The sequence below is a fragment of the Gemmatimonadaceae bacterium genome (assembly GCA_035533755.1).
Classification (GTDB): Bacteria; Gemmatimonadota; Gemmatimonadetes; order Gemmatimonadales; family Gemmatimonadaceae; genus JAGWRI01.
In genome coordinates this window covers 115,344-157,840 of record DATLTC010000010.1, presented here as the reverse complement: position 1 = coordinate 157,840, position 42,497 = coordinate 115,344, and the positions used below count along the sequence as shown (strand labels likewise).

Below are 42,497 nucleotides of genomic sequence, written 5' to 3'. Positions count from 1 at the left end.
CCGCACCCATTCGCGCCGCTTCATGCGCGCTCCACCGCGCGTGCCCCATCACGCCGCGTCATCTCGTTGCGCCCCCTCCGCCGGGAATCGCCTGGCGGGCCAGTTCGAGTTCACGGCGCGCCTGGGGGACGAGCGCGCTCTCGGGATACGTGAGAATCATGTGCTCCAGATGCGCCGTCGCGCCAGCCGAGTTGCCGGCGCGGCGGAGCTGCCGCGCCCATGCCAACTCGGCGCCCGGCGCCTCGGGCGATTCAGCATAGTCCTTGAGAATGCGCGTCCAGAGCGACACGGCGGCCGCCGTGTCGTGCCGCGCGTTGTGGATCTCGGCGCTGGTGGCGAGCAGCACCGAGGCCGCATCGGGATGGTGCGCCGCCGCCTGCTCGAACGCCTGCGCGGCGCCCGTCGAGTCGAGACGCGCCAGGGCGAGAAAGGCGTGGCCCACGTCGGCGGCCGTGTCCTCCGTCATGCGCGTGATGAGCCCCAGCGCCTGCGCCAGTTGGCTCGACACGTCGGTGGACGTGCGCAGCATGATGCGCGCGCCGGCGAGATTGCCTTGGTACAGCGCCAGCCAGCCCGCCGCGTCGCTGGAATCGGCGTCGGGACCGGCGCGATCGAGCGCCTGCCGCGCCTGGTCCAGGTTGCCGGCGCGCACCCAGCCAAAGGCGACGGCGCGCTCCAGCGACGCCGACTGCAGCGGCGACAGCAGATGCGCATACGCGCGGACGAGCGTCTCCGCCTGGGCCGGCTGGCCCGACGCAGCCAACGCCCGCACGCGCAGCGGGAGCACCGTAGCCGCCTCGCGCGCCGAATCGAGTCCGCCCGCCGGCGCCAGCGCCAGCGCAGTCCGCGCGTCGCCGGCGTTGAGCGCCGCGGTGGCCGCATCGAGCGCCAGCTGCGGCGTGGGGCGCCAGCGCAGCGCGGCGATCAGCGCGTCGCGGGCCAGCGCCCAATCCTCGTCCGACTCGGCGCGCTTGGCAAAGTCCGTCCACGCCGCCACGCTCTCGCTGTCGGGCGGCAGGTCGCGCAGCGCGGCCCAGCCGTCGGCGGGCGAGCCCCACCCGGTCTCGAGCGCGGCGAGGGCGCGGCGCGCCCCCACGTCCACCGGCAGCGCGAGGAAAACCGCGCGCACCGTCTGGCGCGCCGTCTCGGGTGCCGGCGCCAGCGAATACGCGGCCGCCTCGTCGAGGTCGGGCGACTCGAGCAGCGCGCCGCGCCACGCCCTGGCCGACGCCTCCCACTGCCCCATGGCGGCGCGCGACAGCGCCAACTGCAGCTGCAGGCCCGACGTGGTGCCCAGCATGCGGCCGGCCAACTGGATGATGGAGTCGGCGGCCGCGGGCCGCCCGCGCTGGATGAGCAGTTGCGAATATTCGCGATACGGCGACGCGGTTCCCGGCAGGGCGCGCGTCCACGCGTCGAAGGCGCGCCGCGCGTCGGCGTCGCGCGACAGCATGGTGTAGGCGCGCACCTGCACGCTGTGGAACACCGGCTCGCGCGGCGACTCGGCCACCAGCGAGTCGAGCGGCACGAGCAGCGAGTCGGTCCAGCCGAGTTGCGCGTACACGCGCTCCAACCCGAGGATGGCATTGGTGGCCACGGCCGTGCGCAGCAGCGGCCGATAGAGCGCCGCCGCCTGCCGGTAGTGGCCGGCCACTTCGAGATCCATGGCGCGATACACCCCGGTGGTGTCGGGCTGCTGCGCACGCGCCGCCGCCGGCGCGAGCAGCGCCAGCGCGACGACGAGCCTACGGACGCTGGCCGCCATTGATGCGCTGGAAGTATTCGAGGATCGCGCGGCGCTCGTCGGCCGAGAGACCGCGCAGTTCGTCCCAGGTAGGCACGCGGTATTTCACCGTGCTCTTGCCGTCGACATGGGCGTTCTGCGGCGCGAACAGCTTGGGGTTCACCGCGGCCTCGGCTTGCCGCTTGCCCGAGTCATCGCGTTCGTCCTTCTGGAGCGAGCGTCCGGCATCGAGCATGTGGCGCAGCAGTTGCTCCTGGCGAGCCACCGTGGCGGCGTCCACGCGTCCCCCCTCCAGCGCCTGCGCCACGGCCCGCGCCTCGCGCGACAGCTGCACCGTGCGGTCGCCGCCCGCGGCGTCGCTCAGATCGTCCAGTTGCTGCGCGAGCGCGCGCTCCTCGCGCGCCAGCAGGCGCGCCGTGGCCTGCGCGGCGGGACTCATCGCTCCGGCGCCCGGCATGGGGAGCAATCCCTGCGCCTGCGCGTTGATCGAGCCCTGCTTCTTGGCGGCTTCCTGCAGTTGCTGCAGCATCTCGGCAAATCCCGACGCCGAGCGGGCCATGTTGGCGCGCTGGCGGTCGCGGGCCAGCGCGGCCGCGGCCTGGTCGAGCGCGTCGGCGGCGTCGCCCATGGCCGACGGCGTCTGGGCGGCGTTGCGCGGATCGCCGCTCGCGCGGGTAGCCTGCGCCACCTTCTGCGCGGCGTCGCTCATGGCGCGCTGCGCGCCGCCCGACAGCAGGGTGGTCTTCTGGGCCTGCGCCTGGAGCTGCTGCTGCGTCTGATCCACGCCCTGCTGCACGGCGCTCTGGTCGCCGCGCAGTTGCGCCGGATCGGTTCTGGCCTGGCGCGCCTGCTGCTGCAGCTTGGACTCCTGGCGCGACATCTGCAGCAATTCCTGAATGGCGCGGTCGAGCTCCGACGTGAGCTCGTGCTTCCACTCGGCCACCTGCGCGTCGCGCGCTTGCTGCATGGCCTGCGCGGAGCGCTGCATCTCGGCCGCCGCCGACGCGGCGTCGGCGCGCTGGCGCATGGACTGCTCCGACGCCTTGGCGAAGGTGTGGGCCACGTCGCTGTTGCTGGCGCCGGCCTGGGCGTTCTGGTCGGCCAGCCGCTGCTGAAGCTGCTGGATGGCGTTGGCCAGGCGGTCGGAGCGATCGGCCAGCTCACGCGGCACATCGCGGGTGCCCTGTGGCGCGGCCGATGGCGTCGGCTGCCGGCTGCTGTCCGCCGACGGTCGCCCGCTATCCGCCGACTGCCGGCCGTGCGCTGCCGAATCGGCCATCGCCTGCTCCCGCTTGGCGATGTCGCTCGCTTCGTCGTGCAGGGTCTGCATGGAGCCCTCGAACGCCGCGCGCTGCAACATCTGCGCGCTCTTCTCGAGCTGCTCGCGCAGCCGCTTCTGCATCTCCGCCAGGTTGGCCAGCGACTGTTCGGCCTGATCGGCCGACAGCTTCTGGGCCGCGTTCTGCAACTGCTTCATGGCGGCGAGCAGATCGGGGCTGAGCGCCTGCTGGAGCATCTGCTGCGCGTCGCGGAGTTGGCGGGCCAGCGAGCTGTCCAGCGCGCCGGCCTGCTTGAGCTGCTGTTGCAGCTGGGCCGCGGCCTGCTGCAACTGCTTCACGCGGTCGGCCAGGTCCTGCTGCTCCCTGGCCAGCCCCTTGGCCTTCTCGGCGGCCTCGTAGCTCAGGGCATTGGGCTGCTGCCCGCCGGCCGCCGCATTGGCGTTGGGCGGACTCTCCACCGGACGGTTCATGCGTTCGCGCGCCATCTCGCTGGTGCGCTGCTGCAGGCTCTGCTCGGCGGTGGCGGCCCGCTGCACCGCGTGCACCGCGGAATCGGCCGCGTCGCGCGCCATCTCGCGGCGCTCCTCGAGGCTCGGCACCTTGAGCAGCAGCTCGCGGCTCTCGCCGCGCTGCGCCCAGGGGGAGTTGTCGATGGCCACGAGGCGCACGTGCAGCGCGTCGCCCGGATTCAGGTGGCGCGACGCCAGATCCACCACCGCGTTGCCGCCCCACGCCGGCCCGAGGTTGGCCGCCAGGCGCTGGGTGGTCTCGACGCGCGTGCCGCCCGGACCGGCGCTCCAGGTCTGTAGCTGCACCACCGACAGCCCGTGGTCGTCCGACGCCGCGCCCTGCAGCGTCACCTGATCCGTGGCCGCCACCAGCGTGTCGGAGCGCGGGGCGAGGATGTCCACCTGCGGCGCCGAATCGGGCACGATCGTCACGTCCACCGGGGCCGGCAGGTCCTGCACCGCAGCGTCGGCGCCGCGCGCGAACCACTGCCAACTGCCCGACGCCGACGGCGCGAACCGCCCCGTGAACGAACGATCGTCGGCGCGCAGCGCCACGGAGTCGCGCTCCCGCACCAGCCCCACCGCCGCGAGCGGCGTGGAGGCGCGGCCCGCGATCTCGAGGACCGTGCCGCGCGGGATCACCGCCGCCTCGCCTACCGGCAGCGTCTCGGCCGGCCGGTCGAGATACGAGGGATACACGGCGCGCATCGTGATCGCGCCCACGAACGGCCGGTCGGTGACGCGCACCACCGCGGTGTCGCTGTGCGCGCGGCCGTCGGTGACCACCAGACTCAGGTCGCCGCGCACCGGGCCCAGGGTGACCGCCGCCGTGCCCGTGGCAGGCGCGACGGCGAGCGTGCGGCGCGCCCATCCTTCGCCGGTCGCGCGATCCTGCAGCTCCACCGTGGTGCGGCCGGGCGCCGCGATCGTCACCCGGACGGTGTCGTTGCGCATGACCACCGCCGGCAGGCGCACGAACGCGAGCGGGGCGAGGAGCGTGCCGCGCCAGGCGCTCACCGGGCGCAGGATGGCCATCAGGCCGTCGCTGCGCAACGGCGCCACGATGCCCAACAGCAGGGCCGTGATCACGGCCACGGCCCCGATGCGCAGCGCCCTGGCGCGCGCGTGCCGGCGCAGCACCGGCGCCAGCGTGTCGCCGCTCGGGTGCAGCGACTCCATCATGGCGGCGGCGGCGCGACGGCCGAACGCGCCCGCCTCCGCCACTTCGAGGGCGCCGCGCAGCGCGCCGGCGCGGAGCGCCCGCTCGCGCTCGATGGCGGCCGCCACCTGGGCGCGCGACGTCCCCGCGCGCAGCCGACGCCGGGTGCGCCAGGCGACGAGCGTCGATCCGCCCACCAGCAGCACCCAGACCAGCAGCGGCACGGCGCGCGGCAGGGCGAGCCAGCGCGCGTGGCCCAGCAGCAGCGCGCCGCCGGCGACGAGCCCGCACACGACCGTCGCCCCCAGGGCCGCGCCCGCCGCCAGCTCCAGCCACCGTAGGCGCCGCCGCTCCCGCTCCACCAGCTCGACGATCGTCACGGCAGCGGCCGGCTGGTCACCGCGTACACGAACAGGTTCACGCCCATGCGCAGCGCCGCCTCGTGCAGCGCCGGCGGATCGTGATACACGTCGGGGTCCTCCCAGCCGTTGCCGAGGTCGCTGGAGAACGAGTAGTACACGGCAAGCCGGCCGTTGAGGAAGATGCCGAATCCGCGCGCCGGCAGCCCGTCGTGCACGTGGATCTTGGGCAGGCCTTTAGGAAAGTCGTATACGATGTGGTAGATGGGGTGCGACAGCGGCACGTCCACCAGCGGGATGTCGGGAAAGACGCGCTTGATCTCGCGGCGGAAGTAGGGATCGAGCCCGTAGTTGTCGTCCACGTGCAGGAAGCCGCCGCGCTCCAGATACTCGCGCAGCCGCACGATCTCGGCGTCGCTGAAATGGATGTTGCCGTGCCCCGTGACGTGGATGAACGGATAGTCGAACAGCTTGTCGTCCATCAGCGTCACGCGGGCTTCGGTGCGCGCCACGTGGAGCGAGGTGCGCTCCCGGATGGCGGCGAGCAGATTGGGCAGGCTCGACGGATTGGCGTACCAGTCGCCGCCGCCCTCGTACTGGAGGCGGGCGATGGTCAGGCGCGGAGCCTCCGCCGTGGCCCACACCGTGGCCGCCGGCGCGCGGCGCGCGCCGGTGAGCGGCAGGAGCACCGCGGCGGCGAGCGCCCCGCGCACCCAGCGTCTCACTCGGCGTCCCGGGCCACGCGATAGGCCAGGTTCCGCGCGGCGTCGAATTCGCGCGCCAACTCGGTGGCCGTGTCGCGCACGGAGTAGCCCTGCCCCCGCAGCTCGCGGGCGCGCTCGCGCAGTGCCGACTCATCGAGCACCGGCGCCGGGGCCCCGGCGATGACGATCACGACCTCCCCCTTGGGCGGCGTCTCCGCATAGTACGCCACCAACTCGGCCAGCGTTCCCCGCCGCACGTCCTCGTAGAGCTTGGTGAGCTCGCGCGCCACCGCCGCCGGGCGGTCGGCGCCGGCCCGCTCGGCCACGGCCGACAGCGTGTCCACCACGCGCCCGGGCGCTTCGTACAGCACCGTCGTGAACGGCGACTGCGCCACCGCCACCAGCCGCTGGGCTCGCTCCGCGCCGCCCCGCGGCAGGAAGCCGAAGAACGTGAACGGCTCGGCGGGCAGCCCCGCCGTGACGAGCGCCGCGAGCAACGCCGACGCGCCGGGCACCGGCACCACGGGAACGCCCGCCGCGATCGCCGCCTGCACCAGCCGCGCCCCGGGATCCGACAGCAGCGGCGTGCCGGCATCGCTCACCAACGCCACGCTCTCGCCGCCCAGCAGCCGCTCGACGATGCGCGGCGTGAGCTTGGCCTCGTTGTGTTCGTGGTACGCCACGAGCGGCGTGGTGAGGTCGTAGCGGTCGAGCAGGTGCCGCGAATGCCGCGTGTCCTCGGCGTACACCACGGACACCTGGCGGAGCGTCTCCACCCCCCGAAAAGAAAAATCCCCCATGTTGCCGATGGGGGTGCTGACCACGAAGAGACGGCCCGGCGCGGTGCCGTCTCCCCCGCCGCCGGCCTGCGTCACAGTACCTTCCAGGGGAGCCGTTCGTACAGGCCGGCCGATTGGAACATGTGCCGCCGCCCCCACGTGAGATCGTGCAGCACGGCCTCGGGGCTCGACGCCTCGAGGTCGGTGCCCGCGAACAGCACTTCCTTGAGCCAGGCGCCCACGGCGGCGGTGAGCTCCGGCGTGTCGGCGATGACATCGTCGGTGGGGCGCCCGTTGAAGCTGAACCCGCCCATCGGCGGATGCTGGGCCATGAGATTCTGCCGCGCCTGCTCGGCGATGGCCGGCGCGCCCTCGCGGCCGTCGGCCACGAGCCGCTCCACCAGCCCCGCCGTGAGCTCGCGGTACGCCTGCAGCAAGGCCGGCGGCGCCTGCGTGGGCAGCGGCTCGAGCCCCGACCAGCGGCGAACCTGCGTGCCCTCCGCCTTGCCTTCGCGCGCGAACAACTTGGCCACGCGATCGACCGTCGTGCCGTGATGCGTGGTGGACAGGAAGGCGCGCTGCACCGCCCCGTTATTGAACACGAGGTAGTTCACCGTGTCCTCGGCCACGATCTCCATCATGCCGTCGAACGCCACGGCGTTGAGATACGGGAACAGCTCGGCGGGATCGGTCACCTTCATGCCGGGCGACCAGGGTTCGTCGGGGCGCGACTGCGACGTGAACATGCACGCGAGCTGCTGCTCGTCGGCTTCGTGGAAGCAGATGTCGCCGTATTCGGGTTCCGAGGGAATGCGCTCGAGGGCCGTGGCGATGCCCACGGCGCGCGCCGTGCGGGCGTCCTTGATCGTGGCGTTCACCACCTCGCCGCGCAGGAGATAGAACACCACGAACTCCTCGGGGAGCCACACCGCGACGTAGGCCGACACGCGCGCCGAACGGTCGCGCTTGGCGTCGGTGAGGAGATTGCGGACGTGGATGTACGCGAGGCGCGTGCGGGGAAGCAGCACGCGCGCATACGGGAAACGCAGTCCGGCAACAGTGGGCGGCATCCAGCGGGGCGAGAAGGCCGAGAACAGAAACGCCTGGAAGACCGACATCGGTCTTCCAGGCGAAACATGACGCGACCATGCAGCGGTCGCAATACGGCGGCGCTACGCCGCGTGCTGCTTGAGCTTGGATTCGATGTTGGCCCGCGGCACCGCGCCCACGATCTGATCCACCACCTTCCCATCCTTGAAGAACAGGAGCAGGGGAATGGACCGCACATTGTAGCGCGTGGCGGTCTTGATGTTGGTATCCACGTCGAGCTTGGCCACCCGCACCTTGCCCGCGTACTCCGTGGCCAACTGATCCAGCACCGGCGCGATCATCCGACAGGGGCCACACCAGGTGGCCCAGAAATCCACAATCGTCAACCCATCGTGCTTCTCCACTTCCTGCTCGAAGGTCGCGTCCGTCACCAGCGTCGTGTTCGACATCCCGATCTCCCCGGCGCGGGCCTGACCGGCCCGCCGCGCATCATTATGTTATAGCGCCCACGCCTTGTTGGAGCGCTCCCCATGTCCGCATCACCGCCACGCGGCACCCGCATCGCCCACATCGGGATCGCCGTGCACGCGCTCGACGCGATCCTTCCAATCTATCGCGATATCCTCGGCATGCCCGAGGTGCCGTTGGACGACGCCGACGGCGCCCGGATTGCCGGCGTCGCGGCCGGCGATTCGCTGGTGGAACTGCTCCAGGCCGAGTCGGCGGATTCGCCGATCGGGAAGTTCCTGGCCAAGCGCGGTCCGGGGATCCACCACATCTGCTTTGCCGTGGACGACCTGGAGGGCACGCTGGCCCGCTGCCGCGCCGCCGGCCTCCGCCTGATCGATGAAGTGCCCCGCGTGGGGGCCGAAGGCAAACGCATCGCCTTCCTGCATCCCGCTTCCACGGGCGGCGTTCTGGTGGAATTGAGCGAGCACTGAGCCGGGCCCCGGGTCAGCCCTTGGCGCAGAAGTCGGTGAGCGGCTGGATGTCCACGGCCTCGACGTACCAGCGCCCGTTCTTGCCGCGGACCGCCGTGAACGTGGTGGCGTGCGTCCGCTCCTTGCGCGTCACGTCCACGCTGAGCGCCCGCGTGTTGTCCATGCTCGGCGCGTCGCCCAGGATCTTGTACGAGTCGTGCTTGAGGTAGCAGAGCATGATCAGCTCACGCTGCTGCAACACATCCTGCGACATCTGGTCGCGGGCCGGACCATCGGGGGTGCCCCAGATGGCGCCCATGGCCTGCAGGTCCTCGGCCTTCACGGCAGCCATGAACTGGTTCACCGCGGCGTCGGGATTCAGGGCCCCGGTGTCGTTGCTCGGCACCAGCGGCGCGGGATTGCCGCGCATCGTCCCACCCGAACTGCACCCGGCAACGAGCGCCAAGCCGATGATTAACTTCCTCACGCGTGTCTCCTGGGTCTTGTGGCGAACCTAACGAGCCAACCCCATGCGTTCAACTGACGAGGCCGGCCGCGGCCGGTCACCGCAGCGCCTGTACATCAACATCGACCACGTGGCCACGCTGCGACAGGCGCGGCGCGGGGTCGAGCCCGATCCGTTCGCCGCCGCCCTCCTCTGCGAGGACGCCGGCGCCGACGGCATCACGGCGCACCTGCGCGAGGACCGGCGCCACATCCAGGACGGCGACATCGAGCGCCTGCGCGCCGGCATCCGCACGGTACTCAATCTCGAGATGGCGTGCACCGACGAGATGCTCGCCATCGCCGAGCGGCTGCGTCCGCACCAGGCCACGCTGGTGCCCGAGAAGCGCGAAGAAATCACAACGGAAGGCGGGCTCGACGTGAGCCGCGACGCCGATCGGCTGCGCGCCGGCATCGCGCGGCTCAACGCCGCGGGCATCCGCACCAGCCTGTTCGTGGATCCCGACCCCGAGGCCATGCGCCGGTCGCGCCAGCTGGGCGCCGCGGCCGTGGAGCTGCACACGGGCACCTACGCCAACCACCCCGGCAATCCGGCGCCCCTGCGCGCGCTGATCGCGGCCGCCGAACTGGGCGCCTCGCTCGGGCTCGCCGTGCATGCCGGCCACGGACTCACCGTGGCCAATGTGGGCCCGGTGGCGGGGATCCCTGCGGTGGAGGAACTCAACATCGGGCATTCCATCGTGAGCCGCGCCGTGTTCGTGGGGCTCGCCCACGCCGTACGCGAGATGCGTCAGGTGATGGACTCGGCGGGTCGGTCGTCCTAACTTCGTGACGCGCCAATCCGTGGAGTGGACATGACGTCGCCGGCCGGGTTCATCGACTTCTTCGTGCTGGAAGCGGGAGAGTACATCGAGCAACTCGATGGGCTCCTGCTCCAGGCGCCGTCCGGCGCCCCCGACGGCGACACGATGCAGCGCACGGGCCGCGCCCTGCGCGGCGCGGCCACGATGGCCAAGCTGCCGGCGTTCGCGGAACTGGCGGCGGCGGTGGAAGGGATCGGCCGGGCCACGCGCGACGGCGTGATCGACTGGAACCCGGCGCTCCGCGGCGCGATGATCGCCGCCATCGACGACCTCAAGATCCTCGTGCGCGCGGCCCGCGCCTGGGGCGACCCCGAAGCGCAGCGCGCCGCGGCGCGGGCCCGCGAGCTGTCCGCCTTCGCTCCTGCCGCGCGCCGCGTGACCGCCGCGATGGCGGCGCCGGCCGCGCCGGCGTATCTCGTGGGCGAGGCCAACAACATCGCCGCCGGCCTGGAACTGCTGGCCACCCGCCCCGACAATCGCGGCAGCGCCGAGATCGTGCTGGGCCGCGTGCGCGCGCTGCGCGGCGTGGCCGGCATCAAGGACCTGCCGCCGCTGGCCGATGTGGCCGAGGCCGCGGAGAACGCCGCCCGCCCGCTGGAGCTGGGCGAGCCGCGGCTGTCGCTGGAGCGCGTGGAGCTGCTGCGCGCCGCCGCGGCCCTGCTCCGCCGCATCGCCCTCGCCCTCCGCGACGGCCGCCCCACCAGCGCGCCGTCAGAGGAGTACGAGCGGTTCGTCACCGCCTCCGACGCCCTGGACAACACGGGTGAGGGAGCGCAGCAGATCGTCCCCATCGCGTCGCTGTTCTTCGAGGACGGGGGCCCGCAGGTCGTCACCCGCGCCACCAATCCGCCCACCACGCCGCAGCACCGCTTCCGGCTCGAGGCCGTGAGCCAGGCCGAGCATCTGTCGGGGCTGGTGAGCGCCGCCCGGGCCACCCCCGACCCCGTGGCCCGCGACCGTGCGCGCCGCGATCTGCGCCGCGCCCTGCGGTCCATCCGGCAGTCGGCGGAGAGCTTCGGCGACCAGCGCGTGGTGGATCTCATCACCTCGCACGCCAACGTGGCCGACACCGTGGACGACGCGTCGCTGGCCATGCTGGAGCGGATCGTGCAGACCATCGCCTATCCCGACGCCCCGGTCTCGGCGTCGGCGCCCACGCCGATCGTGCAGGCGCCGGCCATCCCGCGGCCCGCGGCGCCCACGCCGGTGCCGGCGGCGGCCCGCATTCCCACGCCCATCGCGCCCGCGCGCGCGATTCCCACGCCGGCGATGGCGGTGCCCGCGCTCGACGCCGCCACGTCACTGGACGAGGGCATCGCCACGCTCGACGCCTTCGCCGCGCAGCCGTTCGCCGAGCCGGCGCCGGTGGCTGACACCGTGGTGCCGATCGACGCGCTGGTCTATCGCGGCCGGGCCGCCGTGGAGCGGGCGCTGCAGTTGCGCGACGAGATTCGCCAATCAGGTAGCGCGCCCACCCCAGCGGCGATCGACGAGCTGTTCGATCTGCTCGATCTCGCCCTCGCGGAGTAGCGTGTGAAGCTCAGATGGAAGAGTGCGCTCGGCATCGCGCTGAGCGCGGGCGGGCTGTGGTGGGCGCTGCACGGCGTGCCCTGGCACGATGTGATCGACCGGCTGCGGCACGCGAGCGTTCCGTTGATCATCCTCTGCTCGGTGGCGGCCACGGGGATCTTCCCGCTGCGCGCCATCCGCTGGCAGATCATTCTCGACCCCGTGGTGCCCGATCTGCCCATCGCCCCGCTCTGGCGGTCGGTGGCGATCGGAGCGATGGCCAACAACGTGCTCCCCGCGCGAGCCGGCGAGTTGGCGCGCGCCTACGCGCTCACGCGCGAGCGGCCCGAGGTGTCGTTCTCCACGTCGTTCGCGTCGCTGGCCGTGGACCGGCTGTTCGACGGCGCGGCGGTGCTGCTGCTGATGGGCGCCGCGATGCTCGATCCGCACTTTCCCGGCATCGCCGATCTGGGCGGCCGATCGGTGGCCAGCGCCGGGATCGGCGTGGTGGGGATCACCCTGGCGGGCTTCCTCGCCCTGTACGTGCTGGCCAGCTATCCGCAGCGCATGATCCGGATCTACGAGGCGTTCGCGCGCCGCGTGGCCCCGGCCATCGAAGAGCGCGGACGGCGAATCCTGACGTCGTTCGCCAGCGGCCTGAGCGTGCTGCGCAGCCCGCGCCGGTTCCTGCTCGTGCTCTGGTGGGCGTTGCTCCACTGGCTGCTCAACGCCTTCGCGTTCTGGCTGGCGTTCAAGGCGGTGCACGTGGATGTGCCGCTCTCGGCGGCGCTCTTCGTGCAGGGCGTGATCGTGGTGTTCGTGTCGATCCCCTCCACGCCGGGGTTCGCGGGCGTGTTCGAGGCGGGCGCCAAGATGGGACTCAACGTCTACGGCATCGGCGCCACGGCGGCGGCCACGTGGGCGCTGCTGTTCCACGTGGTGTCGTACATCCCGATCACGCTCATGGGGGCGTGGTATCTGACCCGGGCCGGCATCACCTACGGCGAGATCCAGGCGGCCGCCGGCCGGGACGCCGCGCCCAACGGAACGCCCTGATGCCGGCCGCCCGCGCCGCCGCCCAGGCCAAGGTCAACCTGAGGCTCCGGGTACTCACGCAGGAGTCGTCGGGCTACCACCAGATCGAGACCGTCTTCCAGCGACTCGACCTGGCCGACGAGGTGACGATCCGCGTGGGTGCCGCGGGCCGGTCCATCGACTGCACCGGGGACACGATACCGGCTGCCGGGCTGGGCGCCCCCGAGCAGAACCTGGCGTATCGCGCCGCCGCGGCCTATCAGGCCGCCGCCGGCTGGCCCGACGGGTTCGCGATCGAGATCGTGAAGCGCATTCCGGTGGGCGGCGGGCTGGGCGGCGGCAGCGCCGACGCCGGCGCCGTGCTCCGCATGCTCGACGCGATGGCGCCGCGTCCGATGGGCGTGCGCGTGCTGGAACTGGCCGCGCGGCTTGGCGCGGACGTGGCGTTCATGGCCACCGAAACGCCGCTGGCCTTTGCCTGGGGGCGCGGCGAACGGATGCTGGGACTCACGCCGCTGCCGCGCCGGCGGGTGCAGCTGGTGGTGCCGGAGTTCGCGATCGGCACGGCCGACGCCTACCGGTGGCTGTCGGCATCGCGGCCGGCCTACGAGCCCACGGGGGCGCTGCTGCCGGCCGCGGCGCTCCTGTCCTGGGACGAGGTGGAGGCGGTGGCCGAGAACGATTTCGAGGCGGCGGTGATCCAGCACCACCCGCGGATCGGCGCGTATCGCCAGGCGCTGGCTCGCGCGGGGGCCAAGGTGGCCATGCTGGCGGGATCCGGCTCCACCGTGTTCGGGGTGTTCGCCGACGGGGCGCGCGGGGTGCTGGCGGCCGACGTCCCCGACGCGCGCCTGATGGAGACGCGGACGTCGATTCACGTTGTACCCGTCCGCCTGATCGAGTAGGTTTGCAGGGCTGTGCTGCCCCCTCGTCCAACGGCAGGACATCGGACTTTGGATCCGAGAATGGTGGTTCGAATCCACCGGGGGCAATGTCCGCAGCACCGCCCTCCGAAAAGTTGATTAACCCTTGACATCCTGGTAACTTACCAGGCTCGACATGGACGGACTCTCGGTACCTAGCCACGGGTTCAAGCTGCTCTCCGGAACGGCCAACCGGGCCCTGGCGGAAGAAATCGCCCGCCACACCGGGGCCGACCTCTGCCGGGTCACGCTGACGCGCTTTGCCGACGGCGAGATCTTCGTCCGCATCGACGAGAACGTGCGCGGCAACGACGTGTTCATCATCCAACCGACGAACCCGCCGGCCGAGAATATTCTCGAACTGCTGTTGCTCATCGACGCGGCCAAGCGCGCCAGTGCGGCGCGGGTGACCGTGGTGATGCCGTACTACGGGTATTCGCGGCAGGACCGCAAGGACCAGCCGCGGGTGGCGATCGGGGCCAAGCTCCTGGCCAACATGATCATGGCCGCGGGCGCGCACCGGGTGCTGGGGATCGATTTTCACCAGCATCAGTTGCAGGGCTTCTTCGACATTCCGGTGGACCATCTGTACGCGATGCCGGTGTTCACCGCGCATTACCGAAAGAAGGCGCTGCGGGACATCGTGGTCGTGGCCCCCGACGTGGGGTCGGCCAAGATGGCGCGGGGGTTCGCCAAGCGACTGAACGCGTCGCTGGCGATCATCGACAAGCGGCGCCCGGCGGCGAATGTGGCCGAAGTGGTGAACGTGGTGGGTGAGGTCGAGGGCAAGGATTGCATCCTGGCCGACGACATGATCGATACGGCGGGCACGGTGTCGGAAGCGGCGCGGGCGCTGAAGGATCTGGGCGCCACGTCGGTGTACGTCTGCGCCACGCACGCCCTGCTCTCGGGTCCGGCCCGCGAGCGACTGATGAATGCGCCGATCGAGGAGGTCGCGGTGACCGACACGATCGCGCTGCCGGAGGATCGGCGATTCGACAAGCTGGCCATTCTGTCGGTGGGCGAGCTGCTGTCGAAGGCCATCCGGTTCACGCACGCCGAGCAGAGCGTGAGCAGTCTGTTCGACTAGGGGGTTGCTGGACCAGTTGGGCCCCGGGAACGAACGGTAGGAGGGTAGGACGGTAGGAGCGAAGGACGGTAGACTGCGTCACGCGGTTATCGGTCCTACTCCCCTACCATCTACCGATCTACCGGCCCCATGGTAGGGAGGACGCAGCCTCCTGAGAGTATCACGGCGTGTCCCGGGTTCGCTGCAATCGTAGACCGCAATTCACAGGGTTCCATCCATGGCTACAGCATCGCTTTCCGCCACTCCACGCACCGGCGCCGGCAAGGGCGCGGCGCGCAAGCTTCGTCAGTCGGGCCAGGTGCCCGCCGTCATCTACGGGCACAGCCGCGCGCCGCAGGCGCTGGCGCTCAACACGCGCGACCTCCAGAAGCTGCTCGACCGCGTATCGTACGCCAGCACGGTGATCGAGTTGAACGTGGACGGCGCCACGTCGCGCACGCTGATCCGCGACATCCAGCGCCACCCGTTCAAGAAGGAGATTCTCCACATCGACTTCCAGGAACTGGTGGCCGGTGAGAAGGTCACGGTGAAGGTGCCGCTCGTGTTCGTCGGCGTGCCCGAGGGCGTGCGCACCGGCGGCGGCATTCTGGACCAGGTGATGCACGAGGTGTCGATCCACGTCGACCCGTCGCTGATCCCCAACCACGTCGACGTCGACGTGGCGGCGCTGGCGATCGGTCACGGCGTGCACGTGCGCGACCTCAAGCTTCCCGAAGGCATCGCGGTGCTGGATGAACAGGACGCCACGATCTGCGTGGTCACCGCGCCCAAGGCGGTGGTCGAGGAGACGGTGGTGGCCGCGGCGGCGGAAACGCCGGCCGAGCCCGAGCTCATCCGCAAGCCGAAGCCCGAGGAAGCGGAGGCTGAGAAGTAATTCTCGGCGCGTTCTTCCGGTTGCTTTTCGCGCGCGGCGCGTCTCCCGACGGCGATCCCATGAAGGTCATCGTCGGCCTCGGGAATCCGGGCAAGGAATACGCGCGCACACGCCACAACGTCGGCTGGTGGGTGGTTGACCACCTGGCCGACGTTTGGCGTTTTGATGGGTGGAAGAAAGACGGACAGGCGTTGGTGTCCAACGGCACGCTGCGCGGCACGCGGGTGCGGCTGGTCAAGCCGCTCACGTACATGAATCTGAGCGGCGCCGTGCTCGCGCCGTACCGGCGGCGGCTGACCTGGGCGGCCAAGTCCGATCTGCTGGCGATCGTGGACGACGTGGCGATTCCGGTGGGGACGTTCCGGCTGCGGGCCAAGGGCTCGGCTGGCGGGCACAACGGGCTCAAGAGCATCCAGGCGGCGCTCGACTCGATGGACTACGCGAGGCTGCGCGTGGGGATCCGGCCCGAGGATGAACGCCGGATGCAGGGCGATCTGGCCGATTTCGTGCTCGACGAGTTCGGCAGGCTGGATGCGGCGGCGGTGGAGGATTTGCTGCCGCGGATGACGGAGGCGGTGGAGGTGTGGGTAAACGAGGGGGCGGAGGCGGCGATGACGCGATTCAATGGGGACGGCGCGAAGGCGGGCGGCGAGTAGGCGCGTGCACACGACGCAGGGCTGGCCACCACGATCGGCGGCGGCGCCCTCGGCGGCGCGACGGTTCTCCCGCATCGATTAGCTTTCCGTCGCCTTCGCGCTCGATCGTTCCATTCCCGTCCATTCCCCGCGTACATGCTCAAGCTCGGCATCGTCGGCCTTCCCAACGTCGGCAAGTCCACCCTCTTCAACGCCCTCACCGCCGCCAAGGCCGACGCCGCGAACTACCCGTTCTGCACCGTCGAGCCCAACGTCGGCATGGTGGAAGTGCCCGACCCGCGCCTCGACACGCTGGCCGCCATCGTGCAGCCCAAGCGCACGGTTCCCGCGGTGGTGCAGTTCGTGGACATCGCCGGGCTCGTGAAGGGCGCGGCCGACGGCGAAGGGCTGGGCAACAAATTCCTCTCGAACATCCGCGAGACCGACGCGATCATCCACGTGGTGCGCTGCTTCGACGACCCCGACGTCACCCACGTGATGAGCGGCGTAGACCCGGTGCGCGACCGCGAAGTCATCGAGTTCGAACTCGCCCTGGCCGATCTGGGCGTGGTGGAGAAGCGCCTCGACAAGACCCAGCGCGCGGCCCGCACCGGCGACGCCGAGGCCAAGGCCGAGCTGCCCACGCTCGAGCGTGCGCACGCGTTCCTCAAGGAAGGCCGCGCGCTCTGGCACGCCGGCCTCACGCCCGAGCAGCTGGCCGTGCTGCAGCCGCTCACGCTGCTCACCACCAAGCCCGTGCTCTACGCCGCCAACGTGACCGACGCCGAACTCGCCGGCCACGAGGGGCCCTACCTGCGCGCGCTGCGCGACGCCGTGAAGGCCAGCGGAGAGCACGCCGAGATCGTGCCGTTCTCGGCCAAGATCGAAGCCGAGCTGGCCGAGCTGCCGGGCGAGGAGCGCGCCGAGTTCCTGGCGTCGCTCGGCATCGACTCGGCGGGCCTCGACCGGCTCATCCGCGCCGGCTACCACCTGCTGGGCCTGCAGACCTACTTCACGGCCGGCGAGCCGGAGGTGCGCGCCTGGACCATCCATCGCGGCGACACGGCGCCGGTGGCGGCCGGCGTGATCCACACCGACTTCGAGCGCGGCTTCATCCGCGCCGAGACCGTGAGCTACGTGGATTTCGTGGCGCACGGCGGGTGGAAGGGGGCGCGCGAGAAGGGCGTCGTCCGATCGGAGGGCAAGGAGTACGTGGTCCAGGACGGCGATGTGCTGCTGTTCCGGTTCAACGTGTAGCCTGCGGCAGCGGCGGCGGCGAACGCGCTGCCCGCCCCTTACTCTCGCGGCGGCAACCAGTTAGCTTTTGTATTCCAGCCGTCCGGCCATCGACGGCACACGACATACACTCTCCCCCCGTTCCGGCAACCAGCGGGGGGCGGCTTCACGGACCAAAGGGAGGATTGCCCCGACATGACTCGCCCATATGAGGCGGTCTATGTCTTCGACTCGACGCTCGAAGACACCGCCATCAACGAAAAACTCGCCCGCTTCCACGAGCTCCTCGGCAACCCCGCGGATCTCGTCTCCGATCATTGGGGCCGACGTCAGCTCGCGTACCAGATCGGCCGCAAGGACACCGGGTACTACGTGGTCACGCGGTTCAGCGCCGATCCCGTGGTGCTCCCCGAGTACGAGCGCGCGCTCCGGCTGGACGACGGCGTGGTGCGCTACCTGCTGTCGTTGCACGAGCACGACACGGGCGCCCCGCCGATGAGCGAGGAAGAGATTGCCGCCGCGACCCGCCGGCATGACGACGACGACGACGAGGATTAACCCATGCGCCGCCAACACAAGACCTGTCCGTTCTGCGAAGGCCGCGTGCGGTTCGTCGACTACAAGGACGACCGGACGCTGGGCCGTTTCATCACCGATCACGGGAAGATTCTTCCCAGCCGCCTGAGCGGCACGTGCGCGCGGCATCAACGCCAGCTCGCCACGGCGATCAAGCGGGCGCGCTATCTGGCGCTGATCCCGTACATCCGCGGCGCCCAGGGCTAGCATGACCGTACCCGTCGCTCCGGCGCCGGCAGAGCGGGGATGGGGCAAACTCATCCTCGCGATCGCGGCGTTTCTCATCGTCCCCACGATTCCGCAGTTCCAGGCGCTGCTGCCCGTTCAGCACACGTTGCTGCTGATCGTGCCGGCGCTGGCGGCGTGCTGTCTGGTGGGGTGGTGGGCGGGGGGACGGCTCACGCTCGCGCTCGTCTGGGTGGCGGCGGCGGTGTATCTGGTGCTGCAGAAGCCGGACGCGCCGTCGGTATTCTTCAATCTCCAGCGCGGATGGAGCCTGCTCCTGGCGGGCGCGTTCGGGCTGGTGTGCCTGTTCGGCGTGCGGCGTCCGCTGTTCGTGCGGGCGCTGGTGGCGCTGTCGATCGCGCTGCTGCTGGCCGTGGTGATGAGCGCGCTGGGGCCGGTGACGGCCGCCGAGGTGCACACCGCGGTCCAGACCGAGCTGGCGCAGCGCAACACCCAGACGATGAACACGTTCAACACGTTCATCGGCCAGCATCCGGACGACTGGAACAATCTGGTGAAGCGGATCCCGCAGCTGGGCCAGATGCCGGCGGAAACGCAGACCATGCTCACCGCGCTGGCCAAGGCGGGCGTGGGACTGTATCCGTCGCTGCTGGTGCTCGAGTCGCTCGTGGCGCTGGCCCTGGCATGGTCCACGTATCATCGCCTGGGGCGGGCCCGGCTGGGGCCGCCGCTCGCGCCGCTGCGCGACTTCCGGTTCAACGATCAGCTCGTCTGGGGCCTGATCGTGGGCCTGACGATCGTCTTCCTGCCGACGCTGTCGGCGTTCGCTGTCTTCGGTCAGAACCTTCTCGTGCTGTTTGGCGCCCTGTACGCCGTGCGCGGACTCGGCGTGCTGAGTTGGTTCCTGGCCCCCGGCGCGCTGGCCGTGATGGCCATCGTCGGGTTCGTGATGCTCTGGGCGCCGGTGCTCAACGCGGTCGCCGTGCTGGGTTTCATGCTGCTCGCTCTCGCTGCGTTCGGCCTTGGCCTGGGTGACACCTGGGCTGACTGGCGGAATCGCGCTCGCCCCACTTCGTAACGCATTCGGGTACTTCCATGGAAATCATTCTTCGACAGGCCATCGAGAACCTCGGCGCGCCGGGGGACGTGGTCACGGTACGGGCGGGATACGCCCGCAACTATCTGCTTCCGCACGGGCTCGCCTACGAGGCGACGCCGGGCAACCTCAAGCGCATCGCGCAGGAGCGGTCGCGCCTCGAGGCAGCCGAGAACGATCGCCGCGCCGCCGCGCAGGACATCGCCACCAAGATGGAACAGGTGTCGCTCACGTTCTCGGCGCGGGTGGGCGAGGAGGGCAAGCTGTTCGGCTCGGTGACCACCGCCGACATCCAGCAGCAGCTCGAGGCGCAGGGGTTGATCGTGGAGAAGCGGCAGATCGACCTGCACGAGCCGATCAAGGCGCTGGGCGTGTACAAGATCCCGATCCGGCTGCACGCCGACGTCCGGCCCGAGATCCGGGTCTGGGTGATCAAGCAGTAGCACGCGGGCGGCGCGGCACGCGTCGCTCGATCCAGCACCGGCGCACGGGGCCGGCCGTGTACAGCGGCCGGCCCCGTGCGTCGCTCAGCCTCCCGCCGCCCCCCGAGGGGCGTTAATCTACGAATCGCCATGCCTTCCGCTTCCGTTTCCCATCTCGTGCAGTGCGCCGCGCAGGCCTGTCTCGACCACAAGGCCGAGAAGGTCGTGATCCTGGATCTCGAAGGCGTGTCCGACATGACGGATTATTTCATCGTCGCCAGCGGCACGTCCGACACCCACGTGCGCGCACTGGGCGAGCGCGTGATGGAGGCGCTGCGCGCCGAGGGGGCGCACGCCCACCACATCGAGGGGCTGCCGCAGGGGCGCTGGGTGCTGCTGGACTACGTGGACTTCGTGGTGCACCTGTTCCACCCCGCGCTGCGCGAGTACTACCAGCTCGAGCGGTTGTGGGGCGACGCGCGGGTCGTGCCGGTGGACGCCCAAGGGGCGCGTGCGTGATCCGTCGGGCGGCCGGGGTGGTCCTGCTCGGGCTGCTCGCGGCCGTGGCGCGGCCGGCCCACGCGCAGGACTACTTCGGCCAGAACCAGGTGGCGTACACCCACTTCGACTGGCACCTGCTCGAGACCGAGCACTTCCTGATCTACTACTACCCCGCCGAACGCGAGGCGACGATGGACGCCGCCCGCATGGCCGAGCGCGCCTACGCGCGGCTGTCGCGCATCCTCGACCATAAGTTCATCGAGAAGCAGCCGATCATCCTGTTCGCGTCGCGCACCGACTTCGGCGAGAACAACGTGACCGGCGACCTGGGGGAAGCCACGGGCGGCGTGACCGAGGCGCTGCGGCACCGGATGATGCTCAACTTCACCGGCGACTACCGCAGCTTCGAGCACGTGCTCACGCACGAGATGGTCCACGCCTTCCAGTACGACGTGTTCGCGCGCGGGCACGCCGGCGCCGGCCTCCAGGCCCTGGCCTCGGTGAATCCGCCGCTCTGGTTCGCCGAGGGGATGGCCGAGTACCTGTCGCTGGGGCCCACGACGGCGCTCACCGACACGTGGATGCGCGACGCGGCGCTCAATGGCAACATCCCGACGATCAAGGAGATGACCGACGATCCGGACAAGTACTTCCCGTATCGGTACGGCCATTCGCTGTGGGCGTACATCGGCGCCCGGTGGGGAGACGACGCGATCGGACAGATCCTGCGCGCCACGCCGAGCCTGGGCGTGGAGAAGGCCATCCGGCGCGAGACCGGCCTGTCGCTCGACGCGTTGGGCGACGAGTGGAAGGAGTACCTGCAGAACCGCTACCTGCCGGCCGTGGCCACGCTGTCGCGCGCCCACGACGTGGCCAAGCCGCTGCTCAACCCGCAGCAGTCGGGCGGCGACATCTTCCTCGCCCCCACCCTGTCGCCCGACGGCAAGTACATCGCGTTCTTCGCCAACGGCAATCCGCTCCGCGGGCAGGTGTTCATCGATCTGTGGCTCGCCGATGCCGTCACGGGCAAGCGCATCGCGCGCCTCGTGAAGAGCACCACCGATCCGAACTACGAGGAACTGCGCGTGCTCTACTCGCAGACCAGCTTCTCCCCGCACGGGCGGCGGCTCGCCTTCACCGCGCAGTACGCGGGACGCGACGTGCTGAACGTGCTCGACGTGGCCACCCGCCGCCGCCTGGCGCGGTTCGACCACCTGCCCTACGAGAGCATCACCAATCCCACCTGGTCGCCCGACGGCAAGCGGATCGCCTTCAGCGGCAATCACGGCGGCATCACCGACCTCTGCGTGATCGACGCCGACGGGCAGCACCTGCGGCAACTCACGTCGGACCGGTACGCCGACCTGCAGCCCGACTGGTCGCCCGATGGACGCACGATCGCGTTCGTCACCGATCGCGGCCCCACGGCGAGCTTCGCCCTGTTGCACTTTCCGCGGTGGCGGATCGCGCTCTACGACGTGGCGTCGGGCGCGATCACGGTGCTGCCGGGCCAGGCCGGCCTGAACCTCAATCCGCAGTGGTCGCCCGACGGCACGTCGTTGGCGTACATCTCCGATCGGGCCGGCACGGCCAACGTCTTCCTGTACGATCTGACCACGCGCGAGCACTACCAGCTCACCAATCTCGTGGGCGCCGTATCGGGCATCACCGAGTACAGCCCGGCCATCACCTGGGCGCGCGACGCGGACCGGCTGGCATTCACGTACTACGAGGACGGCAAGTACGCGGTGTGGTCGATCGACCACCCGCGGGCGCTGGCCAGGACGCCGTACCGGCAGCCCGCGGTGGTCGCCCTGGCGGCGCCGCCGCCACCGGCGCGGCGCGACTCCACGTCGCTGCGCCAGCGCGGCGACTCGGTGCCGATCACTGTGGCCGCGATGCTCGACAGCATGTCGCTGGGCCTACCCGACACGACGCGGTTCCGCGAGGCGCCGTACCGCGTGCACTTCCAGCCCGACTATGTGGCCCGCCCCAGCATCGGCTACGCGCCCGACAACTACGGCCGCAATCTGTTTGGCGGCACGACGGTGGTGCTGAGCGACATGCTCGGCGATCACCGGATCGGCCTCTCGGCCGAGATCAACGGGCGGATCAGCGAGTCGCGGGTGTATCTCGGCTTCACCAACCTGGCGCACCGCTGGCAGTACACCACGGGGTTCGCGCAGTCGCCGTTCTATTTCCTCACCGGCGACTCGATCACCACCACCGGCGGCGGCACCGCGGCCGTCGAGCATCAGGAGATCACCACGTACGTGGCGCGGCAGGTGTTCGCGCAGACGGCGTATCCGTTCAACCGCTTCTCCCGGCTCGAGTTGGGCGGCGGGTTCAACAACATCGACCGCGAACGCTGGTTCATCAGCCGCTCGCTGAGCAACGGCGTGTCGGTGTCGCCGTTCCAGTTCGACAGCACGCGCCGCGACCACAGTCTCGACTACGTGGACGCGCAGATGGCGTACGTGTTCGACAACTCGCTGTACACGGTCACCGGACCGATCGCCGGCCAGCGCTACCGCCTGCAGGTGACGCCCGTGGTGGGCGCCTACAACTGGGTGGAGTACCTCGGCGACTATCGCCGCTACGACCCGATCATCTTCGATTACCTCACGCTGGCCACGCGGCTGTACGGCAACCTGGCCGTGGGGCGCGACGAGGGCGCGTTTCCCAAGTACATCGCGCGCCCCGATTTCGTGCGCGGCTACGACCGCAACAACGCGTTCTACGCCAGCTGCCCCGTGGTGGGCGCCAATCCGTCCAACTGCAGCGCCGTGCAGCTCCTGGGCAGCCGCGTGCTCGTGGCCAACGCCGAACTGCGCTTTCCGCTCGTCCGCAAGCTCGAACTCGGCTTCCTGCCGTTCTCGCTGCCGCCGCTGGACGGCCTCGTGTTCTACGACGAGGGGTTGGCCTGGTCCAGCGGCCAGACGGTGTACGGATCGCGTCCGATCGATTACGATCTCACACGCCAGCGGTATCCGCTGCGGAGCTACGGCGTGGGGCTGCGGCTCAACCTGTTCAACTACGCGCTCGTGCGCTGGGACTACGCCATTCCGCTGGACCAACCCGGGCATCGCGGATTCTGGACCTGGTCGCTATGGCCAAGCTTCTGATGCGGCGCGCGCTCATCCTCTGCGCGGCCGCGCTCGCGGCCTGCGGCGGCGAGCCCAAGGGCCTCGTCCCGGTCACGGGCAGTGGGACCGCGGCGCCCAGCGGCACCGACGCCCTCGTGCTGCGCGTGCCGCTGGGCGGGGGCACGGCCCGCGTGTTCGCGTATCCGAAGCTCGACTCCGCCGTGTGGACGTCGTCGGGCGCCACGCCCGCCATCGATCGCGTGCTCGCGTTCGACGACGATGCCGGCGCGCTCGCGTTCTCCGACTCGCGCGCCGAGCCCGGCCGCATCGACTTCCGCCTGGGCCGCGCCGAGCGCCTCACCACCACGCCGGTGTTCGACGCGCAATCGATGGACGGCGCCGCGATCTTCGCCCTGGACGACAAGGGCGACGTGACCCGGTTCACCGAATCCGCGAACTGGACGTACAAGCCCCCGCGTCCGGCGCGGGCCGTGTTCCCGCAGCGCGACGGCACGCTGCTCGTGGTGGCGGGCCGCGATGCCGGCGCCGTGGTGTGGAAGCTGTTCCCGCCCGACGCCAAGATCATCGACTCGGCCAGCTTCCCCACCGTGTGGCGCCCGCTCCCCACGCAGGTGGGCGACCGTCTGTATCTCGTGGTGGATTCCGGACTCGTCGTCCTGTCCACGCGGACGCTCGACTGGGGCCGGCACCTCGTCTTCTCCTCGCGCATCGCGGCGGCGGTGTCGTCGCCCAGCGGCGACCGCGTGTTCGTGATCAACGAGTCGAGCCGCGTGCTGAGCGTGGTCGATCGCTACCGCGACGAGATCACCAAGCGCATCACGCTCCCCGGCCAGCCGCTCGACCTGCGGGTGGACCCTCTGGGCCGCTACGTGCTGGCGCGCGCCGCCGGCCATGACTCGGCGTGGGTCATCGCCGTGGGCACGGAACGGGCCATCGGCGCCGTGGCCACCGCGTGGCGCACCGACCTGCCCTTCGTGGCGCCCGACGGCGCCATCGGGCTCGCCCAGGGCAAGGACGTCGCGTTCGTGGACGGGGAAACGCTGCGCCCCGTGATGCGGGTGAGCGGCGGCGCGAACGACTTCTGGTACGCGTTCCAGTGGAACGGTTTCCGCCCGCGTCTCTCGTCGCTCGACCAACCGGTGAGCTTCAACCTCGGCCCCGCCGACAGCGCCCGCACCGCCGCCGACGCCGCGGCCGCCGACGCCGCGGCCAAAGCCGCGCTACGCGCCGCGGGCACCGGCGAACAGCCCGGCGGCGCCGCGGCGCGCCACGATTCGGCGTCCGCACCGGTACGCGCGACCCCGCGCGCAGCGGCGGAATTCGTCGTGTCGTTTGCCGCGCTGCTCTCCGAGGGCCGGGCCAGCGACCTCGCGGCGCAGATCCAGGTGGACGGCGCCACGGCACGCGTGGTCATGTCGGTGCGCGACGGCACGCCGATCTACCGCGTGGTGCTCGGGCCGTACGCCACCCGCGACGAGGCCGAGCGGGTGGGCCGCGCGGCGCGCCACGCCTACTGGGTGTACGAGGCGACGCCATGATCGAGCACTCGGCGATCCCCCGGCGATCGCGCTTGCGCCAATGGGCGCCGGCGGCGTTCGGCCCGGTGCTCGCGGCCGGCCTCGTCGCGCTCGGGCTGTGGCTTGCCTATCGGCCGCTGGCGCGCGGCCCCCGGTCGGCGGTTCCGCGGCCGGCGCCGGCCTCGGTTGCCGGCCCCCAACTCCTGGCCGGCCCGCGCGGCATCGGGGTGGCCGCCGCGGCGCGCGACTCGGCGCCCCCGGCGCCGTACGCCGTCGATCTGGCGGCTGCGAATACGGCCGCCGGTGCTATCTTATGGCTGCGTCAAATGGGACCGAACGCGCCTGCCGGCACGTTCGCCCACATCCCACGGGGCGCCACCAGCGAGTATCGCGTGCTGGCGGGCGCCTTTCCAGACTCCGCGGAGGCCGCGGCGCTGCTCGGCAGCCTGCGGTCCCACGGCCAACTCAGTGAAACACGCGGAACGGTGGCTCTCGTCCCGCTGGCCTATCTGATCGAGCGGGACGTTGCGGCCGGTGCCGCGGCGGCGCGGGTGGCCGCCTATGTCGCGCGCGGATTGCCGGTGTATGCGCTGCGCCAGGCCAACGGCCGGGTGCGGGTATTCGCCGGCGCCTTCGCGTCGGCACGGGAGGCCGAGCTCCTGGGTGCGACGCTGCGGCAGGCCCGCGTGCGTGCATCGCTCGTCCAACGAACGGGGAGAACTTTCTAGTGCGGTTGACCAAACTCGAGTTGCACGGCTTCAAGTCGTTCGCCGATTCCACGACGCTGACCTTCGATCAGGGGGTCACCGCCATCGTCGGGCCGAACGGCTGCGGCAAGTCCAACGTCTCGGACGCCGTGCGCTGGGTGCTGGGCGAACAACGGGCGCGCCTGCTGCGCGGCGCGAAGATGGAAGAGGTGATCTTCCAGGGCTCGTCGGCGCGCCGCGCCGTGAATGTGGCCGAGGTCTCGCTGCATTTCGACAACACCGATGGCGGGTTGCCCGTGGCATTCCGCGAGGTGGTCATCACGCGCCGGCTGTCGCGGTCGGGCGAGAGCGATTATCTGCTCAACGGCGCGCCCTGCCGCCTGCGCGACATCCACGATCTGCTGCGCGGCACGGGCCTGGGCGCCGACACCGGCGTGGTGATCGAGAGCAAGATGATCGACGCGCTGCTGTCCGATCGTCCCGACGACAGGCGCGAGCTGTTCGAGGAGGCGGCGGGCGTGGGGCTGTACCGCGACCGCCGCCGGACCACCGAGCGGCGCCTGGAGGAGACGACGGTCGATCTCCAGCGGCTGGACGACCTCATCGCCGAGGTCACCACGCAGGTGCGCTCGCTGGCCCGACAGCGCCGTCGCGCCGAGCGGTACGCCGAGCTGAGCGCCCGCCGGTTCACGGTCGAGATCGCCCTCGCGGCGCGCGAGATGGCCGCCTGGCACGACGAACTGGGCCGTCTCGGGGCGCGCGTGGCCGAACTCCGCGACCAACTCCCCGACGCCGAAGCACGCGCCGCCGCCGCCGAACAGGCGCGCGACGCCGCGCACGGCGCCCGCGCCACCGCCGAGGCGCAGCGCAACGAGCTGTCGCGCCTGGTCACCGAGCAGCGCGAACGCGCGCAGCACATCCGCGGCGAGATGGCGGTGGCCGAAGAGCGCCAGCGCAACGCGCAGCTGCGCCGCGAGCGCGCCGAATCCGAAGCGTCGCACGGGCAACTCACCCGCGCCCGCCTCACCGAGGAGCGCGACCGCGCCGCCGTGGAGCGCGCCGAGCTCGATTCGGCGCTCGGCGCCCTGGAGACCGAGCTCGCCGAGCGCCAGCGCCGCGAGGACGCCAGCCGCGAGGCCGTGGGCGCCGCCCGCGCCGCCGCCGAGACGGCCGAACGCGCGCTGCGCGACGTGCAGGACCGCGTGCGCCGCCTCGAGATCGACCGCGAGCGCGCCCAGCGCGAACTGGACGAGACCACGCAGCGGAGCGCCGTGCTCGACGGGGAGCGCGCGGCGCTCACCGATGCGTTCGGCCTCGCGCAGCGCGACCTCGAAGCCGCCACGGCGGCCCTCGACGCGGCCCGCGCCCAGTCCACGGCGGCCAACGACGCGCTGGAGCAGGCGCGCCAGCACGACCGCGAGACGCGGGAGCGCGACGCCGAAGCCCGCGCCGCGCTCACCCGCGTGGAGCAGTCGTTCACGGCGCTCCAGGGCAAGGTGCACGCGCTCGAAGGGCTGGAACGCGAGCGCGTGGGGCTCGCTCCCGCCGCCGCGCGCCTGCTCAAGGAGCGCGACCAGTTCGGCGCCGGCGCCGTGCTCGGTCCGCTCAGCGACTTCCTGTCGGCCGACCAGGCGTCGGCCATGCTCATCGAGCGGTTCCTGGGCGCCACGGTGCACGCGGTGCTGGTGCGCGATCGCCAGGCGGCCGAAGCGGTGCGCCGTTGGCACCAGCAGGCCAACCCGGGGCCGCTGCTCCTGCTGCCGGTGGACGCGACGCCGGGCAGCGCCGGCGAGCCCACGCTCGACGACGCGCTCGCCACGGGCGTCGAGGCCGCCACGCCCGCGCAGGCGTGGGTGCGGTCGCTGTTGGGCCGGGTGCGGAGCGAATCCGAAGGCACGGCGTTCGTGGATGGACGCGGAGCGGTGTGGCTGCCCGGCGCGACGGGTGGACCGGGCCCCCTGCGCCGCCGGGCCGAGCTGTTCGCGCTCCGCGCCGAACTGGCGGCCAGCGAGGAGGCGCGCCGCGCCGCCGCCGCCGCCGTGGAGACCACGCACGGCGCGCTGCAGATGGCGGAGCGGCGCGTGACCGAGACCGCCAACGCCGCGGCGCTCGGCCTGCAGCAGGTAGGCAAGGCCGCCGAGCGCCACGCCGATTCCAGCCGCGTCGTGCAGCGCACCGAGCGCGACCTGCAGGATTCGGCCGAGCTGGCCGGACGGCTCGTCCGCCGCTGCGACGAACTGCGGGCCACGATCGCGGCGTTCGACACCGAGACCGCCGGCCTGCGCACCGGCCTCGCCGAGCGCGACGCCGACATCATCCAGGCCCGCGCCGCGCTGGCCGAGTCGGAAGCGGAACAGGAACGCGCCCGCGAGCAGCGCACCGCGTGGCAGGTGGAACAGGCCCAGGTGCAGGCGCGCGCCCAGGTGGCCGCCGACCGCGAGCAGCGGCTGAGCGAGGAATTGCGCTCGGCGTCGGAGCGGCTGGAGTCGCTGAGCGCCGAGCTGGGCGGGCTGTCCGACAGCGACGCCGCGCTGGCCGAGCAGATGGCGGCATGGCGCGCCGATCTCGACGCCCGCCTCGCCGCGCTGCACGACGGCGAGCAGCGACTGGGGGCGGCCGAGCAGGGCGTGGCCGCCACCGATACCGCGCTCACGGCGGCCGAGCACGCGCTCGACCGCGCCCGCCACGACGGCAGCGCGATGGCCGATGAGCTGCACCACGCCGAACTGCGGTTCGCCGAGCTGTCGGGCCGCCGGGCCGCGATCCGCGAGCGGCTGGAGACCGAGTGGCGCAAGCCGCTGGACGAGATGATCGCCGGCGCCGAGCCGCTGGACATGGACGATCCCACGCTGCGCGCCGAGGCCGACGACCTGCGCCAGCAGTTGGAGCAGCTGGGCCCCGTGAACGCGCTGGCCATCGAGGAGCACGACGAGACCGTGCACCGGCTGGAGTTCCTCACCACGCAGCGCGCCGATCTCAACGAGGCCAAGAATTCGCTGGCCCAGGCCATTCGCGAGATCGATCTCACGGCGCGCGACATGTTCCTGCAGACGTTCGTGCAGGTGCGCGAGAACTTCCGCCAGATCTTCATGACGCTGTTCGGCGGCGGCGAATGCGACCTGCGGCTGGAGAATCCCGAGGCCCCGCTGGATTGCGACATCGAGATCCACGCGTCGCCGCGCGGCAAGCGCACCCAGCGCATCCACCTGCTGTCCAGCGGCGAGCGGGCCCTGGTGGCGCTGTCGCTGCTGTTCGGCATCTTCCTCACCAAGCCCAGTCCGTTCTGCCTGCTCGACGAGGTGGACGCGCCGCTCGACGACGCCAACATCGGCCGGTTCGTGCGCATGCTCACCGAGTTCAAGCAGAAGACGCAATTCATCGTGATCACGCACAACCCGCGCACCACCACCGAAGCGGCCGACGCCGTATACGGCGTGACGATGCAGGAGCCGGGCGTCTCGTCGCTGGTGAGCGTGCGCATGAAAGGCGCCCCGGTGGACGAACGGCCGATGGCGGAAGCCGCGGAGACCGCCGCCACGGCATGACGCGCTCCGCCGTCCTGCGCGGGGTGGCGCTCACCGCCGCCCTCGCTCTGCTTCCGCGCGCGCGCGCCGCCGCGCAGTTGGCCACGCTGCCGCTGCCCGGCGGCGACAGCATTTCCGCGGCCCCGTACCTGGCCGCCCACACCGTGGGGGCCACCGACTCGCTGCGCCCGATCACGCTGCAGTTGGACATCGCCAACACGCCGGACTTCGCCAACCCGCTCTACTCGGCCACGCGCACCGGCGACACGGCCAGCTTCTTCCTGCCGCGGCTGCTGCCCGAGCACGCCACCGTGTACTTCCGGCTGCGCGGCATCTCCGCCAACGGCCGCCAGTTCTCCGAGGAGATCAGCCAGGCCAAACACGTGCAGGGGTGGCTCGGCCTGCTGTCGCCCAACGGCTTCAACAACGTGTCGGTGGGCACCACCCGCCCCACGTTCGTCTGGCACAGCAGCCGGATCACGTCGCCCCCGGGACCGTGGCTCTACGACCTGAGCGTGGTGAACGCCAAAACCAACGTCGTCGAGTTCCTCACGCAGTTCCTGCGCGACACCACGTACACCGTGCCCATCGACCTCCAGGCGCAGACCCCGTACCGGTGGTTCGTGGTCGCCCGCGCGGCCAGCGGCGCCGCCACCGACACGTCGGTCGCCGCGAGCAACGCCACGTTCGTCATCCTCGGCACGGCCCGCACCACCGTGCTGTATCAGAATTTTCCGAACCCGTTCCCCAACGCCAACTCGGCCGTCACCTGCTTCTGGTTCGATCTCGCGACGTCGGACGTGGTGCACGTGGACATCTACAATCTGCGCGGCGATCCGGTGAAGACGATCGTGCCCGGCCCCAATCAGGGCAGCTCGATGGCGGCCGGCGAATACGGGCGTAACCTCGATCAGGGCCAGAGCGGGTGCGACCCACGGTTCGAATGGGACGGCACCGACGCCACCGGCCGCACCGTGCCGCCGGGCGTCTATTTTGTCCGGCTCCGTACGCAGGACGTGGATCAGGTCAAGAAGATCCTGTTCGTCGGGCGCTGATGCGGCTCACCACGCTGGGCACGGGAACGATCGCCCTCTCCCCCGGGCGGTCCTGCGCCGGATACCTGGTGGAGCACGCCGAGGTGCGGCTGCTGCTGGACTGCGGGAGCGGCGTCACCCGGCGGCTGGCCGAGCTGGCCCTGCCCTGGCCGGCCATCACCCACGTGGCGCTCACCCACTTCCACATCGATCACCACGGCGACCTGCCGACGCTGATCTTCGCGTGGAAGTACGGCCTCCTGCCTCCGCGGAGCGCCCCGCTGGACCTGGTCGGACCCGTGGGCACGGCCGACCTCATGCAGCGCCTGGCGGCGGCCCACGGAACCTGGGTCCTGGAGCCAGGATTCCCTCTGCGTGTGGTGGAAATCGCTCCCGGAGCCCCCCTGGCGCTGGCCGGAGGGGTGGCGCTGGAAGCGCTCAAGGTTCCCCATACGGCGGAGAGTGTGGCATATTCCGTCACGGCCGGCGCGCACCGGCTCGTCTACACGGGGGACACCGGGTTCGATCCGGCGCTCGCGGCGTGGGCGCGAGGGTGCGATCTGTTGCTGTGCGAGTGCTCGCTCCCCGAGGCCATGGCCATCCCGGAGCATCTGACGCCGGAACGGTGCGGCGAGCTCGCGGAATTGGCGTCGCCCCGGCGGCTGGTGCTCACGCACTTCTATCCGCCGGTGGAAACCGTTGACATCTCGGCCGCGGTCGCGGCGCGATACAGGGGTCCGCTGGTGGTCGCTCGCGACGGCTGGCAGACCGACATCTAGGGGAATCGACATGCTGGTGGTGATGCAGCACGGCGCGACGTCCGAGCAGGTGGAACGCGTCGTCCATGTGATCGAGGAGATGGGATACCAGGCGCGCTCCATGCCGGGCGAGCAGCGCACCGCCGTCGGCCTGGTGGGCAACGACGGACGCGTGGACTCGTCGCGCATCGAGGCGATGCCCGGCGTGGCCGAGGTCATCCACGTCTCCAAGCCGTACAAGCAGGTGTCGCGCGAGTGGCAGCCGCAGAATACGGTGGTCACGATCGCGCCGGGCGTGTCGTTCGGCGGGCGCGACGTGGCGATCATCGCCGGCCCCTGCTCGGTGGAGAACGAGCATCAGATCGTGACCGCGGCGCGAGCCGTGCGCGCGGCCGGCGCCTCGGCGCTGCGCGGCGGCGCGTTCAAACCGCGCAGCTCGCCGTACGCGTTCCAGGGACTGGGCAAGAAGGGCCTCGAGATGCTGGCCCTGGCCAAGCGCGAGACTGGACTGCCCATCGTCACCGAAGCCCTGGACGAGGAGGGCGCGCACCTCGTGGCCCAGTACGCCGACTGCATCCAGATCGGCGCCCGCAACATGCAGAACTACTCGCTCCTCCGCGCCGTGGGCCGCATCGGCAAGCCGGTGCTGCTCAAGCGCGGCATGGCGGCCACGATCACCGACCTGCTGATGAGCGCCGAGTACATCCTGGCCGAGGGCAACAGCCAGGTGATTCTGTGCGAGCGCGGCATCCGCAGCTTCGATACCACCACGCGCAACCTGTTCGACCTCACGGCGATCCCGGTGGTGCAGAAGCTGTCGCACCTGCCGATGATCGCCGACCCGAGCCACGCCACCGGATTGCGCGAGAAGGTCACGCCGATGGCGCGGGCCGCCATCGCCGCCGGCGCCGACGGCATCATCGTCGAAGTGCACCCCACGCCGGATCGTGCGCTCTCCGACGGCGGGCAGTCGTTGTATCCCGAGCAGTTCGCGCGCCTGGTGGGAGAGATTCGCGCCATCGCCAGCGCCATCGGCCGCTCGGTGACCCCGACGCCGGGAACGGCGCCGGTGTCGGTCGGGTAGCACATTCAGACGCCGCGCCATCGCGCGGCGTCCCTGCGTACGGAACCCCCATGCCAGGCCTTCGCGTAGGATTCGTTGCCGCGGCGCTCGCCGCTTTCACCGCCGCCTTGCCGGCGCAGCAACCGGCGCGCGCCGCCGTGCAGCACGCCGTGACGGTGTGGAAGGACGTGCGCACCCTGCGGGCGGCGTTCGAGCAGACCGTGTCCAACTCGCTCACCGGCACGTCGGCGCGCGCCACGGGCGAATACGAGCAGCGCCGCCCCGACCGGCTGGCCGTGCGATTCCACGATCCCGACGGCGATCAGATCGTGTCCGACGGCACCTATCTCTGGCTGTACCTGCCGAGCAGCGCGCCCGATCAGGTGATCAGGGAAGCGGCGCCCGCGGGCGGCAGCGGCACGGTGGATCTCACCAGCCAGTTCCTGGACGATCCGTTCGCCAAGTACGCGATCGCCGACGCCGGCGCCGACACGGTGGACGGCCGGCCGACGCGCGAGGTGATCCTCCAACCCAAGCCCAATGGCCCCACGGCGTTCACCAGCGCCCGTGTGTGGGTGGACGACGGCGACGGCTACATCAGGCAATTCGAAGTGGTACAGGCCAACGGCGTCACGCGCCGCGTGCGGCTCACCGATCTGCAGGTGAACGTGCCGGTGAGCGCGACGGCATTCCGATTCGTGGTACCGAAGGGCGTGCGCGTCATCGAACGCTGAACTGGAGAAGCATTCATGGCTGGGAAACCGACGGATGCACCGGCGACGGGCGGCAACGCCCCCGGACGCCCCAAGAGAATGAACTCGCTGCTGGTGGTGGTCGCGGTGGCGCTCGTGGCCACGGTCGCGTTCGCCGTCAACCACCGCCGCGCTTCGGCGCCGGCAGCGGCGACGGCCGCGCCGCCCACGCCCGTGCCGGCCCCGGTGATGGCCAACTTCACGTCGATCCCGCCGGCAACATGGGAGCAGGCCGGGACCACCGGCGCCACCGTGCCGGTGTTCGTGGGCGCCGCCGACACGGCCAGCGGCAAGCCGGAGGTGCTCTACATCGGCGCGCTCTACTGCCCGTACTGCGCCGCGGCCCGCTGGTCGGTGATCGCCGCCCTCTCGCGATTCGGCAGCTTCAGCGGATTGTCGTACTCGGCGTCGTCGTCCGTGGACGTGTACGCCAGCACGCCGACGTTCTCGTTCCACGGCGGCGCCTACACGAGCCCGTACATCGAGTTCCGGTCGGTGGAGTTGCAGGACGCCGAGCCCGTGGACGGCCGGTATCCGATGCTCGAAGCCCCCACGCCGGCGCAGGAAGCCCTGTTGGAGAAGTACGACGGTCCGCCCTTCCTCGACAAGGCCAGCGCCGGCGGCATCCCGTTCATGCTGATCGGTGGGCGCTACATGTGGAGCGGGTCGCCGTTCAACCCGGGCGTGCTCGCGGGCCGGACGCAGGCCGATCTCGCCGCCACGCTGCCCAGCGGATCCGGGGCCGCGGCGCAGGCGATTCTGGCCAACGCCAATGAGATCACGGCCGCCATCTGCGCCGTGGACGGCAACCAGCCGGCGGCCGTCTGCTCGGGCGCCGCCGTCACGAAGGCCGTGAAGGCACTGCCAAGCAAGGTGCCCTGATGCGGCTGCGGTCCTACGACCGCCTGCGGGTGGCGTTCTCGGTAGCCGGGCTGTTGATCGCCGGCTACCTCACGCTGCTCCACTATGACAGCAACGTGCCCCTCGTGTGCAGCGGGGGGCCGCTCGTGAATTGCGAGCAGGTGCTCACCAGTGCGTCCGCCTTCATGCTCGGTGTTCCCGTGGCGGTGTGGGGGCTGGTCTGGTTCGTCGTGGCGCTCGTGCTGGCGCTGCTCACGTCGCGCGCCGGCGAGCGAGCGGAGCCGGCGTGGCTGCGCGCCGCGGGGTTCGGCTGGGTGCTGGCCGGCACGGCGAACGTGCTCTGGCTCGTGTATCAGGAGCTGGGAGTGGTCGGCAAGATCTGCGCGTGGTGCACGGCCATCCACGTGCTGGTGCTGGCCCTGCTCGTGATCCAGGTGATGAGCGACCCGCTGCGCCCGCGGGCCGGCCAGGCTAGCTGATCCGGAGCCGGTCCTCGACCGCCGCCCGGACGCGCGCGAACACGGCGTCTTCCGATCCCGACGCATCCACGATCACGATCGGCCCGCACTCCGGGTGCTGCGCCTGCCACGCCGCCGAGGCGAACGTGGTGAACGCTTCGGACACGCGGTGGTGGAACTCGTCGGCGTTCTGCTCCATGCGGTCGCGGGCGCCCCGGCGCTCGGCGCGGGCCAGCCCCTCGCGCACGGGGAGGGTGAGCAGCAGCGTGACATCGGGCACCAGCCCCGACGTCGCGACGGCGTTGGCCTGGCGCACCTGCGCTTCGGGAAGGCCGCGCCCGGCTCCCTGATACGCGTAGGTGGAGAGGAAGAAGCGGTCGAGCAGCACCACCTGCCCCGCCTCCAGTGCCGGCCGCACCAACCGCTCCACGAGCTGGGCCCGCGACGCCATGAACAGCAGCGCTTCGGCGCGCGGCGCGATGTCGGACGCCGGATCGAGCAGCAGCCGCCGGATCTCGTCGCCCAACGGCGTGCCGCCGGGCTCGCGCAGCGCATGCACCACGCGCCCGCCCGATTCCAGCCACGAGGCGAGCCGGCGGAGTTGCGTGGTCTTGCCGGCGCCCTCCGCCCCTTCGAAGACGATCAGCGGGCCGCGCGCCATGTCACCCGAGCATGATGATCGGACTCGCCGCACCCTTCTCGATGCCGTCGAGGATCCAATCATTCACCTTGGACATCGTCTTGTCGAAATTCTCCTGGGCCACGATCAGGCGCTGATACACCGCCTGCCCCTGCACCTTGCCGAGCAGCGCGTCCAGCTGCTCCTCCATCTCGTGCGTGGGCCGTTCCCCGCCCGCCATCATGCGCTGGGCGTCGAGCCGCAGGTTCTCCATCTGGCGCAGCAGCGCCACCGCGTCCTTGTCCTCGGCCAGCGCCTCGTTGGCGCGCTTGAGGGCCTGATATTCCGCGCTCTGGCCGATCAACCGGCCCAGCTCCTTGGCTTTCTCCTCGATCATGTCAACTCCCGTCGGCGTGCGATGACGTAGCGTTCGCGTCCGGCGAGGTCGAGCCTCACCGAGACGTGGGTGAAACCTGCTTCGGCGGAGACCATCTCCGCCACCAGCGCGGCGCGCCGCGCGTCCACTTCCAGCGCCAGCACCCCGCCCTCGGCCAACCGCGCTGCGGACTCGCGCACCAACCGGCGCGTGACCGCCAGCCCGTTGTCGGCGCTGAGCAGCGCCAGCGCCGGCTCCCAGTCGCGCACCGCGTTGGGCAGCGCGGCCGCCTCTTCGAAGGCAATGTAGGGCGGATTGGACACGATCGCCCGCGCCCGTTCGCCGGCCACCGGGCCGAGCAGCGAACCATGCCGGAATTCGACCGGCGCGTGCAGCCGGCCGGCCAGCGCCGCCGCGTTGCATCGCGCCACCGTCAGCGCATCCGTGGAGATGTCGGTGCCGATCACACGGTCGAACGTCCCCTCCTGCGCCAGCGCCAGCGCGATCGCCCCCGACCCCGTGCCCACGTCGATCGCCGTGCCGCCGCGCGCGTCGCGCGTGAGCTCGAGCACGAGCTCCACCAGCATCTCGGTCTCGGGACGCGGGATGAGCACCCGCTCGTCCACCTCGAGCGTGAGGCCGCGGAACGCCGCGCGCCCCACCGCGTACTGGAACGGCATGCCGCGGGCCAGCCGCCGCGCCGCATGCAGCGCGCGGACCACCAGCATGGCGTCGGCCGGCGCGGCACCGTGCAGCGCCGGCCAGTGGCGGCCCACGTCGAGCAGCGCGGCGACGATCTCGTGCGCGCCGCCCACGGCGTTGGGCAGCCCGAGCCGCGCGAGTTCACCGGCCGTCTGCTCGAGCACCGCGTCCACGCTGAACGTGGCCGTTTGCGCGACGAGCGGCGTGGCGCCCGACAGTGGCGGCCGGCGATCAGGTGCCACTCAGGCGCTCCTCCACGTCGGCCAGGCGCAGGGCCTCGATGAGATCGCCGATGTCGCCGTCGAGCACGCCCTGGAGGTCGTGCGTGGTGTACCCGATGCGATGGTCGGTGATGCGGCTCTGCGGAAAGTTGTACGTGCGGATCTTGGCCGAGCGGTCGCCGGTGCCCACCTGCGTCTTGCGCATGCGGGCCCGCTCGGCTTCGCGCTCGGCCAGGCGCAGATCGAGCAGCCGCGCGCGCAGCACCTCCATGGCCTTGGCCTTGTTCTGGATCTGCGAACGCTGGTCCTGCTGGCTGATCACGATGCCGGTGGCGAGGTGCGTGATGCGCACGGCGGAGTCGGTGGTGTTCACGCCCTGCCCGCCCGGTCCCGAGGCGCGGAACACGTCGATGCGCAGATCCTTGTCCTCGATCTTCACGTCCACCTCCTCGGCCTCGGGGAGCACGGCCACGGTGGCGGCGGAGGTATGGATGCGGCCCTGGCTCTCGGTGGCGGGCACGCGCTGCACGCGGTGGACGCCCGACTCCCAGCGCATGGCGCCGAACGGCCCGTCGCCGGAGACCTTGAAGATCACTTCCTTGACGCCGCCGAGGGTGCCTTCGGAGTACGCCATGACCTCGATGCGCCAGCCCTGCCGCTCGCAGTAGCGGGTGTACATGCGATAGAGGTCGGCCGCGAACAGCGCGGCCTCGTCGCCCCCGGTGCCGCCGCGGATCTCGACGATGGCGTTGCGATCGTCGAGGGGATCGTGGGGCACGATCATCGGCTTGAGGCGCTCTTCCATCTCGGCGATGGACGCCGTGAGGCGCGCGACCTCGGCCGTGGCCTCGGCCGCCATCTCGGGGTCGTCAACGGAAACGAGCTCGCGCGACTGCACGAGCTCGTTCTCTTCTTTCGTGAGCCGCGCGGCCAGCTCGACCAGCGGTGTCAGGCGGCGGTGTTCCCGCCCCAGTTCCGCGAACCTGCGGGGGTCGCGGAGCGTGGCGGGGTCGGACAGCGCGCGCTCGACTTCCTCGGCCTTGGCCAGCGCGTCGACAAGACGGTCGCGGAGGCTCAGGCCTTCTTCCCGAACTTCTGACGGAAGCGTTCCACGCGGCCGGCCGTATCGACCAGACGCTGCTTCCCGGTGTAGAACGGATGGCACTCGGAGCACACGTCGGTGTGGATCTCGGCCTGGGTGGAGCGTGTCTCGAATGTATTGCCGCAGGCACACTTGACGGTGGCGGTGGCGTACACGGGATGGATGTCGGTCTTCACGTGGAACCTCGAATCATGGGCGTATTACAGAGCAAGGAAATATAGCCGGGTTCTGCCGTAAAAGACAAGCGGACAAGGGGTTGCCGAATTGACTTACCGGCCGGATCACCGTAACTTCGCGCCCATCAGGCGCCTGAACCCCCGAAGCAGGAGTCCCATGCCCGAGGCCGGCCCCCGTTGACCCAGAACCAGACCACCGCCGACTTCCTGGCCACGGTCCCGCTGTTCAGCGGGCTCGACCGGGCGGAGTTGCTCCGGTTTGCCGAGCTGACGCGGGAGAAGGCGTACCCGCGGGGGAGCGTGATCCTGTTCGAGGACGACCCCGGCGACTCGCTGTTCGTGGTCCGCAAGGGGCGGGTGAAGGTGGTGCTGATCGGCGAGGACGGACGCGAGGTCATCCTCGGCGTGCTCGGCGTGGGCGAGCACTTCGGCGAGCTGGCGCTGATCGACGACCGCCCGCGCTCGGCGCATGTGATCGCCATGGAGGACTCGGACCTCCTGGTGCTGCGCCGCGACGACTTCCGCACGCGCGTGGAATCGAGCCCCGCCGTGGCCTGGTCGCTGCTCACCGAGCTGTCGCGCCGCCTGCGGCGGGCCGACGACAAGATCGGCGGGCTGGTGCTGCTGGACGTGCCGGGCCGGATCTCGCGCCTGCTGCTCGACCTGGCCGACGAGAGCGGCGGGCCGGTGATCGAGAAGTCGCTCACGCATCAGACCATTGCGCAGATGATCGGCGCCAGCCGCGAGACGGTTTCGCGGGCGATGAAGGAATTTCAGGATTCGGGTTGGATCTCCGTGGAGCGGCGGCGGATCACGGTGGCGGACCGGGGGGCGCTGGAACGGCGCGCCCAGGTGCGCGTGTGACCGCTGTCACCTCGCAATCGTGACACCACGCCTAGCCGCTGGTCGCGGCCGGCCGCATCCTTAGTGCTGGCGCTCCGAGAGCCACGGCGATGAGCTTGCGACTTCAATTCTGGGGTACCCGGGGTTCGATCCCGAGCCCGGGTCCGCAGACGGTGCGCTACGGGGGCAACACGCCGTCGGTGGAAGTGCGCACGTCCGACGGGTGGCTGATCATTCTGGATGCAGGCACGGGGCTTCGCGAGCTGGGGCGGTCGCTGATCGCGCGGGCGAACGGGGCGCCGATCGAAGGCGACATCTTTCTCACGCACGCGCACTGGGATCACATCCAGGGCATCCCGTTCTTCGGGCCGATCTTCCAGCGGGGCAACCACTTCACGATCTGGGGCTCCAAGACGCTGGAGACGAGCATCGATCGCGTGGTGCGGGACCAGATGTCGCCGGTGGTGTTTCCGGTCACGTTCGAGGAACTGGACGCGACGATCGATTTCTCGGAGATTGCGCACGAGACGCAGCGCCGGCACGGCTACGAGGTATCGGCGTATCCCGTGCGACACCCGGGCGGGGCGCTCGGGTATCGGTTCATCGAGGCGCGGCGCGGGGCCAAGGCGCTGGTGTACATCTCGGACAACGAGCTGGGCGCGGGCGGCAAGTACGACACGCCCGACGGATGGCGGGCGGGGCTGGTGGAGTTCGTGAGGGGCGCGCGGGTGCTGGTGCACGACACCACCTACACCGCGGACGAGTACGACCATTTTCGCGGCTGGGGGCATTCGACGTACGGCGACGCGGTGACGCTGGCCCTCGAGGCGGGCGTGGAGCAGTTGGTGCTGTTCCACCACAAGCCCGAACGGAGCGACGACGAAGTGGATGAGCGCGTGGCGGCATGCCGCGCGATGGTGAAGGAGCACGGGGGCCGGCTGGACGTGGTGGCCGCCGCGGAAGGCATGACGTTGACGGTGTAGCGGTGCACGCAGGCACGTGTCTCGGGAGGAGACCATGAAGCGTTTCGTTCGCACGGCGTGGGCGCTGGGTCTGGCGGGCGCGATGGTGGCGCCGGCGATGGCGCAGGCCCAGGGCGCCAACAAGCCGGTGGTGGCGGTGTTGAGCTTCGACAACAACTCGATCGGCAAGGACGCCGCCGACTACAACGGCATCGGCAAGGGCGTCGCCGACATGCTGATCACCGACCTGGCCGGCAATCCGAACGTCGTGGTCGTGGACCGCGACCGGATCCAGCAGGTGCTGCAGGAGCAGAACCTGATCAAGCAGGGCGCCATCGACCCCGAGACCGCGGTGCGGATCGGCAAGATCCTCGGCGCCCAGTACATGATCACCGGCGGGTTCATGAGCGACGGGCGCGGCAACATGGTGCTCACCGCCCGCTCGATCAGCGTGCAGACGACGGCGGTGACGAACCCGCAGCGCGTGCAGGCCAAGACCGACGACGTGCTCGGCATGATCGCCAAGATGTCGGACAAGGTGACGCACGACATGAAGCTCCCGCCAATGGAGCATCACAACACCGGGATGACCGACAAGAGCATGGGCAACATGGGCAACATGGGGTCCAAGCCCGAGAAGATGGACATTCGCACCGCCATGCTCTACTCCAAGGCCCTCGACGCCAAGGACAACGGCGATCCGAAAAGGGCCGCCGAGCTGTTCCGGCAGGTGCTGGTCAAGTTCCCCGACTACTCGCCCGCCAAGACGAACCTCGAGAAAGTCTCGAAGTCTGGCGACTGACCGATCGGCCCGCATATTAGAGTCGCCGGCGGCCCGCACCAACGCGGCCCGCCGGCGACTTGGCGTTTCCCCACCTGCCCGACCCGCATGAAGCCGTTGTTGATCCTGTCCGAGGGCCGGACGCTGGGCGGCGCGCCGCTCGACGCGGACCCAGCGATCGAAGTGCGCCGCGTGCGTGCCCTGCCCGACCCCGCCACGCTCGATCCCGACCGCGCGGCGGTGGTGGTGCTCGACCGCGCGCTGGTGCGCGCCGCCGGCCAGGACGCCGCCGCGGCACTGGCCGGCATCGCGGCGCGCGCAGCCCTGCTGGCCGTGGGCGAGCCCGGCGAGCGCGAGCCGGCGGCGGAGCTTCCGGCGCACCTGATCACGAGCTTCGTGCCGGCCGACGCGCCGGCGGCCGTGGTGGCCGTGCAGCTGCGCGGCGCGTTCCGCCACGCGGCGACGATCGTGGATGCCGATCGCGCGCGGTACCGCGAGGAGCGCAGCCGGCGCGAGCTGGCCGACCTCACGCAGGTGGGGGTGGCGCTGTCCACGGAGCGCGATCTCACGACGCTGCTCGAGATGATCCTCAGCCAGGCGCGGCGCATCACGTGGAGCGACGCCGCCTCGCTCTATCTGGTGGACCGCAATGCCGACGGCACGCCGGCCACGACGCTTCGCTTCCGGCTGTCGCAGAACCACTCGATCCCCGACCTGGAGTTCAGCGAGTTCGTGGTCCCCATCGACCACTCGAGCCTGGCCGGGCACGCCGCCGTCACCGGCGAGCCGCTGGCCATCGAGGACGTGTATCTGCTGTCCGAGGCCGTGCCCTACCACCAGAACCGCAGCTTCGACACGAAGTTCGGGTACCGCACCAAGTCGGTGCTCGTGCTGCCGATGAAGACCCACCGCGAGGAGGTCATCGGCGTGCTGCAGCTCATCAACCGCAAGCGACGGTACGACGTCACGCTGTCGTCGCCTGAGGAGGTGGAGCGCGAGGTGCTGCCGTACGCACCGCACGACCTGGAGCTGGTCTCGGCGCTGGCGGCGCAGGCCGGCGTGGCCATCGAGAACAGCCTGCTCTACGAGGACATCGAGAAGCTGTTCGAGGGGTTCGTGACGGCGGCCGTGACGGCCATCGAGTCGCGCGATCCCACCACGTCGGGTCACTCGGGCCGCGTGGCCACGCTCACCGTGGGGCTGGCCGAGGCGGTGAACCGCGGCGGCGCCGGCCGCTACACGGGGCTGCGGTTCAACGCCGAGCAGATCCGCGAGATCCGCTACGCGGGGCTGCTCCACGACTTCGGCAAGGTGGGCGTGCGCGAGCAGGTGCTGGTGAAGCAGAAGAAGCTGTACGGGTCGGACCTCGACCTCATCCGCCACCGGTTCGCGTACCTGCTGCAGCGGGCCGATCTGCAGTTCGAGCGCGAGCGCGCCAACTATCTGCTGGAACACGGGCCGGGCACGTACGACCAGGCGGTGACGCAGTTGAACGAGGCGCGGCGCGCCAAGCGCGCCGAGCTCGAGCGGTTCCTGGACGCCATCGTGAAGGCCAACGAGCCGACGATCATGCCCGAGGGCACGTTCGACGAGCTGTACGAGATCAATCAGCGGGCGTACCTGGACTTCGACGGCGAGCAGCGGCCGCTGCTGCACGACGACGAGCTGCAGTTTCTGATGATTCGCAAGGGCAATCTCGACGAGCGCGAGCGGCGCGAGATCGAATCCCACGTGACGCACACATACCGGTTCCTGGGGCAGATCCCGTGGACGCGCGAGTTGGCGGGGATTCCGGCCATCGCCTACGGGCACCACGAGAAGCTGGACGGCCGCGGCTATCCGCGGCAGATCAAGGGCGAGGCGATCGCGGTGCAGACGCGCATGATGACGATCTCGGACATCTTCGACGCGCTCACGGCCACCGATCGGCCGTACAAGCGGGCGGTGAGCCACGAGCGGGCGCTGGACATCCTGGCGGCGGAGGCGAAGGAGGGGATGCTGGACGCCGAGCTGCTGGGGACGTTCATCGAGGCCGGCGTGTTCCGGGCGGTCGCAAAGGCGAGTGAAGCCACGGGAGCGGCGGACACCGATAACTGAAGGCTCTCAGCGGAGAGCTGACGGCGGTGAGCTATCAGCAACGGCGCCGGGACGTATCGGGGCGCGCCGTCGGCGGCCGGGACGCAACCGGGTCCCCGCGCCGTTGCCAGCGGCTCACCGCTCGCAGCTTACGGTTTTCGGCCTGCAGTTCTTGCGTCGCTTCATCCGCTGGCGTATGAGTAGGGAAGTATACCCCTGCCCCCGGCGTCCCCATGTATTCCACCTGCCTCCATTGCAACGCGAAGCTCGGCGCCAACGAGGTCATCGAGGCCTTCCCCGTGGGGCAGCGGCTGGCGTTCGATGCGGCGAAGGGGCGGCTCTGGGTGGTCTGCCCCCGATGCCACCGGTGGAATCTCACGCCGCTGGAAGAGCGGTGGGAAGCCATTGAGGAGTGCGAGCGGCAGTTCCGCGCCACGCGGCTCCGGGCGTCCACCGACAACATCGGACTCACCAGAACACGCGAGGGGCTGGAGCTGGTGCGCGTGGGCAAGCCGAACCGACCGGAGATCGCCGCGTGGCGCTACGCGCGGGAGCTGCAACAGCGGTGGCGCCGGGTCGGACTGCCCATGGCCGGCGTCGGCGCCGGACTCATCGGACTCCAGATGCTGAGCTTCACGACGAGCATCGGCATGGGCGACACGGCAGCCCTCGGCGGATTCGCGTTCGTCTATTTTCTGCAACGGATGAGGCTGCACGGCGCTCGGGTGGCGGATGCCGACGGCCGAGTGGTGAAACTCAACACCGCGCGGACCAACAGCGCGAGCCTCGTCCCGGACGGAGATCTCGGGTGGGCGCTGCGATGGAATCTGTCGGACGACGCTCCGGTCACCGGCGCCGCGGCACGGCGCGGACTCCGCGCCGTGCTCACCGCGACGAACTTCGACGGCGCGCGCCCCCGCCGCGTCGAGGGCGCGCTGCGCCT

At 70.8% G+C, this 42,497-nt stretch carries 41 protein-coding genes and 1 tRNA gene (1 of these 42 only partly in view); 30 read left to right on the top strand and 12 right to left on the bottom strand.

The genetic code is table 11. From position 1 onward, the window contains the following. Positions 1 to 58: 58 nt before the first annotated feature. From VNE60_02825 to trxA, 6 genes are read right to left on the bottom strand one after another with little or no spacing between them, the layout of a single operon-like run. Positions 59 to 1,765 carry a hypothetical protein gene (locus VNE60_02825; GenBank protein ID HVB30441.1) on the bottom strand — a complete coding sequence of 569 codons (1,707 nt, stop codon included), beginning with the start codon at positions 1,763 to 1,765 and terminating at the stop codon, positions 59 to 61. Continuing rightward, on the bottom strand, positions 1,746 to 5,072 hold the full coding sequence (locus tag VNE60_02820; protein ID HVB30440.1) for a hypothetical protein: 3,327 nt from the start codon (positions 5,070 to 5,072) through the stop codon (positions 1,746 to 1,748). Before VNE60_02820 ends, VNE60_02825 begins: the two co-directional genes overlap by 20 nt. Beyond that, positions 5,069 to 5,776 (bottom strand): DUF4159 domain-containing protein, encoded by a 708-nt coding sequence (locus VNE60_02815; GenBank protein ID HVB30439.1) that lies wholly within the window; start codon positions 5,774 to 5,776, stop codon positions 5,069 to 5,071. Before VNE60_02815 ends, VNE60_02820 begins: the two co-directional genes overlap by 4 nt. Further along, positions 5,773 to 6,630, bottom strand: coding sequence for a 16S rRNA (cytidine(1402)-2'-O)-methyltransferase (gene rsmI / locus VNE60_02810; GenBank protein HVB30438.1), 858 nt, complete (start codon positions 6,628 to 6,630; stop codon positions 5,773 to 5,775). The genes VNE60_02815 and rsmI overlap by 4 nt, the downstream gene beginning before the upstream one ends. Continuing rightward, positions 6,627 to 7,652, bottom strand: a complete 1,026-nt coding sequence (locus VNE60_02805; GenBank protein ID HVB30437.1) for a hypothetical protein — start codon at positions 7,650 to 7,652, stop codon at positions 6,627 to 6,629. The genes rsmI and VNE60_02805 overlap by 4 nt, the downstream gene beginning before the upstream one ends. Positions 7,653 to 7,706: 54 nt before the next feature. Beyond that, positions 7,707 to 8,033: a thioredoxin gene (gene trxA / locus VNE60_02800; protein ID HVB30436.1), complete on the bottom strand. Its 327-nt coding sequence runs from the start codon at positions 8,031 to 8,033 to the stop codon at positions 7,707 to 7,709. Positions 8,034 to 8,114: 81 nt separating this feature from the next. Here trxA and mce point away from each other — a divergent pair, with 81 nt between their 5' ends. Beyond that, positions 8,115 to 8,525: a methylmalonyl-CoA epimerase gene (gene mce, locus VNE60_02795; GenBank protein ID HVB30435.1), complete on the top strand. Its 411-nt coding sequence runs from the start codon at positions 8,115 to 8,117 to the stop codon at positions 8,523 to 8,525. Between the two features lie 13 nt (positions 8,526 to 8,538). Here mce and VNE60_02790 read toward each other — a convergent pair whose 3' ends face one another. Beyond that, on the bottom strand, positions 8,539 to 8,991 hold the full coding sequence (locus VNE60_02790; protein ID HVB30434.1) for a hypothetical protein: 453 nt from the start codon (positions 8,989 to 8,991) through the stop codon (positions 8,539 to 8,541). A gap of 43 nt (positions 8,992 to 9,034) precedes the next feature. On the opposite strand from VNE60_02790, the gene VNE60_02785 reads away from it, so the two are divergent. From VNE60_02785 to VNE60_02670, 24 genes are all read left to right on the top strand, one after another. Then, on the top strand, positions 9,035 to 9,793 hold the full coding sequence (locus VNE60_02785; GenBank protein ID HVB30433.1) for a pyridoxine 5'-phosphate synthase: 759 nt from the start codon (positions 9,035 to 9,037) through the stop codon (positions 9,791 to 9,793). A gap of 30 nt (positions 9,794 to 9,823) precedes the next feature. After that, positions 9,824 to 11,362, top strand: a complete 1,539-nt coding sequence (locus VNE60_02780; protein HVB30432.1) for a hypothetical protein — start codon at positions 9,824 to 9,826, stop codon at positions 11,360 to 11,362. A gap of 3 nt (positions 11,363 to 11,365) precedes the next feature. Next, positions 11,366 to 12,397, top strand: a complete 1,032-nt coding sequence (locus VNE60_02775) for a lysylphosphatidylglycerol synthase transmembrane domain-containing protein (GenBank protein HVB30431.1) — start codon at positions 11,366 to 11,368, stop codon at positions 12,395 to 12,397. Continuing rightward, a complete protein-coding gene (gene ispE / locus VNE60_02770; protein ID HVB30430.1) occupies positions 12,397 to 13,281 on the top strand; it encodes a 4-(cytidine 5'-diphospho)-2-C-methyl-D-erythritol kinase in 885 nt (294 codons plus the stop codon). The genes VNE60_02775 and ispE overlap by 1 nt, the downstream gene beginning before the upstream one ends. A 16-nt stretch (positions 13,282 to 13,297) precedes the next feature. After that, positions 13,298 to 13,368: transfer RNA gene (locus VNE60_02765), tRNA-Gln, on the top strand. A gap of 67 nt (positions 13,369 to 13,435) precedes the next feature. After that, the gene (locus tag VNE60_02760; GenBank protein ID HVB30429.1) at positions 13,436 to 14,389 is read left to right on the top strand and encodes a ribose-phosphate pyrophosphokinase; all 954 of its coding nucleotides are present in this window, start codon (positions 13,436 to 13,438) and stop codon (positions 14,387 to 14,389) included. A gap of 217 nt (positions 14,390 to 14,606) precedes the next feature. After that, positions 14,607 to 15,263 (top strand): 50S ribosomal protein L25/general stress protein Ctc, encoded by a 657-nt coding sequence (locus VNE60_02755; protein HVB30428.1) that lies wholly within the window; start codon positions 14,607 to 14,609, stop codon positions 15,261 to 15,263. Positions 15,264 to 15,322: 59 nt separating this feature from the next. Beyond that, the gene (pth, locus tag VNE60_02750) at positions 15,323 to 15,919 is read left to right on the top strand and encodes an aminoacyl-tRNA hydrolase (protein ID HVB30427.1); all 597 of its coding nucleotides are present in this window, start codon (positions 15,323 to 15,325) and stop codon (positions 15,917 to 15,919) included. A 135-nt stretch (positions 15,920 to 16,054) separates the two neighbouring features. Beyond that, a complete protein-coding gene (gene ychF, locus VNE60_02745) occupies positions 16,055 to 17,155 on the top strand; it encodes a redox-regulated ATPase YchF (protein ID HVB30426.1) in 1,101 nt (366 codons plus the stop codon). A 174-nt stretch (positions 17,156 to 17,329) separates the two neighbouring features. Continuing rightward, a complete protein-coding gene (rpsF, locus tag VNE60_02740) occupies positions 17,330 to 17,692 on the top strand; it encodes a 30S ribosomal protein S6 (protein ID HVB30425.1) in 363 nt (120 codons plus the stop codon). Positions 17,693 to 17,695: 3 nt separating this feature from the next. After that, a complete protein-coding gene (gene rpsR, locus VNE60_02735) occupies positions 17,696 to 17,917 on the top strand; it encodes a 30S ribosomal protein S18 (GenBank protein HVB30424.1) in 222 nt (73 codons plus the stop codon). A 1-nt stretch (position 17,918) separates the two neighbouring features. Continuing rightward, a complete protein-coding gene (locus VNE60_02730) occupies positions 17,919 to 18,974 on the top strand; it encodes a DUF2232 domain-containing protein (GenBank protein HVB30423.1) in 1,056 nt (351 codons plus the stop codon). A gap of 17 nt (positions 18,975 to 18,991) precedes the next feature. Next, a complete protein-coding gene (gene rplI / locus VNE60_02725) occupies positions 18,992 to 19,435 on the top strand; it encodes a 50S ribosomal protein L9 (protein ID HVB30422.1) in 444 nt (147 codons plus the stop codon). A 129-nt stretch (positions 19,436 to 19,564) separates the two neighbouring features. Beyond that, positions 19,565 to 19,933 carry a ribosome silencing factor gene (gene rsfS, locus VNE60_02720; protein HVB30421.1) on the top strand — a complete coding sequence of 123 codons (369 nt, stop codon included), beginning with the start codon at positions 19,565 to 19,567 and terminating at the stop codon, positions 19,931 to 19,933. Continuing rightward, entirely contained in the window at positions 19,930 to 23,040 is a 3,111-nt protein-coding gene (locus tag VNE60_02715) for a BamA/TamA family outer membrane protein (GenBank protein HVB30420.1), read from the top strand. The genes rsfS and VNE60_02715 overlap by 4 nt, the downstream gene beginning before the upstream one ends. Continuing rightward, positions 23,025 to 24,560 (top strand): SPOR domain-containing protein, encoded by a 1,536-nt coding sequence (locus VNE60_02710; GenBank protein HVB30419.1) that lies wholly within the window; start codon positions 23,025 to 23,027, stop codon positions 24,558 to 24,560. The genes VNE60_02715 and VNE60_02710 overlap by 16 nt, the downstream gene beginning before the upstream one ends. Continuing rightward, positions 24,557 to 25,267, top strand: a complete 711-nt coding sequence (locus tag VNE60_02705) for an SPOR domain-containing protein (protein HVB30418.1) — start codon at positions 24,557 to 24,559, stop codon at positions 25,265 to 25,267. The genes VNE60_02710 and VNE60_02705 overlap by 4 nt, the downstream gene beginning before the upstream one ends. Next, on the top strand, positions 25,267 to 28,791 hold the full coding sequence (gene smc, locus VNE60_02700; GenBank protein ID HVB30417.1) for a chromosome segregation protein SMC: 3,525 nt from the start codon (positions 25,267 to 25,269) through the stop codon (positions 28,789 to 28,791). The genes VNE60_02705 and smc overlap by 1 nt, the downstream gene beginning before the upstream one ends. Further along, complete coding sequence (locus VNE60_02695; protein HVB30416.1) at positions 28,788 to 29,825, top strand: hypothetical protein; 1,038 nt, start codon at positions 28,788 to 28,790, stop codon at positions 29,823 to 29,825. The genes smc and VNE60_02695 overlap by 4 nt, the downstream gene beginning before the upstream one ends. Next, a complete protein-coding gene (locus VNE60_02690; GenBank protein ID HVB30415.1) occupies positions 29,825 to 30,583 on the top strand; it encodes a ribonuclease Z in 759 nt (252 codons plus the stop codon). The genes VNE60_02695 and VNE60_02690 overlap by 1 nt, the downstream gene beginning before the upstream one ends. Before the next feature lie 10 nt (positions 30,584 to 30,593). Further along, positions 30,594 to 31,646 carry a 3-deoxy-7-phosphoheptulonate synthase gene (gene aroF, locus VNE60_02685; GenBank protein ID HVB30414.1) on the top strand — a complete coding sequence of 351 codons (1,053 nt, stop codon included), beginning with the start codon at positions 30,594 to 30,596 and terminating at the stop codon, positions 31,644 to 31,646. 50 nt (positions 31,647 to 31,696) lie between these two features. Continuing rightward, positions 31,697 to 32,359 carry an outer membrane lipoprotein carrier protein LolA gene (locus VNE60_02680; protein HVB30413.1) on the top strand — a complete coding sequence of 221 codons (663 nt, stop codon included), beginning with the start codon at positions 31,697 to 31,699 and terminating at the stop codon, positions 32,357 to 32,359. Between the two features lie 78 nt (positions 32,360 to 32,437). Beyond that, positions 32,438 to 33,259: a DUF929 family protein gene (locus VNE60_02675; GenBank protein HVB30412.1), complete on the top strand. Its 822-nt coding sequence runs from the start codon at positions 32,438 to 32,440 to the stop codon at positions 33,257 to 33,259. Continuing rightward, complete coding sequence (locus tag VNE60_02670; GenBank protein HVB30411.1) at positions 33,259 to 33,717, top strand: vitamin K epoxide reductase family protein; 459 nt, start codon at positions 33,259 to 33,261, stop codon at positions 33,715 to 33,717. Before VNE60_02675 ends, VNE60_02670 begins: the two co-directional genes overlap by 1 nt. Here VNE60_02670 and tmk read toward each other — a convergent pair. From tmk to rpmE, 5 genes are read right to left on the bottom strand one after another with little or no spacing between them, the layout of a single operon-like run. After that, the gene (gene tmk / locus VNE60_02665; protein ID HVB30410.1) at positions 33,710 to 34,357 is read right to left on the bottom strand and encodes a dTMP kinase; all 648 of its coding nucleotides are present in this window, start codon (positions 34,355 to 34,357) and stop codon (positions 33,710 to 33,712) included. The two genes, VNE60_02670 and tmk, sit on opposite strands and share 8 nt — an antisense overlap. Position 34,358: 1 nt before the next feature. After that, complete coding sequence (locus tag VNE60_02660) at positions 34,359 to 34,712, bottom strand: YlbF family regulator (GenBank protein ID HVB30409.1); 354 nt, start codon at positions 34,710 to 34,712, stop codon at positions 34,359 to 34,361. Next, entirely contained in the window at positions 34,709 to 35,635 is a 927-nt protein-coding gene (prmC, locus tag VNE60_02655; GenBank protein ID HVB30408.1) for a peptide chain release factor N(5)-glutamine methyltransferase, read from the bottom strand. Before prmC ends, VNE60_02660 begins: the two co-directional genes overlap by 4 nt. Continuing rightward, positions 35,625 to 36,692: a peptide chain release factor 1 gene (gene prfA, locus VNE60_02650; protein ID HVB30407.1), complete on the bottom strand. Its 1,068-nt coding sequence runs from the start codon at positions 36,690 to 36,692 to the stop codon at positions 35,625 to 35,627. Before prfA ends, prmC begins: the two co-directional genes overlap by 11 nt. Beyond that, entirely contained in the window at positions 36,689 to 36,892 is a 204-nt protein-coding gene (gene rpmE / locus VNE60_02645; GenBank protein ID HVB30406.1) for a 50S ribosomal protein L31, read from the bottom strand. The genes prfA and rpmE overlap by 4 nt, the downstream gene beginning before the upstream one ends. 177 nt (positions 36,893 to 37,069) lie before the next feature. Here rpmE and VNE60_02640 point away from each other — a divergent pair, with 177 nt between their 5' ends. From VNE60_02640 to VNE60_02620, 5 genes are all read left to right on the top strand, one after another. Continuing rightward, positions 37,070 to 37,756, top strand: coding sequence for a Crp/Fnr family transcriptional regulator (locus tag VNE60_02640; GenBank protein ID HVB30405.1), 687 nt, complete (start codon positions 37,070 to 37,072; stop codon positions 37,754 to 37,756). An 89-nt stretch (positions 37,757 to 37,845) separates the two neighbouring features. Beyond that, complete coding sequence (locus VNE60_02635; protein ID HVB30404.1) at positions 37,846 to 38,718, top strand: MBL fold metallo-hydrolase; 873 nt, start codon at positions 37,846 to 37,848, stop codon at positions 38,716 to 38,718. A 34-nt stretch (positions 38,719 to 38,752) separates the two neighbouring features. Next, positions 38,753 to 39,499 (top strand): CsgG/HfaB family protein, encoded by a 747-nt coding sequence (locus VNE60_02630; GenBank protein ID HVB30403.1) that lies wholly within the window; start codon positions 38,753 to 38,755, stop codon positions 39,497 to 39,499. A gap of 87 nt (positions 39,500 to 39,586) precedes the next feature. After that, positions 39,587 to 41,575, top strand: a complete 1,989-nt coding sequence (locus VNE60_02625; protein ID HVB30402.1) for an HD domain-containing phosphohydrolase — start codon at positions 39,587 to 39,589, stop codon at positions 41,573 to 41,575. 212 nt (positions 41,576 to 41,787) lie between these two features. Continuing rightward, a protein-coding gene (locus VNE60_02620; protein ID HVB30401.1) for a hypothetical protein crosses the window boundary here: on the top strand, positions 41,788 to 42,497 show its 5' portion. Its footprint extends 283 nt past the window's final position; the window shows 710 of its 993 coding nt (coding positions 1–710); the start codon lies at positions 41,788 to 41,790; its stop codon lies beyond the right edge, outside the window.

Bases quoted from the DNA above. Each gene is read 5' to 3' on its own strand.
- VNE60_02670 (HVB30411.1), top strand. From the start codon at position 33,259: ATGCGGCTGCGGTCCTACGACCGCCTGCGGGTGGCGTTCTCGGTAGCC.
- VNE60_02710 (HVB30419.1), top strand. From the start codon at position 23,025: ATGGCCAAGCTTCTGATGCGGCGCGCGCTCATCCTCTGCGCGGCCGCG.
- mce (HVB30435.1), top strand. From the start codon at position 8,115: ATGTCCGCATCACCGCCACGCGGCACCCGCATCGCCCACATCGGGATC.
- trxA (HVB30436.1), bottom strand. From the start codon at position 8,033: ATGTCGAACACGACGCTGGTGACGGACGCGACCTTCGAGCAGGAAGTG.
- VNE60_02760 (HVB30429.1), top strand. From the start codon at position 13,436: ATGGACGGACTCTCGGTACCTAGCCACGGGTTCAAGCTGCTCTCCGGA.
- VNE60_02695 (HVB30416.1), top strand. From the start codon at position 28,788: ATGACGCGCTCCGCCGTCCTGCGCGGGGTGGCGCTCACCGCCGCCCTC.
- rpsF (HVB30425.1), top strand. From the start codon at position 17,330: ATGACTCGCCCATATGAGGCGGTCTATGTCTTCGACTCGACGCTCGAA.
- rsfS (HVB30421.1), top strand. From the start codon at position 19,565: ATGCCTTCCGCTTCCGTTTCCCATCTCGTGCAGTGCGCCGCGCAGGCC.
- VNE60_02780 (HVB30432.1), top strand. From the start codon at position 9,824: ATGACGTCGCCGGCCGGGTTCATCGACTTCTTCGTGCTGGAAGCGGGA.
- VNE60_02680 (HVB30413.1), top strand. From the start codon at position 31,697: ATGCCAGGCCTTCGCGTAGGATTCGTTGCCGCGGCGCTCGCCGCTTTC.
- VNE60_02690 (HVB30415.1), top strand. From the start codon at position 29,825: ATGCGGCTCACCACGCTGGGCACGGGAACGATCGCCCTCTCCCCCGGG.
- VNE60_02755 (HVB30428.1), top strand. From the start codon at position 14,607: ATGGCTACAGCATCGCTTTCCGCCACTCCACGCACCGGCGCCGGCAAG.
- tmk (HVB30410.1), bottom strand. From the start codon at position 34,357: ATGGCGCGCGGCCCGCTGATCGTCTTCGAAGGGGCGGAGGGCGCCGGC.
- VNE60_02660 (HVB30409.1), bottom strand. From the start codon at position 34,712: ATGATCGAGGAGAAAGCCAAGGAGCTGGGCCGGTTGATCGGCCAGAGC.
- rplI (HVB30422.1), top strand. From the start codon at position 18,992: ATGGAAATCATTCTTCGACAGGCCATCGAGAACCTCGGCGCGCCGGGG.
- VNE60_02785 (HVB30433.1), top strand. From the start codon at position 9,035: ATGCGTTCAACTGACGAGGCCGGCCGCGGCCGGTCACCGCAGCGCCTG.
- VNE60_02635 (HVB30404.1), top strand. From the start codon at position 37,846: ATGAGCTTGCGACTTCAATTCTGGGGTACCCGGGGTTCGATCCCGAGC.
- VNE60_02675 (HVB30412.1), top strand. From the start codon at position 32,438: ATGAACTCGCTGCTGGTGGTGGTCGCGGTGGCGCTCGTGGCCACGGTC.
- pth (HVB30427.1), top strand. From the start codon at position 15,323: ATGAAGGTCATCGTCGGCCTCGGGAATCCGGGCAAGGAATACGCGCGC.
- VNE60_02705 (HVB30418.1), top strand. From the start codon at position 24,557: ATGATCGAGCACTCGGCGATCCCCCGGCGATCGCGCTTGCGCCAATGG.
- rpsR (HVB30424.1), top strand. From the start codon at position 17,696: ATGCGCCGCCAACACAAGACCTGTCCGTTCTGCGAAGGCCGCGTGCGG.
- ispE (HVB30430.1), top strand. From the start codon at position 12,397: ATGCCGGCCGCCCGCGCCGCCGCCCAGGCCAAGGTCAACCTGAGGCTC.
- VNE60_02625 (HVB30402.1), top strand. From the start codon at position 39,587: ATGAAGCCGTTGTTGATCCTGTCCGAGGGCCGGACGCTGGGCGGCGCG.
- VNE60_02630 (HVB30403.1), top strand. From the start codon at position 38,753: ATGAAGCGTTTCGTTCGCACGGCGTGGGCGCTGGGTCTGGCGGGCGCG.
- aroF (HVB30414.1), top strand. From the start codon at position 30,594: ATGCTGGTGGTGATGCAGCACGGCGCGACGTCCGAGCAGGTGGAACGC.
- ychF (HVB30426.1), top strand. From the start codon at position 16,055: ATGCTCAAGCTCGGCATCGTCGGCCTTCCCAACGTCGGCAAGTCCACC.
- VNE60_02805 (HVB30437.1), bottom strand. From the start codon at position 7,652: ATGTCGGTCTTCCAGGCGTTTCTGTTCTCGGCCTTCTCGCCCCGCTGG.
- VNE60_02730 (HVB30423.1), top strand. From the start codon at position 17,919: ATGACCGTACCCGTCGCTCCGGCGCCGGCAGAGCGGGGATGGGGCAAA.
- VNE60_02825 (HVB30441.1), bottom strand. From the start codon at position 1,765: ATGGCGGCCAGCGTCCGTAGGCTCGTCGTCGCGCTGGCGCTGCTCGCG.